The sequence below is a fragment of the Actinorugispora endophytica genome (genome assembly GCF_004363075.1).
Classification (GTDB): Bacteria; Actinomycetota; Actinomycetes; order Streptosporangiales; family Streptosporangiaceae; genus Actinorugispora; species Actinorugispora endophytica.
In genome coordinates, this window is sequence record NZ_SNYN01000006.1 from 57,251 (window position 1) to 113,293 (window position 56,043).

54 protein-coding genes (1 of these 54 running past the window's edge) are annotated in these 56,043 nt (G+C 72.9%); 26 read left to right on the plus strand and 28 right to left on the minus strand.

Going from position 1 to position 56,043, the window contains the following annotated elements; genetic code table 11:
* Positions 1–159 precede the first annotated feature (159 nt).
* The 7 genes from EV190_RS10525 to EV190_RS10550 all read left to right on the plus strand — a co-directional run bounded on the left by EV190_RS10525 (position 160) and on the right by EV190_RS10550 (position 6,399).
* Entirely contained in the window at positions 160–2,760 is a 2,601-nt protein-coding gene (locus tag EV190_RS10525) for a sensor histidine kinase (protein WP_243742491.1), read from the plus strand.
* On the plus strand, positions 2,697–3,125 hold the full coding sequence (locus EV190_RS24050; RefSeq protein ID WP_243742492.1) for a hypothetical protein: 429 nt from the start codon (positions 2,697–2,699) through the stop codon (positions 3,123–3,125). The genes EV190_RS10525 and EV190_RS24050 overlap by 64 nt, the downstream gene beginning before the upstream one ends.
* Before the next feature lie 216 nt (positions 3,126–3,341).
* Positions 3,342–3,743, plus strand: a complete 402-nt coding sequence (locus EV190_RS10530) for a roadblock/LC7 domain-containing protein (RefSeq protein WP_133741324.1) — start codon at positions 3,342–3,344, stop codon at positions 3,741–3,743.
* Between the two features lie 20 nt (positions 3,744–3,763).
* Positions 3,764–4,261: a DUF742 domain-containing protein gene (locus EV190_RS10535; protein WP_243742493.1), complete on the plus strand. Its 498-nt coding sequence runs from the start codon at positions 3,764–3,766 to the stop codon at positions 4,259–4,261.
* 34 nt (positions 4,262–4,295) lie between these two features.
* Positions 4,296–4,886: a GTP-binding protein gene (locus EV190_RS10540; RefSeq protein WP_133741505.1), complete on the plus strand. Its 591-nt coding sequence runs from the start codon at positions 4,296–4,298 to the stop codon at positions 4,884–4,886.
* Positions 4,887–5,033: 147 nt separating this feature from the next.
* Positions 5,034–5,825 carry a class I SAM-dependent methyltransferase gene (locus tag EV190_RS10545; protein ID WP_133741325.1) on the plus strand — a complete coding sequence of 264 codons (792 nt, stop codon included), beginning with the start codon at positions 5,034–5,036 and terminating at the stop codon, positions 5,823–5,825.
* Positions 5,826–5,964: 139 nt separating this feature from the next.
* Positions 5,965–6,399 (plus strand): CBS domain-containing protein, encoded by a 435-nt coding sequence (locus EV190_RS10550; RefSeq protein WP_133741326.1) that lies wholly within the window; start codon positions 5,965–5,967, stop codon positions 6,397–6,399.
* A gap of 168 nt (positions 6,400–6,567) precedes the next feature.
* Here the strand turns inward: EV190_RS10550 and EV190_RS10555 are convergent, their stop codons facing one another.
* Genes EV190_RS10555 through EV190_RS10565 form a run of 3 tightly spaced genes read right to left on the minus strand, consistent with a single transcriptional unit; the run spans position 6,568 to position 11,561 of the window.
* The gene (locus EV190_RS10555) at positions 6,568–7,722 is read right to left on the minus strand and encodes an acyl-CoA dehydrogenase family protein (RefSeq protein ID WP_394345518.1); all 1,155 of its coding nucleotides are present in this window, start codon (positions 7,720–7,722) and stop codon (positions 6,568–6,570) included.
* A complete protein-coding gene (locus EV190_RS10560) occupies positions 7,722–9,923 on the minus strand; it encodes an acetyl/propionyl/methylcrotonyl-CoA carboxylase subunit alpha (RefSeq protein WP_133741327.1) in 2,202 nt (733 codons plus the stop codon). The genes EV190_RS10555 and EV190_RS10560 overlap by 1 nt, the downstream gene beginning before the upstream one ends.
* 36 nt (positions 9,924–9,959) lie before the next feature.
* Entirely contained in the window at positions 9,960–11,561 is a 1,602-nt protein-coding gene (locus EV190_RS10565; protein ID WP_133741507.1) for a carboxyl transferase domain-containing protein, read from the minus strand.
* Positions 11,562–11,670: 109 nt separating this feature from the next.
* On the opposite strand from EV190_RS10565, the gene EV190_RS10570 reads away from it, so the two are divergent.
* Positions 11,671–12,240, plus strand: coding sequence for an SACE_7040 family transcriptional regulator (locus EV190_RS10570; RefSeq protein WP_133741508.1), 570 nt, complete (start codon positions 11,671–11,673; stop codon positions 12,238–12,240).
* A gap of 251 nt (positions 12,241–12,491) precedes the next feature.
* Positions 12,492–13,847, plus strand: coding sequence for an NAD(P)/FAD-dependent oxidoreductase (locus EV190_RS10575; RefSeq protein WP_133741328.1), 1,356 nt, complete (start codon positions 12,492–12,494; stop codon positions 13,845–13,847).
* Between the two features lie 388 nt (positions 13,848–14,235).
* Here EV190_RS10575 and EV190_RS10580 read toward each other — a convergent pair whose 3' ends face one another.
* The 3 genes from EV190_RS10580 to EV190_RS10590 form a co-directional block, all read right to left on the minus strand.
* Complete coding sequence (locus EV190_RS10580) at positions 14,236–14,451, minus strand: heavy-metal-associated domain-containing protein (RefSeq protein ID WP_133741329.1); 216 nt, start codon at positions 14,449–14,451, stop codon at positions 14,236–14,238.
* A 26-nt stretch (positions 14,452–14,477) separates the two neighbouring features.
* Positions 14,478–14,765 carry a metal-sensitive transcriptional regulator gene (locus EV190_RS10585; protein ID WP_133741509.1) on the minus strand — a complete coding sequence of 96 codons (288 nt, stop codon included), beginning with the start codon at positions 14,763–14,765 and terminating at the stop codon, positions 14,478–14,480.
* Between the two features lie 186 nt (positions 14,766–14,951).
* Entirely contained in the window at positions 14,952–15,557 is a 606-nt protein-coding gene (locus EV190_RS10590; RefSeq protein ID WP_133741330.1) for a hypothetical protein, read from the minus strand.
* 194 nt (positions 15,558–15,751) lie between these two features.
* Here EV190_RS10590 and EV190_RS10595 point away from each other — a divergent pair, with 194 nt between their 5' ends.
* From EV190_RS10595 to EV190_RS10605, 3 genes are all read left to right on the plus strand, one after another.
* On the plus strand, positions 15,752–16,006 hold the full coding sequence (locus EV190_RS10595) for a DUF2630 family protein (RefSeq protein ID WP_133741331.1): 255 nt from the start codon (positions 15,752–15,754) through the stop codon (positions 16,004–16,006).
* Positions 16,007–16,092: 86 nt separating this feature from the next.
* Complete coding sequence (locus tag EV190_RS10600) at positions 16,093–16,710, plus strand: DUF4126 domain-containing protein (RefSeq protein WP_133741332.1); 618 nt, start codon at positions 16,093–16,095, stop codon at positions 16,708–16,710.
* On the plus strand, positions 16,710–17,390 hold the full coding sequence (locus EV190_RS10605) for an HAD family hydrolase (RefSeq protein WP_243742494.1): 681 nt from the start codon (positions 16,710–16,712) through the stop codon (positions 17,388–17,390). Before EV190_RS10600 ends, EV190_RS10605 begins: the two co-directional genes overlap by 1 nt.
* Positions 17,391–17,457: 67 nt before the next feature.
* On the opposite strand, the gene EV190_RS10610 is transcribed toward EV190_RS10605, so the two are convergent.
* From EV190_RS10610 to EV190_RS10620, 3 genes are all read right to left on the minus strand, one after another.
* The gene (locus EV190_RS10610; RefSeq protein ID WP_133741333.1) at positions 17,458–18,072 is read right to left on the minus strand and encodes a superoxide dismutase; all 615 of its coding nucleotides are present in this window, start codon (positions 18,070–18,072) and stop codon (positions 17,458–17,460) included.
* Positions 18,073–18,258: 186 nt separating this feature from the next.
* Complete coding sequence (locus EV190_RS10615) at positions 18,259–18,714, minus strand: MaoC family dehydratase (RefSeq protein ID WP_133741334.1); 456 nt, start codon at positions 18,712–18,714, stop codon at positions 18,259–18,261.
* A 177-nt stretch (positions 18,715–18,891) separates the two neighbouring features.
* The gene (locus tag EV190_RS10620; RefSeq protein ID WP_133741335.1) at positions 18,892–19,263 is read right to left on the minus strand and encodes a hypothetical protein; all 372 of its coding nucleotides are present in this window, start codon (positions 19,261–19,263) and stop codon (positions 18,892–18,894) included.
* Positions 19,264–19,840: 577 nt separating this feature from the next.
* On the opposite strand from EV190_RS10620, the gene EV190_RS10625 reads away from it, so the two are divergent.
* Positions 19,841–20,791, plus strand: a complete 951-nt coding sequence (locus tag EV190_RS10625) for an isopenicillin N synthase family dioxygenase (RefSeq protein WP_133741336.1) — start codon at positions 19,841–19,843, stop codon at positions 20,789–20,791.
* Between the two features lie 283 nt (positions 20,792–21,074).
* Here EV190_RS10625 and EV190_RS10630 read toward each other — a convergent pair whose 3' ends face one another.
* The 3 genes from EV190_RS10630 to EV190_RS10640 all read right to left on the minus strand — a co-directional run bounded on the left by EV190_RS10630 (position 21,075) and on the right by EV190_RS10640 (position 24,912).
* Positions 21,075–22,205, minus strand: coding sequence for an enolase C-terminal domain-like protein (locus EV190_RS10630; RefSeq protein ID WP_133741337.1), 1,131 nt, complete (start codon positions 22,203–22,205; stop codon positions 21,075–21,077).
* Positions 22,206–22,363: 158 nt separating this feature from the next.
* Positions 22,364–23,485, minus strand: a complete 1,122-nt coding sequence (gene ald / locus EV190_RS10635; protein WP_133741338.1) for an alanine dehydrogenase — start codon at positions 23,483–23,485, stop codon at positions 22,364–22,366.
* A gap of 128 nt (positions 23,486–23,613) precedes the next feature.
* A complete protein-coding gene (locus tag EV190_RS10640; protein ID WP_166655436.1) occupies positions 23,614–24,912 on the minus strand; it encodes an amidohydrolase family protein in 1,299 nt (432 codons plus the stop codon).
* A gap of 341 nt (positions 24,913–25,253) precedes the next feature.
* Here EV190_RS10640 and EV190_RS23380 point away from each other — a divergent pair, with 341 nt between their 5' ends.
* Positions 25,254–25,406 (plus strand): hypothetical protein, encoded by a 153-nt coding sequence (locus EV190_RS23380; protein ID WP_166655435.1) that lies wholly within the window; start codon positions 25,254–25,256, stop codon positions 25,404–25,406.
* A 25-nt stretch (positions 25,407–25,431) separates the two neighbouring features.
* Positions 25,432–27,474, plus strand: coding sequence for a cytochrome c oxidase assembly protein (locus tag EV190_RS10645; protein ID WP_133741340.1), 2,043 nt, complete (start codon positions 25,432–25,434; stop codon positions 27,472–27,474).
* Between the two features lie 30 nt (positions 27,475–27,504).
* Here the strand turns inward: EV190_RS10645 and EV190_RS10650 are convergent, their stop codons facing one another.
* From EV190_RS10650 to EV190_RS10665, 4 genes are all read right to left on the minus strand, one after another.
* Positions 27,505–27,915, minus strand: coding sequence for a hypothetical protein (locus EV190_RS10650; protein ID WP_133741341.1), 411 nt, complete (start codon positions 27,913–27,915; stop codon positions 27,505–27,507).
* Positions 27,916–27,946: 31 nt separating this feature from the next.
* The gene (locus EV190_RS10655; protein ID WP_243742495.1) at positions 27,947–28,627 is read right to left on the minus strand and encodes an AAA family ATPase; all 681 of its coding nucleotides are present in this window, start codon (positions 28,625–28,627) and stop codon (positions 27,947–27,949) included.
* Positions 28,628–28,748: 121 nt separating this feature from the next.
* On the minus strand, positions 28,749–29,408 hold the full coding sequence (locus EV190_RS10660; RefSeq protein ID WP_133741342.1) for an O-methyltransferase: 660 nt from the start codon (positions 29,406–29,408) through the stop codon (positions 28,749–28,751).
* 56 nt (positions 29,409–29,464) lie between these two features.
* Positions 29,465–30,178, minus strand: a complete 714-nt coding sequence (locus tag EV190_RS10665; RefSeq protein WP_133741343.1) for a metal-dependent hydrolase — start codon at positions 30,176–30,178, stop codon at positions 29,465–29,467.
* 248 nt (positions 30,179–30,426) lie between these two features.
* Here EV190_RS10665 and EV190_RS10670 point away from each other — a divergent pair, with 248 nt between their 5' ends.
* The 7 genes from EV190_RS10670 (at position 30,427) to EV190_RS10700 (ending at position 38,104) form a co-directional block, all read left to right on the plus strand.
* On the plus strand, positions 30,427–32,262 hold the full coding sequence (locus tag EV190_RS10670; protein WP_133741344.1) for an ABC transporter substrate-binding protein: 1,836 nt from the start codon (positions 30,427–30,429) through the stop codon (positions 32,260–32,262).
* A gap of 4 nt (positions 32,263–32,266) precedes the next feature.
* On the plus strand, positions 32,267–33,280 hold the full coding sequence (locus EV190_RS10675; RefSeq protein WP_243742496.1) for an ABC transporter permease: 1,014 nt from the start codon (positions 32,267–32,269) through the stop codon (positions 33,278–33,280).
* Positions 33,277–34,188 carry an ABC transporter permease gene (locus EV190_RS10680; RefSeq protein ID WP_133741345.1) on the plus strand — a complete coding sequence of 304 codons (912 nt, stop codon included), beginning with the start codon at positions 33,277–33,279 and terminating at the stop codon, positions 34,186–34,188. The genes EV190_RS10675 and EV190_RS10680 overlap by 4 nt, the downstream gene beginning before the upstream one ends.
* Entirely contained in the window at positions 34,185–35,162 is a 978-nt protein-coding gene (locus tag EV190_RS10685) for an ABC transporter ATP-binding protein (protein ID WP_133741346.1), read from the plus strand. Before EV190_RS10680 ends, EV190_RS10685 begins: the two co-directional genes overlap by 4 nt.
* Complete coding sequence (locus tag EV190_RS10690) at positions 35,159–36,208, plus strand: ABC transporter ATP-binding protein (RefSeq protein WP_133741347.1); 1,050 nt, start codon at positions 35,159–35,161, stop codon at positions 36,206–36,208. The genes EV190_RS10685 and EV190_RS10690 overlap by 4 nt, the downstream gene beginning before the upstream one ends.
* Positions 36,209–36,317: 109 nt before the next feature.
* Positions 36,318–36,917, plus strand: coding sequence for a TetR/AcrR family transcriptional regulator (locus tag EV190_RS10695; RefSeq protein WP_133741348.1), 600 nt, complete (start codon positions 36,318–36,320; stop codon positions 36,915–36,917).
* A complete protein-coding gene (locus EV190_RS10700) occupies positions 36,914–38,104 on the plus strand; it encodes an FAD-dependent oxidoreductase (protein WP_133741349.1) in 1,191 nt (396 codons plus the stop codon). The genes EV190_RS10695 and EV190_RS10700 overlap by 4 nt, the downstream gene beginning before the upstream one ends.
* A 5-nt stretch (positions 38,105–38,109) precedes the next feature.
* Here EV190_RS10700 and EV190_RS10705 read toward each other — a convergent pair whose 3' ends face one another.
* The 6 genes from EV190_RS10705 to map form a co-directional block, all read right to left on the minus strand.
* The gene (locus EV190_RS10705; RefSeq protein WP_133741350.1) at positions 38,110–38,481 is read right to left on the minus strand and encodes a hypothetical protein; all 372 of its coding nucleotides are present in this window, start codon (positions 38,479–38,481) and stop codon (positions 38,110–38,112) included.
* A 161-nt stretch (positions 38,482–38,642) separates the two neighbouring features.
* On the minus strand, positions 38,643–39,581 hold the full coding sequence (locus EV190_RS23710) for a S66 peptidase family protein (protein ID WP_243742497.1): 939 nt from the start codon (positions 39,579–39,581) through the stop codon (positions 38,643–38,645).
* A complete protein-coding gene (locus EV190_RS23715; RefSeq protein WP_243742498.1) occupies positions 39,578–41,614 on the minus strand; it encodes a prolyl oligopeptidase family serine peptidase in 2,037 nt (678 codons plus the stop codon). Before EV190_RS23715 ends, EV190_RS23710 begins: the two co-directional genes overlap by 4 nt.
* Positions 41,615–41,737: 123 nt before the next feature.
* Positions 41,738–43,117: a M20/M25/M40 family metallo-hydrolase gene (locus tag EV190_RS10720; protein WP_133741352.1), complete on the minus strand. Its 1,380-nt coding sequence runs from the start codon at positions 43,115–43,117 to the stop codon at positions 41,738–41,740.
* Complete coding sequence (locus tag EV190_RS10725; protein ID WP_133741353.1) at positions 43,110–43,943, minus strand: M55 family metallopeptidase; 834 nt, start codon at positions 43,941–43,943, stop codon at positions 43,110–43,112. The genes EV190_RS10720 and EV190_RS10725 overlap by 8 nt, the downstream gene beginning before the upstream one ends.
* 169 nt (positions 43,944–44,112) lie before the next feature.
* Positions 44,113–44,964, minus strand: a complete 852-nt coding sequence (map, locus tag EV190_RS10730; RefSeq protein ID WP_133741354.1) for a type I methionyl aminopeptidase — start codon at positions 44,962–44,964, stop codon at positions 44,113–44,115.
* A 39-nt stretch (positions 44,965–45,003) separates the two neighbouring features.
* Here map and EV190_RS10735 point away from each other — a divergent pair, with 39 nt between their 5' ends.
* On the plus strand, positions 45,004–45,228 hold the full coding sequence (locus EV190_RS10735; protein ID WP_133741355.1) for a hypothetical protein: 225 nt from the start codon (positions 45,004–45,006) through the stop codon (positions 45,226–45,228).
* Positions 45,229–45,297: 69 nt separating this feature from the next.
* Complete coding sequence (npdG, locus tag EV190_RS10740; RefSeq protein WP_133741356.1) at positions 45,298–45,981, plus strand: NADPH-dependent F420 reductase; 684 nt, start codon at positions 45,298–45,300, stop codon at positions 45,979–45,981.
* Positions 45,982–46,024: 43 nt separating this feature from the next.
* Here npdG and EV190_RS10745 read toward each other — a convergent pair whose 3' ends face one another.
* From EV190_RS10745 to glnA, 3 genes are all read right to left on the minus strand, one after another.
* A complete protein-coding gene (locus EV190_RS10745) occupies positions 46,025–47,062 on the minus strand; it encodes an LLM class F420-dependent oxidoreductase (protein WP_133741357.1) in 1,038 nt (345 codons plus the stop codon).
* A gap of 163 nt (positions 47,063–47,225) precedes the next feature.
* Positions 47,226–48,068: a 3-methyl-2-oxobutanoate hydroxymethyltransferase gene (gene panB, locus EV190_RS10750; protein WP_133741358.1), complete on the minus strand. Its 843-nt coding sequence runs from the start codon at positions 48,066–48,068 to the stop codon at positions 47,226–47,228.
* Between the two features lie 608 nt (positions 48,069–48,676).
* Positions 48,677–50,038, minus strand: a complete 1,362-nt coding sequence (gene glnA, locus EV190_RS10755; protein WP_208113144.1) for a type I glutamate--ammonia ligase — start codon at positions 50,036–50,038, stop codon at positions 48,677–48,679.
* A 195-nt stretch (positions 50,039–50,233) separates the two neighbouring features.
* Between glnA and EV190_RS10760 the strand changes: the two genes are divergently transcribed.
* Positions 50,234–51,994, plus strand: coding sequence for an NAD+ synthase (locus EV190_RS10760; RefSeq protein WP_279536613.1), 1,761 nt, complete (start codon positions 50,234–50,236; stop codon positions 51,992–51,994).
* 75 nt (positions 51,995–52,069) lie between these two features.
* Here the strand turns inward: EV190_RS10760 and EV190_RS10765 are convergent, their stop codons facing one another.
* Positions 52,070–52,405, minus strand: a complete 336-nt coding sequence (locus EV190_RS10765; protein WP_133741359.1) for a hypothetical protein — start codon at positions 52,403–52,405, stop codon at positions 52,070–52,072.
* Positions 52,406–52,600: 195 nt separating this feature from the next.
* The gene (locus EV190_RS10770; RefSeq protein WP_133741360.1) at positions 52,601–54,418 is read right to left on the minus strand and encodes a carbohydrate-binding module family 20 domain-containing protein; all 1,818 of its coding nucleotides are present in this window, start codon (positions 54,416–54,418) and stop codon (positions 52,601–52,603) included.
* A 432-nt stretch (positions 54,419–54,850) separates the two neighbouring features.
* On the opposite strand from EV190_RS10770, the gene EV190_RS10775 reads away from it, so the two are divergent.
* A complete protein-coding gene (locus EV190_RS10775; protein WP_133741361.1) occupies positions 54,851–55,042 on the plus strand; it encodes a hypothetical protein in 192 nt (63 codons plus the stop codon).
* Between the two features lie 148 nt (positions 55,043–55,190).
* Here the strand turns inward: EV190_RS10775 and EV190_RS10780 are convergent, their stop codons facing one another.
* On the minus strand, positions 55,191–56,043 hold the final stretch of the coding sequence (locus EV190_RS10780) for a bifunctional [glutamine synthetase] adenylyltransferase/[glutamine synthetase]-adenylyl-L-tyrosine phosphorylase (protein ID WP_133741516.1). Its footprint extends 2,162 nt past the window's final position; the window shows 853 of its 3,015 coding nt (coding positions 2,163–3,015); its start codon lies off the right edge, out of view; its stop codon occupies positions 55,191–55,193.

Here is a 56,043-nt window from a genome sequence, read left to right on the forward strand (position 1 = left end):
ATGGGGTCCTTGATCCAGTGCCCGAGGCGGTGACACGAAAGGTTGCGAGGGTCCGTGTCGACACGAGCGACGAAAAATGGTGCTGAAGCCACCGACGAAGTGCCGGACCAGGCCGGATCGGCCGACCGGAGCGCTTCGTCGAAGCGCTCCGCCCGATGGATGACTCCCCGGAACTGGCGCGTCCGTTCCCGGCTGGTTGCGCTCGTCGTCATTCCCACCGCGGCCGTCCTGCTCCTGGGCGGCCTGCGAATCTCAGAGAACGTCGCGACCACGCTCACGCACGAGCGCATCGAGACGATGGCGGCCCTGAGCGAGGACGTCGTGCTGCTGGCCAACGGGTTGGGCAAGGAACGCCTGCTCACCGCGGCCTACATCGCCGACAACCCCAACCCGGAGCAGCGGTCCAACTCCCGCCAGGTAGAACTGGAGGAGCAGCAGAACATCGTCGACCAGGCGCTCAACGACGTGCGCACCGGCGCCAACGAGTTGGGCAACCCGGGCAACGAGACCGCCAGCGGTCGGCTCGACACGATGCTGACCGACCTGGAGGCGCTGACCAGCCTGCGCGAGGAGGTCAGGAGCACCCGCATCACGATGCTCCCGGCGGTCACCAAGTACCGCCAGATCATCTCCTCGCTCATCAGCTTCAACGAGACGATGGCCAACGACACGGACAGCACCGCGCTGCGCGAGAGCGTGCGCGCGCTGACCGCGCTGAGCAAGGCCCGTGACCACCAGTCGTACGAGTCCGCGCTGATGTTGCACTCGCTGATGCGGAACTCGATGTCGGGCGGCAGCCAGGAGGCCATCGAGACCACCCAGGCGCGCTACAGCAACGAGATCCTGAACTTCCGGGCCAGCGCGACCACCGAGCAGCGGGCGCTGTTCGACGACAACTACACCGGTCTCGAGGTCAGCCGGCTGGGCACGATGCGCCTGCGCGTCATGATGCGCGCGGCCGAGAACCAGCCGCTGAGCGGCATCTCCTCGGGCGACGGGGCCGACGACTACCAGAACGTGGCCGACGCCGCGCTGGAGCGCATGCAGCAGGTGGAGGGCTCGATGGCCGCCTCGGTGCGCGAGGAGGCGACCGCCCTCAAGAACAGGTCGCTCACCCAGGCGATCGGCGACTCCATCATGGTGTTCGCGGTCATCATCGCGGTCTTCATCGTCACCATGCTGGTGGCCCGCTCCATGGTCACCCCGCTGCGCGCGCTGCGCGACGGAGCCATGCGCATCGCGGCCAAGGAGCTGCCGGAGTCCATCAACCGGATGCGGGAGACCAACGCGGGCCCGGGGGAGGTGCGGATCGCCCCGATCGACGTCGACTCGAGCGACGAGATCGGTGAGGTGGCCAGATCCTTCGACGAGGTCCACCGGGTCGCGCTGCGCCTGGCCTCGGACGAGGCGGCGCTGCGGAACAACGTCAACGCGATGTTCGTCAACCTGTCCCGCCGCAGCCAGACGCTGGTCGAGCGGCAGCTCCGCCTCATCGACGGCCTGGAGCAGAGCGAGCAGGACGACGAGCGCCTGGGCGACCTCTTCCAGCTCGACCACCTGGCCACCCGCATGCGCCGCAACAACGAGAACCTGCTGGTTCTGTCCGGCCAGGACAACACCCGCAAGTGGGCCCAGCCGGTCCCGCTGGTCGACGTGTTGCGCGGCGCGATCTCCGAGGTCGAGCAGTACGAGCGCGTCAACGTCCGGGCCCCCTCGCACATCTCGGTCCTGGGCCGCCCGGTCAACGACGTCATCCACCTCGTCGCCGAGCTGGTCGAGAACGCCACCGCGTTCTCCTCGCACGACACCCAGGTCTCGGTCAACGCCCGCGCCCTGGACGGCGGCGAGGTCATGGTCGAGATCACCGACTCCGGCATCGGCATGGCGCCCGAGGAGATCGACACCACGAACCAGCGGCTCGCCGAGCCGCCGGTCATCGACGTCGCGATCTCGCGCCGCATGGGCCTGTTCGTGGTCAGCCGCCTGGCCAACCGGCACGGCATCCAGGTCCGGCTGCGCGCCGCGCACAACGGTGGCATCACCGCGCTCGTGGTGCTGCCCGGGGACCTGCTGATCACCCCGGTCGACTCCACCCCGCCCGCGCTCGGCCCGTCGCGCGGCGCGGTCCCGGACACCTACGCCGAGGCCACCGCGGCCTTCGCCTCCTCCCCGGCCCCGGCCGACCCCGCCGACAACGTGTGGCAGCGGCCCGAGAGCAACGACCGCCCCGTATGGGAGCGCGAGTCCCCCTCGTCCCTGCCCAAGCGTTCCGACCCGGCCGCGCGTCCCGAGCAGGAGCCGAGCCAGGCGCAGGAGGAGCACCCGCCGAGCGGCCAGGACCTGTGGGGCGACACGGGATGGGCCAAGCCCGCCCCGCCCGTCGAGCAGGCCCCGCCCGCGCCGGTGGCTCCCCCGAGCGCACCACCCCGCCGGCGCAGCCCGCCCCGCCCGTCTACGGCTACGCCGAGGGGCAGGACCCGGTCGAGGACACCCGGCCGGTCGAGGAGACGCGCGCCTGGCAGGAGCCCGCGGCCCAGCCCTACTCGGGTAACCGCAACGGGGACGGGAGCAGCGTCCCGTCCGAGCCGGAGATCCGCGAGGGCTACGGGTCCACGGCCTACCTCTCCAAGAGGTACGGAACGGGTAGCAGCCACGGCACGGTCGTCCCGCCGTCGCCGGAGAACGGCAGCGAGCCGTTGCCGATCTTCGACTCCATCGAGTCGAACTGGTTCCGCCGCCGCACGGTCAACCCGGCGGTGACGGCGGAGGAGACCGGTCCGATCAGTGCCGTCAACGACACTGACGACGGTTTCACCCCGTTCGGCAGGGAGAGCGCGCCCGCCCCCGAACCGCGTCCTGAGGACGAGTGGCGCTCGGAGGCGGACACCGGGTGGAAGACCGCCGCGGCGAGGGCGAACGAACCGGTCGCCGGAGGCCTCACCACCTCGGGTCTGCCCAAGCGGGTCCCCAAGGCGAACCTGGTTCCGGGCACCGCCCCGGCGCCGGAGAACTTCAAGCAGATCACCTCTCGGTCTCCCGACAAGGTCCGCAACCGGTTCTCCAGTTTCCAGAAGGGGGTCCGCCAGGGCCGGGACGCCTTGGGCAATCCGTCCGAGGAGAGATAGTGTCCGATTTGGAGCTGAATGTTCCAGGAGTGTGCGGGGGTCCGGAGTCCTCCTCCGGGGCCCCCGAACGAGAAGTGGATCACGGATGAAGTATGAATTAGCATCATCTGCACTTCTCGGACATGAAACCGCAATACAGTCGTCAACGATGGACTCTTGGCTTTCGGCCGCCGCTCGGCGCGGCCGATGTGAAGGCTGGGACCGACAGGAGAGCAGATGAATCAACCGGTGAAAGAACTCAACTGGCTGATCACTGACTTCGCTAACCGCGTGCCCGACGTGGCACACGCGATCGTGGTGTCGTCGGACGGGCTGCCGTTGGCCGCCTCGGCGGGCTTCCCCACAGACCGCGCTGACCAGCTGGCGGCCATCGCCTCTGGTCTCTCCAGCCTCACACAAGGCGCGGCCAGGGTTTTCGAAGGCGGAGCGGTTGCGCAGACCGTGGTTGAGATGGAGCGAGGGCTGCTCCTTATCATGGCCATCAGCGATGGATCGTGCCTCGCGGTGCTGGCAGCCGCCGAATGCGATCTCGGTCTGGTCGGTTACGAGATGACACTGCTCGTCGAGCGTGCCGGCCGGGCCTTGACGCCGGCTGCGCGCACCACGGGCATCCACTGATCCACCACCGACAGGAGGAAGTGGTGGCACCACCTCACGGTAGAGATGCCGGGAACCCCTCGTGGTTCGGCAACCAGCCCGTCGGCGCCTCCAGGGCGCTGGCGGACGGTTCGGCCGACGGGGACGTTCCACGACAAGGCCAGCAGGCGGCCGACCAGCAGTGGTCGGCCAGCAACAACGCGCCGAGTTCGCTGGTGCGGCCCTACGCTGTAACCCGGGGCCGGACCAAACCGAAGACTCAGCTGCCGCTGGAGGCGCTGATCTCCACGACGGCCACGGCGCGCAACGAGTTCGGAACCCTGACTCCTGAATGTCAGGCGATCAGCGATCTGTGCCGAGAGTGGCGGTCCGTGGCGGAGATCTCCGCCCTGTGCCGGATTCCGCTCGGCGTCGCGCGGGTGCTCGTGGCGGACATGTCGGAGCAGGGCCTCGTCCAGATCAGGTCGTCGCTCAACACCGACAACCGGCCCAACGCCAACCTGCTTGAAAGGGTGCTCAGTGGACTTCGCAAGCTCTAGCCCGGCCGACGAGGGCGGTGCTGTGGCGAACGCGATGACGTCGGTGAAGATCGTCGTCGCAGGGGGCTTCGGTGTCGGTAAGACGACGTTCGTGGGTTCGGTCTCCGAGATCGTGCCGTTGACCACCGAAGCGGTCATGACCAGCGCGAGCGTCGGGGTCGACGACCTCGCCAAGACGCCGGACAAGCAGACGACCACGGTCGCCATGGACTTCGGCCGCGTCTCCCTGGACTCGGACCTCATCCTCTACCTGTTCGGCACCCCCGGCCAGCACCGCTTCTGGTTCATGTGGGACGACCTGGTCAAAGGCGCCATCGGCGCCGTGGTCCTGGTCGACACCCGCCGCCTCGCCGACTGCTTCCCCGCGATCGACTACTTCGAGGAGGCGAAGCTGCCGTTCATCGTGGCGATCAACGGCTTCGACGCCTACTACCCCCACTCGGCGAACGAAGTACGCGACGCCCTCACCCTCAGTGAGGAGATCCCGATCGTGCAGGTGGACGCCCGGGACCGGACCTCCACCAAAGCCACACTGATCCGCCTGGTCGAGCACGCCATCACCATCGGCGACGCCTCCGCGGCCGGGCAGACCACCTCCACCGGAAGCCAGACCTCCTGGCGTTAGCGCGTGTTTCCCGGATCGATCCGGGAAACACGCCCCGGACCCGCAGGACAGCCCGAGGGGCACGGCGTACGCCGTGCCCCTGGTCTTGTCGCGGCGCCCCGGCGCGGGACGCTGGACGCGCCGCCGGTGAGCGGAGATCATGCGGGAATGACTTCCCATGACGAACGCAGGGCCTTCTGGGAGGGCCGCCTGGGGACGGACTGGACGGAGACCGGCGTCGGCTACCGCGCGCTGGGCAGGCCGTTCAACGAGTGGATGTACCGGGTCCGCAGAGAGGTGTTCCTGCGCGAGGCCGGAGCCCTCGACCTGGACCGGGCGCGGGCCAGAGTGCTCGACATCGGCTCGGGGACCGGTTTCTACGTGCGCGCCTGGCGGGACCTGGGGGTCGGGTCGATCACCGGCTGCGACCTGACGGAGGCGGCCGTGGAGCGGCTGCGGCCGCGCTTCCCCGACGTCCGGTTCGAGCGGCTGGACATCGCCGACCCCGGCGACGCGCTGCCCGAGGCCGCGTTCGACGCGGCCTCCTGCATGGACGTGCTCTTCCACATCACCGACGACGACCGCTACACCGCCGCCCTGGAGTCCGTCGCCCGGGCGGTCCGGCCCGGCGGCTACTTCGTGTTGTCGGAGAACTTCCTGCACCGGCCCGCGGAGCGCGGCGCCAACCAGGTCAACCGCACGATCAGCTGGATCACCGGGCGGCTGGCCCGCGCCGGTTTCGACGTGCTGCGCCGGGCTCCGATGCTGGTGCTGATGAACGCCCAGGTCGACGCCGGCCCCGTGTGGCGCAAGGTGTGGGGAGGGGCGTTGCGCGCGGCGACCCTCACCGAGCCGACCGGCTGGCTCGCCGGGGCCGCCCTGCACCCGCTCGAACGGCGCCTGGTGCGTGCCCGGCGGGAGAGCCCCAGCACCGAGATCATGGTCTGCCGCCGCCGCTGAGCCGAAGCGGACCGGGGGAACCTTGGCGCGCGCTTGCCCGACGCCGGGGGTGTCGCCGCCCGTGGTGGGTAGGGGGCACGGCACCGCTCCCGCCCGGTACGGGAAGAGGGCGCGGGGGCGCTGACACGAGGGGGAGTTCATGACCACCGCGAGGGACATCATGCACAGGGGTGTCAAGTGCGTCGAGGCGAACGTCTCGATGGTCGACGCGGCGCGCATGATGCGCGACATGGGGGTGGGCGCGCTGCCCATCTGCGGCGAGGACGGCAAGCTGAAGGGGATCATCACCGACCGCGACATCGTGGTCAAGTGTCTGGCCGAGGGCAAGGACCCGAGCAGCTGCAACGCGATGGACCTGGCCCAGGGCAAGCCGTTCTACGTGGAGGCGGGGGCCGACATCGACAGGGTGCTGCAGGAGATGACGCAGCACAAGATCAAGCGGATCCCGGTGATCGAGAACCGCGAGCTCGTCGGCATCATCAGCGAGGCCGACCTCGCCCAGCACCTGCCCGAGGACAAGATCGGCAGCCTGGTCGAGGCGATCAAGTCGGGCCCCGCTGACCACGTCTCCTGACCTCTGGCCGAAGGGGCGGGCAGAGGGCGGCCCCCGCGCCACACGGCGCGGGGGCCGCTCCCGGCGGTCCTGCCGGGCTTCCCGGAAGTCGCGCGGACTCCGCCGGCGGTTCCGCCCCGGGCGCACCGGTGCCCGCCCGGGCCCGGTGGGGCCGCCCGCTTCTCCGGGTCAGGCGGGGAGGCCCAGCTCGCGGGCGATGAGCATGCGCTGGACCTCGCTGGTGCCCTCGCCGATCTCCAGGATCTTGGCGTCGCGGTAGAAGCGGCCGACGGGGTACTCGTTCATGAAGCCGTAGCCGCCGAAGACCTGGGTGGCGTCGCGGGCGTTGTCCATGGCCGCGTTGGACGCCACCAGCTTGGCGATGGCGGCCTGCTTCTTGAACGGCTCACCGGCGAGCATGCGCGACGCGGCGTCGTAGTAGGCCAGCCGCGCGGTGTGCGCGCGGGCCTCCATGTCCGCGATCTTGAACTGGATCGCCTGGTAGTGGCCGATGTTCCGGCCGAACGCCGACCGCTCGCCCGCGTAGCGCACGCTCTCGTCCACGCAGCCCTGGGCCAGGCCCACCGACAGCGCGGCGATGGCGACGCGCCCCTCGTCCAGGATGCGCAGGAACTGGGCGTAGCCGCGGCCGCGCTCGCCCACCAGGTTCGCCTCGGGGACCCGGCAGTCGGTGAAGACCAGCTCGTTGGTGTCCGAGGCGTTCCAGCCGACCTTGGAGTACTTCTGCCCGAGCGCGAACCCGGGGGTGCCCGACGGGACGAGGATCGCGGAGATCTCCGGCCGCCCGTCGGGCCTGGTCCCGGTCACCGCGGTCACCGTGACCAGGGCGGTGATGTCGGTGCCGGAGTTGGTGATGAAGGATTTGACGCCGTTGACGACCCACCCGCCGTCCACGAGTTCGGCGGTGGTGCGGGTGCCGCCCGCGTCCGAGCCCGCGCCCGGCTCGGTCAGGCCGAACGCGCCCAGCGCCTCGCCCGAGCAGAGCCGGGGCAGCCAGGTCTTCTTCTGCTCGGCGCTGCCGAAGCGGTGGATCGGCATCGCGCCCAGCGACACCCCCGCCTCCAGGGTGATCGCGACCGAGGAGTCCACCCGGGCCAGCTCCTCCAGCGCCAGGCACAGCGCGAAGTAGTCGCCGCCCATGCCGCCGTGCTCCTCGGGGAAGGGGAGCCCGAACAGGCCCATCCGGCCCATCGCGGCGATGACTTCGTAGGGGAACGCGCCCCGCTCGTAGTAGTCGCCGATGACGGGCGCCACCTCGGTGCGGGCGAAATCCTCGACGGTGCGGCGGAGGTCCTCGTGTTCGGGGGTGAGACGGTGCGACATCAGCTCTGCTCCTCGGCGGTGGTGGAAGCGGGCCCGGCCTCTGCCGGGGTGATGACGGCCAGGACGGCGTCCATGGCCACGGACTGCCCGGGGCGTGCCCGCAGGGCGGTCACGGTCCCGTCGACCGGCGCGGTGACGGAGTGCTCCATCTTCATGGCCTCGACCACGGCGACCGCGTCGCCCGCGCGCACGGCGGCCCCCTGCTCGACGGACACGGCCAGGACCGTGCCGGGCATGGGGCTGCGCACGGTGCCGTCGGTGCCGGCGGCGGACGCGCGCAGAGGAGCCAGAAGGGCCTCCTCCCGGAGAGCCCAGGCCGCGCCGTCCAGCCCCAGCCACAGCTCGCCGTCGGTCGCGGCGCGGGCGTAGCGCACGGTGCGCCCGCCGTGGCCGACGACGAGGGTCCGGCCGTCGGCCGACCGCTCGGCGGTGGCCTCCACCGCCTCGCCCCCGCCGACCCGGACCTGGAACCGGCGCGCGGCGCGGTCGTGCGCGCGGACCCGCACCGCGACGGTGCCGGGGTCCCGCCCCGGCGCGTGCAGCCGCCACGTGGTCCAGGCGCGGTCGCCGATCCGCCAGCCGTCGGGGACGTCGAAGGGGTCCACGACCGGGCCGTCGGGCTCCAGGCCGAGCTGGCGGTCCAGGGCCGCGGCGGTCAGCACCGCGTCGGGGACCGCCTCGGCGCCGTCCACGAGTCCGGGGCGCAGCCGCTCGGTCAGGTCGGTGCTCAGGTCCCCGGCCGCCACCTCGGGGCTGGCCAGCAGGGCGCGGAGGAACGCCGTGTTCACGCCGCAGCCCAGCAGCGTGTAGCGGGACAGCGCGGCGTCGGCGCGGCGCAGCGCCCCGGCGCGGTCGGTGTCCCACACGATGACCTTGGCCAGCATCGGGTCGTAGTCGGAGGTGACCCGGGCGCCCTCGGTGAGGCCGGAGTCCACCCGGACCTCCGGCCCGCCGGGCTCGTCCAGGAGCAGCACCCGCCCGCCGGTGGGCAGGAAGCCGCGGGCGGGGTCCTCGGCGTACACCCGGCACTCGACGGCGTGCCCGGCCAGGCCGATGTCGGCCTGGGAGAAGGGCAGCGGCTCGCCCCGGGCGACGCGCAGCTGCGCCTCAACCAGGTCGATCCCGCGCACGCCGCCGATCATGGTGACGGCCTCGGTGACGGGGTGCTCCACCTGGAGCCGGGTGTTCATCTCCAGGAAGAAGTAGCCGGGGCCGGCACCGTCCACAGGGGCGGAGCCGCCGGTGCGCGGGCCCGCGGCGCTGTGGTCTGATCGTGAGTGGGGGGCCGGGTCCTCCCCCTCCCCGGGGGTGTCTCCGGGGCTTGGCGGCGTGTCCGCGCCTCCCACGATGAACTCCACCGTGCCCGCGCCCACGTAGCCGCAGGCCTTGGCCGCGGCCACCGCGGCCTCGCCCATCGCGGCGCGCCCGGCGGGGGTCAGCAGCGGCGAGGGGGCCTCCTCCACGATCTTCTGGTGTCGCCGTTGCAGGCTGCACTCGCGCTCGCCCAGGTGCACGACGTTGCCGTGCGCGTCGGCCAGAACCTGCACCTCGATGTGCCGGGGCCGCTCCACGAACCGCTCCACCAGCAGGGTGGCGTCGCCGAACGCGGCGCGCGCCTCCCGGCGCGCCGAGGCCGCGGCGGCCGCCAGCCCGTCCTCTCCGCGCACCAGGCGCATGCCCTTGCCGCCGCCGCCCGCCGACGGTTTGACCAGCAGGGGGTAGCCGACCCGGGCGGCGGCGGCCACCAGCTCGGCGTCGGTCATGGGCCGCCCGGGGTCCTCGGCGAACCCGGGCAGCAGCGGCACGCCCGCGCCGGCCACGGTCCGCTTGGCCTGGATCTTGTCGCCCATCGCCTCGATGGCTCCGGGCGGCGGGCCCACGAAGACCAGGCCCGCGTCGGCGCAGGCGCGGGCGAACGCCGCGTTCTCGGCCAGGAAGCCGTAGCCGGGGTGGACCATGGCCGCGCCCGACGCCAGCGCCGCCCCGATGATCGCGTCGGCGTCCAGGTAGCCGGGGACCCGCAGCGCCGCGTCGGCGTCGCGCACGTGCCGCGCTCCGGCGTCGGCGTCGCTGTACACGGCCACCGAGCGCGTTCCCAGCCCGCGCAGGGTGCGGATGATCCGCACCGCGATCTCGCCGCGGTTGGCCACCAGCACGGCGGGCGCGGCCCGCCCCGCCCGGGGTGTCACGAGTTCTTCCATGGGTCGTTCCGTTCCCTTTCCCACACGCGCTCGGGTTCACATCCGGAAGACGCCGTAGCCCACGGGGTCCAGCGGGGCGTGCCGGGCCGCGGACAGGCCCAGGCCCAGGACGGTGCGGGTGTCGGCGGGGTCGATGACGCCGTCGTCCCACAGCCGCGCGGTGGAGTAGTACGGGCTGCCCTGCTCCTCGTACCGGTCCCGGATCGGGGCCTTGAACTCCTCCTCGGCCTCGGGCGGCCACTCCTGGCCCCGGGCGGCCATCTGGTCGCGGCGCACCGTGGCCAGCACGGACGCGGCCTGCTCGCCGCCCATCACCGAGATGCGCGCGTTGGGCCACATCCACAGGAAGCGGGGGGAGTAGGCCCGGCCGCACATGCTGTAGTTGCCCGCTCCGAAGGAGCCGCCGATGACGACGGTGAACTTGGGGACGCGCGCGCACGCCACGGCGGTGACCATCTTCGCGCCGTGCTTGGCGATGCCCCCCGCCTCGTAGTCGCGGCCCACCATGAACCCGGAGATGTTCTGCAGGAACACCAGCGGGACGGCGCGCCGGTCGCACAGCTCGACGAAGTGCGCGCCCTTCATCGCGGACTCGGAGAACAGGATGCCGTTGTTGGCGACGATGCCGACCGGGTGCCCGTGGATGTGCGCGAAGCCGGTGACCAGGGTGCTGCCGTACTCGGCCTTGAACTCGGTGAACTCGCCGGCGTCCACGATCCGCGCGATCACCTCGCGCACGTCGTAGGGGGTGCGGGTGTCGGCCGGGACCACGCCGTAGAGCTCGCCGGGGTCCGCCGCGGGCGGCCTGGCGGGCCGCTGCTCCCAGGCGGGGGCGGGGCGCGGGCCGAGCGTGCCGACGATCTGGCGGACGATGCCCAGGGCGTGCGCGTCGTCCTCGGCGAGGTGGTCGGCGACGCCCGAGACGCGCGCGTGCACGTCGCCGCCGCCCAGCTCCTCGGCGGTGACGACCTCGCCGGTGGCGGCCTTGACCAGCGGCGGGCCGCCCAGGAAGATCGTGCCCTGCCCGCGCACGATCACCGCCTCGTCGCTCATGGCGGGCACGTACGCGCCGCCCGCGGTACACGAGCCCATGACCGCGGCGATCTGCGCGATGCCCAGCCCGGACATCGTGGCCTGGTTGTAGAAGATCCGGCCGAAGTGCTCGCGGTCGGGGAAGACGTCGTCCTGCATCGGCAGGAACGCCCCGCCGGAGTCGGCGAGGTAGACGCACGGCAGGCGGTTGTGCAGCGCCACCTCCTGGGCGCGCAGGTGCTTCTTCACGGTCATCGGGTAGTAGCTGCCGCCCTTGACCGTGGCGTCGTTGGCGACCACCACGACCTCGCGGCCCGCGACCCGGCCCACCCCGGTGATGATCCCGGCGGCGGGCGCGTCCCCGCCGTACATCCCGTACGCGGCCAGCGGCGACAGTTCCAGGAACGGCGATCCCGGGTCGAGGAGGGCGTCCACGCGGTCCCGGGGGAGCAGCTTGCCGCGCTCGACGTGCCTGGTCCTGGCCGTGGCGGGGCCGCCGAGCGCCGCGGCCGCGACGCGTTCGCGCAGCTCGGCGGTGAGCGCGCGGTTGGCCGCGTCGTCGGCGGCGAAGGCCGCGCCCGCTGTGTCCGCCGCGGAGGCGAGCACGGGTGACCTGCTCATTTCCACCCCTGTGTGTTAATGAACGCTAACATCACCGATGTTAGTGAATGTTAACATCGGTGTCCAGGAAGGGCGGGAGACCGATCGGAGCGCGATGGCGGGGCAGGCTGCGGGGACACGGCGGGCGGTCATCCTCCGGGCGGCCGCCGGGCTCTTCGCCGCCCGCGGCTTCCACGGCGTGTCCATCGAGGACCTGGGGCGGGCGGTGGGCACCAGCGGGCCGGCGCTGTACCGGCACTTCGCGGGCAAGGAGGCGCTGCTCGCCGCGATCCTGGTGGAGATCAGCGAGCGGCTCGCGGAGGAGGGCGCGGCCCGCGCCGCGGAGGAGGCGGATCCCGCCGGTGCCCTGGACGCGCTGCTGCGCGGCCACATCGCCTTCGCGCTGGACGAGCCCGCCCTCATCACGGTGCACGACCGCGAACTGGAGAACGTCCCCGAGCCCGAGCGCCGCCGGATCCGCCGACTGCAGCGGGGCTACGTCGAGCAGTGGGTCGCCGTGCTCGCCCGCCTGCGCCCCGACACCCCCGAACCGGCCCTGCGCGCGGCCCTGCACGCCGTGTTCGGCCTGCTGAACTCCACCCCGCACAGTGCGGGCGAGCTCGGTCGCGAGGAGATGGCCGGCCTGCTCTTCACGATGGCCCGCGCGGCGCTGCTCGCCCGGTAGCGCCGCGTCGGCGCCGGCGCCCCTTTCCCGTCACCGCCGGCATGCCTGGACCCGCGGCCGGGCGGCGCGGCCGGGGGCCGCTGCCCGTGGAGCGGACCGCCACCGGGCTCCCGTTCGCCGGGACCGGGGCAGGCCGCCGGACCGGTCCCGGCGTTCCGCCGACCGGCCCGCCGGCGGCGACCACGTTTGGCCGACCGGGTCCGGGGCAGTCAGGAGGGCTGACAGCCGGACGACATGGGGGTGGTTCGACGATGGCACGGCCACGCGTCGTTGTGGTCGGCGGAGGCTTCGCGGGACTGACCGCGCTGCGCCGGCTGGAACGCAGGATTCCCAGGGGCAGGGCCGAGCTGGTGCTCATCACGCCGAACGACTACATGCTCTACCAGCCGCTGCTCCCGCAGGTGGCGTCCGGTCTGCTGACCCCGCAGTCGATCGCGGTCTCGCTGCACCGCCAGCTCCGGCAGACCCACATGGTCCCGGGCGCGGCCGTCGGGGTGGACACCGCCTCGCGCACGGTCGTGGTGCGCAAGATCTCCGGGGAGTACGGCTACGAGCGCTACGACCGGCTCGTCCTGGCGCCCGGCGGCAACACCCGGGTCTTCGACATCCCGGGCCTGATCGAGTACGGCCGGGGCAACAAGAACCTCGCCGAGGCGGTCTACCTGCGCGACCACGTCCTGGCCCAGCTGGAACTGGCCAACGCCACCGACGACCAGGCCGAGCGCGACGAGCGCTGCACCTTCATCGTGGTCGGCGGCGGCTACACCGGTGTGGAGACCGCGGCGTCACTGGAACTGCTGTGCGAGGAGGCGTGCCGCCTCTACCCGGGTCTGGGCGGGCACATCAACTGGCACCTGGTGGACATCGCCCCCCGGCTCATGCCGGAACTGGGGGAGCGGCTGGGCGACAGCGCCATGAACCTGCTGCGCAGGCGGGGCATCGAGGTGGCCCTGGGGGTCAGCGTCCGCGAGGTCACCCAGGACAAGGTGACCCTGACCGATGACCGGGTGCTGCCGTGCCGGACGCTGATCTGGACCGCGGGAACCTCGCCCAGCCCGCTGATCGGCTCCACGGGGCTGCCCACCGAGCGGGGGAAGCTGAAGGTGGGGGCGGACCTGTCGGTGCCCGGCCACCCGGAGGTCTTCGGTCTCGGGGACTCTGCCGCGGTACCCGACCTGAGCAAGGACGAGGAGGGCGCGCTGTGCCCGCCCACGGCGCAGCACGCCTCGCGGCAGGGGCCGGTGGCGGCGGACAACGTCATCGCCTCGCTGCTGGACCGCCCGTTGACGGAGTACCGCCACAAGGACCGGGGTCTCCTGGTGGACCTGAGCGGCAGGGACGCCGTCGCGCGCCCGCTGGGCCGCGAGGTCACCGGCCTGCCCGCGCTCGCCCTCACCAGGGCCTACCACATGTGGGCGCTTCCGTCGGGCCCGGGCAGGGCGCGGGTGGCCGCGAACTGGGGCATCCGGGCGCTGCTCGGCGGGGAGGTGTCGCGGCTCGGCTTCCTGAACCGCACGATCGACACACTGGTGGACACCGAGGAGCGGTCCCAGTACCTGGCGCCCGAGCAGGCCAGGGAGAAGGCGAGCCTGGTACTCGGCGACTAGGGAGGCTCCGTCGCGGGGGTGGTTGGGGTCTGCCGGGACGGGGGCCGCCCGGGGCCTGTTACGGCGGGCGGCGACGTCGGGTGAGGGTCGAGGCCGCGCCCACGGTGTCCGTTTCGCACGGTTTCCGTTGATGATCTTGAGCCTTCTGCCCGTTTCGGGGCCGGGAAGGGCGGAAAGCCCAAGACCGTCAACGGACCCCCCACGGGACGGACATGATGGGCGCGGCCCCGGCCCCCGCCCGCCGTCGCCGGCCGCCGTGACCTCGCGATCCGCGCGGCGTGAGGCCGAAAAGCCTCCGAAGCACCGGCACGCCGAACCACCCCCGCGCCGGAACCCCCATAGGCCGTCGGGACGGGGCCCGGGCGCGCCGGCCCGAGCCCCCGCCGGTTCAGGCGACGATCTCGTACCCGGCCTCGGAGACGGCGGCCTCGAGCTGGGCCCCCGTCAGCGGAGCCAGGCTCTCGACCTGGACGCGCCCGCTCTCCAGGTCCACGTCCACGGCGGTCACGCCGGGCAGCTCGCCGATCTCCTCCTTCACCGAGCTGACGCAGTGTCCGCAGGTCATGCCGCTGACAGTGATGGTGGTACTGGTGGTTTCGGCCATGAGGTCCCTCGCTTCTCGGTCGTCGGTCAGGAGCGGACCAGTCGGGCGATCGCCTCGGACGCCTCGCGCACCTTCTCGTCCGCGTCGGCCCCGCCGTTGGCGACGGCGTTCGCCACGCAGTGCTGGAGGTGCTCGTCCAGCAGGGACAGGGCGAAGGAGCGCAGCGCCTTGTTGACGGCGGAGGTCTGCGTGAGGATGTCGATGCAGTAGGAGTCGTCGTCGACCATCCGCTGCAGGCCGCGCACCTGCCCCTCGATCCGGCGGAGCCGGTTGAGGTGCTGCTGCTTGTTGTCGTGGTAGCCGTAGGCGGTCATCGAGGCGTCCTCCTGTCGACCGGTCGCTTCTTCGGCCAATGATACCCCCTATGGGTATATCCGGGGTGCGGTCCCGGAGGTGGTCGGCCGTTGAGGGAGGCCGCGGATACCTTGATATTCCCCGACTCCTCCCCGTGGCGCGACCTCCGTCGTACGGCGTCGGCGGAACGCGCCGCCGTCCCGCCGTCACCGCTTCAGGCCGAGCCTGCCCAGCTCCAGCGCCGCGAGGCCGTCGATGGCGTCGGCGTCGCCCGAGCGCCACGCGCCCACCGGGTCGCGGTGCACCCGGCTCAGCGCGCCGGCGGACGCGGACGAGAGCGCGCGCAGCGCCAGCAGCTCGGCCCCGGCGGCGGGGGCCAGCCCGCGGAGGCGGCGGACGCCCGACGCCTGCCTGATCCAGCGGATCCGCGACGGCAGCCACACCCCCAGGACGACCACGACGGGCAGGACCGCGGTCAGCAGGGACAGGCCCACCGCGAGCTCCGCCACCCCCTCCTGGAACCCGGTCCCGGCCGCGGCCAGGTCCTCCCCGGTGTCGCCCATGCCCGAGAACGGCCGGGCGAGCTGTTCCCCGACCAAGGGCACGTCCTCGGCGGCCGCCGCCGCGTCCCGCATGTGCGAGGTGAGCCCGTCGCCCGCTTCCTCCATCAGGGCGCCCGGGGCCGCCAGAGCGTTGAGGGCCTCGTGCAGGGCGCTCGCGGCCCGGATCCACAGCACGATCCAGACGAGCGCGAAGGCGTCGCCGAGGAACTGGAGGCAGAAGCGGAGGGGGTGGTCGGCGTAGATCTTCAACAGGGCTCCAAGGCGGGGACGGAACGGGGGAGCGCCGGACCGGCACCGAGCGCGGCGGCGCGAGAAGGATCTCCCCGCGGCGGGCCCCGGTCAACCCGTCCTTTCCGACATGTCGTCCCGAGCCCCCGACGTGCGGGGGCGGGGGCGGGCCGCAGTGCTTGCTTCCCCCGGTCACGCGGCCGAACATGGTTCACATGAGCGATGCCAAGAGCCACGAGTCAGACCTCATCCAGCGCATCGGAGAACTCGTCACGGAGGAGCGCGACCTCCGGGAGCAGTACGAACACCGGCTCACTCCCACCGAACGGTCCCGCATCCGGGAGCTGGAGAAGGCCCTGGACCAGTGCTGGGACCTGCTGCGCCAGCGCCGCGCCCGGGAGGAGTTCGGCCAGGACCCGGAGCAGGCGCGGGTCCGACCGACCACGCAGGTGGAGGATTACCGCCAGTAGGGGAGAACCCGATCGCCTCGGACGGCGTCCAAGCACGGTGTAATGGATGCCTCGCAGACAGAGGCGATCGTGAGGAGACCCCTGCGTTGGAGATACTGACCGCGATCGGGATGGCGTCGTCCGCCGGACTGAACGCCTACATCCCGTTGATCGTCGCGGGCCTGCTGGCCCGCTACACCGGCCTGCTCACGCTCGGGCCGGGCTGGGAGTGGCTGGAGAACCCGTGGACACTGGGCCTCCTCGGAGTGCTGCTCGTCATCGAGTTCTTCGCCGACAAGATCCCCGCGGTCGACAGCGTCAACGACGTGATCCAGACGGTCGTGCGCCCCGCGTCGGGCGGCATCGTGTTCGGGGCGAGCGGCACCGCGCTGGCCGCCGAGGCCACGGCCGCGGACGCAGGGGACGGCGGCTCGGTGTGGATGGTCGTGGCGGGCGCGGTCATCGCGCTCGTCTTCCACGGGGCCAAGGCGCTGCTCCGCCCGGTGGTCAACACCCTCACCGCGGGGGTCGGCGCGCCCGTGGCCAGCACCGCCGAGGACACCGCGAGCGTGCTGATGTCCCTGCTCGCCGTCGTGGTGCCGATCCTGGTGCTGGTGTTCGTCCCGCTCCTGCTCCTGGGCGTGGTCTGGGCGCGGCGCCGGGTCAGGCTGCGCCGCGAGCGGAAGACCGACCGGAGAACCGCCGGAAAGGACCTCATAGAGTAATGGCCGTGGCAAACCAACCGATGACTTCGTGGAACGGCGTCCGGCACATCGTCTGGGACTGGAACGGGACGCTCCTGGACGACAACCACGCCAACCTGGCCGCGGTCAACCGCGTGTGCGCCCAGTTCGGGCGGGAGCCGGTCGACCTCGAGTACTGGCGGCGGGTCTTCCGCCGCCCGCTGGTCTCGTGCTACGAGGAGCTGCTGGGACGCCCCTTCGCCGACGGCGAGTGGCAGCTCGTCAACGAGTCCTACGACAGCCACTACCTGGACATGCTGCCCTCCTGCGACCTCGCCGACGGCGTCGCGGAGACCCTGCACGACTGGCGGACCAGCGGCGGCACCCAGTCGCTGCTGTCCATGGCCTCGCACGACCACCTCGTACCGCTCATCACCGAGCGCGGCCTGACGGTGCACTTCACCCGGGTGGACGGGCGCCGCTACGACACCGATGCGGACTCCAAGGCCGAGCACCTGGTCAACCACCTGCGCGAGCTGGACATCGACCCGGCCGAGACCGTGCTCATCGGCGACATCGACGACGACGCCCGCGCGGCGGGTGAGGCGGGCGCCGCCGCGGTCCTGGTCGCCACCGGGCTGATGAGCCGCGAGCGCCTGGAGGCCACCGGCCGCCCCGTCGCCGGTTCGGTGGCCGAGGCGGTGCGGCTGCTGCGCGGCTGAGCCGGAGCGCGGAGACGGCGGAAGGGCGGCGCCCCCGAGGGGGCGCCGCCCTTCCGCGCTCTTTCCGCTAACCGAGGGCGACGCCGCGGGCGGACTCGAAGCGCTGGGAGACGTCGGCCCAGTTCACGACGTTCCAGAACGCCTTGACGTAGTCGGCCTTGACGTTCTTGTACTGGAGGTAGAAGGCGTGCTCCCACATGTCCAGCAGCAGCAGCGGGTAGGAGCCCGCGGCGAGGTTGCCCTGGTGGTCGTACAGCTGCTCGATGATGAGCCGCTGGCCGAGGATGTCCCAGGCCAGGATCGCCCAGCCGGACCCCTGGATGCCGGTCGCGGCGGCGTTGAAGTGCGCGCGGAAGGCGTCGAAGGAGCCGAAGGCGTCGTCGATGGCGGCGCCCAGCTCGCCCTCGGGCTTGTCGCCGCCGTCCGGGGACAGGTTCGGCCAGAAGACCGTGTGGTTCACGTGGCCGGCCAGGTTGAAGGCGAGGTTCTTCTGCAGCAGGTTGACCGAACCCAGGCTCTCCTTCTCACGGGCATCCGCCAGCTGGTCCAGGGCGTCGTTGGCGCCCTTCACGTAAGCGGCGTGGTGCTTGTCGTGGTGGAGTTCCATGATCTGGCCCGAGATCCACGGCTCGAGAGCGGCGTAGTCATAGGGCAGTTCAGGAAGCGAGTACGGCGCGGACATGTGGCGCACCTTCCGATCTCGAATAAAGATTTTTGGTTTACCCCTGCGAGTGATCGCTGAGCAAAAAGCTACCAGTCGGAGCGGGAATCGATCAGTACCGCCCTTGTAACAGGGGTTGACGGGAATAATCCGCCCTCCCGGGGCTACCCGTCGGCGCACGCGCCATGCGTCACCGCCGCGCGCTTCTCACGGCACGAGGAGGACCAGGGCCTCGGCGACGAGGGCCGCGCGTTCCTGGCCCTCGATCTCCACCGTGTGCCGCATCGTCAGCAGCAGGCCCTTGGGGGTCTCCTTGGCCTCGGCCACCTCGACGCCGTCGCGCACGCGCGCGCCGACCGGGACCGGCTGGAGGAAGCGCACCCGGTTGAGGCCGTAGTTGATCCCCATGGCGGGGGGTTCGCGCAGCGTGTAGACCTGTCCGCCCAGCAGGGGGAGCAGGGAGAGGGAGAGGAAGCCGTGCGCGATGGTGCCGCCGAAGGGGCCCGAGGCGGCGCGCTCGGCGTCCACGTGGATCCACTGGTGGTCACCGGTGGCGTCGGCGAACAGGTTCACCTGCTCCTGGGTGACGGTGTGCCAGGGGCTGTGGCCCAGGTGCCGCCCCCGTGCCGCGGCCAGGGCGAAGACGTCCGCGAACTCCTGCATGCTCGAAACCCTTCTCGCGGGTGGTGGCGCCCACCGCCACCGACCGACCGGTATGTGCTTCGCGCCACAGTACCGTGTTCGGTTTCGAGTCCCGGCGAGAAGGGCGCCGGTGCCGTTTCCCGGTGGTCGTGGCCTTTCCGGGGCCCCGGAGACGGTCGGAACCCCGGACCCCGCGCCCTAGCCCTGGACCAGCTGCTCCAGGCGCTGCGGGGGCACGCCCAGGTACCGGGCGATGTCGGTGGGGGACAGGCCCGCCTCGGTGAGGCCGTGGACGACCTCTCTGGCCTTGGCGGTGGCGCCGCGCATGGCCTCGTCGGCGGTGTGCAGGGCGCGCCGGGTCTCCACAGCGAGTTGGTCGAGGTCCTCGTTCACGTGCGGGTGCAGGTCGATGTGGACCGCCCGCTCCTCCTGGACGACTTGGGAGGTGATGAACTCCCTGGCCCGCGAATCGGCGTCGCCCAGTGTGGGCGACCAGGTGACCCCCATGCCGGCGACGCGGAGCTCCCAGCCGTTCTCCCACTTGCGAGCGTGCACTTCGTACAGTGCCACCGGTTCCCTCCCTGGGGGCGTGTTCTCTCGGATGCTTCGGGGCGGAGAGGGGACGTCCGGCGGCCGCGGGCCCGGAGTGAACCGGGAAGCACGCCCTGGACGACGCTCTGGGATCCCGATCATTCCTGACCCGGACGGGCGCGGCAAGACCATCGCCGAGACATTGCATATCCGCAATTTCTTGAGCGGGAACCCTTACAGCTCAAGGAATTCGGGGCCACCGGCTCGGGATTCGGACCGCTGGTCCCGTGCCGAAGAGGGCGACCGAATCCCGAGTCGCGGGCCGTGCCACTCCCTCGGAGCCCCGGACACGGGAGATCACCGTGCGACTTCCGTTTCGGCACCGTCGCGAAACAGTCTTGTTACTCGCGTTGACAGAGCTGAAACCAAGGGTTCCTAAGGTCACGGTAATCGGTCTGTGACCGTCCGGCCACCGGGCGCGGCGGCCCGGGCCGACCGAGACGAAGGGAAACCGGTTCGCGCGGTGCGCTCCGGAGGACGGCCGCGCCCGCGGCCGGTCCCACGTACCCGGGAAGGCCCAGCAGCCGTGCCCGGCCTTCCACAGTGAGGTAGGACCATGTCTCGTTCCACCAGGGCGACCGGGCGATCCCTTCACGTACCCGTCGTCGACATCTCCCGGTGGGAGATGGGCTCGGCCCGGCACCGCGCCTCGATCACGGCGCACGTGGACGCCGCGGCCGGCGGAACCGGGTTCGTCCAGATCCTCGGACACGGTATCCCCGACCCGATCGCGGGAGGTCTGAGCCAGGCGGTCGACACCTTCTTCGCCCAGGAGGCGGAGGCCAAGCGCGCGGTCGGCGCCCCCGCGGCCTGGATCGACCGCGGCTACCGCTCCGGCCCGGACGGGCGGCCCGGACCCGAGTCCTTCACCGTCGGCACCCAGGCCGTCGACCACCGCGACCTGGCGCTGCCGTCCGCGCGCTACCCCGAGAACGTCTGGCCCACGGGCCTGCCCCGGTTCCGGCACCAGGTGATGGCCTGGTTCGAGGCGGCGCGGAACCTGGCCCGCAGACTCACCCGCGTCTTCGCCGTGACCCTGGACCTGCCGGAGGGCTTCTTCCACACCTACACGGGGCACTCCCTCGACGTGCTCCGGATGGAGAGCGCCCCGGCGTCGGGGCCGCGCACCGACGCGGGCATCCTCACCATCCGGTGGGCCGCCCCGGTCCCGGGCGTGCAGATCCTCGACGGGGGCGGCCGCTGGTGCGACGTGGCCGCCGAACCCGGCGCGCTGCTGGTCAACGTCGGAGACCTGCTGGCCCGCTGGACCAACGACCGGTGGGTCTCGGCCGCCCACCGCGTGGTGCCGCCCACCGACGGCCTGGGCGCGCCGGTGCGGCACCGCTCCGCGGCCTTCTTCCACGACGGAGACTTCGACGCCCTCGTGACCACCCTGCCCACCTGCGTGGACGAGCGGAACCCCGGCAGGTACGCCCCGGTCACCGTCGCCGGGTACCTCGCCGAACGCCGCGGCCGCGACCTCACCGGCCCGCTGGGAAGCGCGTGAGGACCTCGTTGACGATCGTGACGCCAGTGTTCTATTTTGTCCGTTCTGTAGAACGCTGGCGTCGAGATTTCGTTGGCGGTCGTGGGGTCTCTGCCCGTTTCGGGGTCGGGAAGGGCAGAAGGCCCACGACCGTCAACGGACCCCTCACGCGACGGACATCATGGGCGCGGCCCCGACCCGCACCCGCCGTCGCCGCCCGCCGTGACCTCGCGATCCGCGTGGCGTGAGGCCGAACGACCCACCCGAAGCACCCGTGCCCGAATCACCCCGCGCCGGATCTTCCCTAGAAGCCGAGTGACGTCGAGCGGACGGACAGGGCGCGGACGGCGCGTTCGTCCACCTCGTGGCCGAGCCCGGGGCGGGTGAGGGGGACCGCCGCGATGCCGTCGTGGGGCCGCACCGCCGGGGAGGCCAGGTCGCGGGGCAGGCGGCCGCCCGCTCCCGGCATCTCGCACGGCAGGGACGCTCCCGGCAGCGAGGCCAGCGCCACGACCGCGGCCCGGCCCACCCCCGACTCCCGGTCGGAGCCGCACCACACCTGCCATCCGGCGTCCACGGCGCGGTCGTGCGCCCGGCGCGCCGTGGTGAGCCCGCCCATCCTGACGATCCGCAGGTTCAGCGCGGAGGCGGCCTCCAGCCGGATCGCCTCGTCCAGGCGCTCCAGGGAGTCGACGGAGTCGTCCAGCGCCAACGGGGTGCGGAGTTCGCGCCGCAGCCGGGCGTGCGCGGCCAGGTCGGACGCGGTGAACGGCTGCTCGATGGCGAGCAGGCCGTAGTCGTCCAGGGCGCGCAGCGCCGCCATGTCCTCGGGGGACTCGGTGTACCGGCCCCCTCCGTCCACTTGGAGCACCAGGTACGGGTAGGTCTCCTGGACGGCGCGCACCGCCTCCAGGTCCCAGCCGGGGCCGATCTCCAGCCGGATGCGCTTGAACCCGCTGCCCACCTGCCGGTTCACCTCGTGGATCAGCGAGTCCACCGAGACCTGGCGGGCCAGCGTGGTGCCGGTGGTGACGGCGGTGCGGGTGCCGCCCAGGGCGTGCGCGAGCGGGGCGCCGCGCTGACTGCTCCACAGGTCCCAACAGGCGGTGTCGAGCGCGGACTCGACGGCCGGGCAGGGCGCGAGAGAGCTCCAGGCCTGCGCCGTCTCGGTGGGCCGCTGCCAGCGGTGCCGCACCAGCGCGGGCGCGAAGTCCGACACGAGGGCGTCCCAGGCGGCCTCGTCGGCGCCGGGCACCTCGCCCCAGCCGCTCACGCCCGCGTCGTCGCGCACCCGCACCAGGATGTGCCGGGCGAAGCGGTCGCGCTCCCCGGCTGCGGCGTGCGCGCGGGAGCGGGAGTGCGCCACCGGCAGGCGGACCAGGGTCACCTCGACGGTCGCCACCCGGGTGAGGGTCGCTGGCTCTGTGCGTGCCACGGGTGTACCGCCTCCCAAGCCGGGGTCGTGAACGGGAGCGACGCCCCCTCTTCAGACGACGGTATCCCCTCGGCCTGGGAGGAGGCGTCCGAGCGGCCCCGCCGATATCGCGGCGAACACCACACCGGCGCCCCGCGCGCCCTCCGGCGGGCCGGGCGCTACCGGAGGCCGAGGACCTCGGCCGGGGTGCGGCTCTTGAGGCCGTGGGCCTCGGCGACCGCTTCGTTGGTGAGGTCGCCGCCGAAGGTGTTCAGGCCGAGCGCCAGCGCCGGGTCCTCGGCCAGCGCCCGGCGCCAGCCCTTGTCGGCCAGGGCCACCGCGTAGCGCAGGGTGTCCTTGGTCAGGGCGTGCGTGGAGGTGTTGGGAACCGCGCCCGGCATGTTCGCCACGCAGTAGAACACCGTGTCGTGCACGGTGAAGGTGGGGGCGTCGTGCGTCGTGGGGCGGCTGTCCGCGAAGCAGCCGCCCTGGTCCACGGCGATGTCCACCAGGACCGAGCCCGGCCGCATCCGCGCGACCAGCTCGTTGCCGATCAGCTTGGGGGCCCTGGCGCCGGGGACCAGGACCGCGCCGATGACGAGGTCGGACTCCAACGCCGTCCGCTCGATCTCGAAGGCGTTCGAGGCCACGGTCCGGACCCGGCCCTGGTAGACGGCGTCGGCCTGGCGGAGCTTGTTGATGTCGAGGTCCAGGAGGGTCACCTCGGCGCCCATGCCCACCGCGACCTGGGCGGCGTTCATGCCGGACACGCCCGCGCCGAGCACCATGACCCGGGCGGGACGCACGCCCGGGACGCCGCCCATCAGCACGCCGCGGCCGCCGTCGGGCCGTTGCAGGGTGACCGCGCCGACCTGCGCGGCCAGGCGCCCGGCCACCTCGGACATGGGGGCCAGCAGCGGCAGCGAGCGGTCCGGCAGCTGCACGGTCTCGTACGCGATGCCGGTGACCCCGCGCTCCAGCAGGGCGTCGGCGCACTCGCGCGAGGCGGCCAGGTGCAGGTAGGCGAAGAGGGTCTGGCCCTCCCGCATGCGGTGGTACTCCTCGGCGACGGGCTCCTTGACCTTGAGGACCAGCTCGGCCCCGCCCCACACCTCGTCCGCGGAGTCCACGACGCGGGCGCCCGCCGCGGCGTACTCCTCGTCGGGGATGGAGGAGCCGCGGCCGGCGTCGCGCTCGACGGCGACCTCGTGGCCGTGCCGCGTCAGTTCGTGGACACCTGCGGGGGTGATCGCCACCCGGTACTCGTGGACCTTGACTTCGCGGGGCACACCGACGCGCACGATTCCTCCCTGGAAGCGTTTCTTGGCTTCTCTTCTACTCTGAAGCGCTTTTTCCCTTCTTTCCATCAACACCGTGCATAGTGAAGCGCGGTTTTATTGCCACAATGTAAGGTTTTCGTTTCCCCGGTTCAGGGATCGGCGGGCAGCAGGGGGCCGCCCAGGAGGGCGCGGCCCGCGGCGTGGACGGAAGGAGGGCCGGAGTCCACCGGCTCACCGGAGACCCATGTGCGCGTCACCCGGCCCTGGAGCCGCCGACCGGCGTACGGCCCGCCCTCGGTGGCGGGGACCGTCTGGGGGGCCGCCGCGTCGAAGGCCACCAGGTCGGCGTCGCGGCCCGCCTCGATCCGGCCCTTGCCGGTCAGCCCGACCAGCTCGGCGGGCCGCAGGGAGGTCCACCGGCTCAACTCGTCCAGGCCGCGCCCGCGCCGCTGGGCCGCGGTCCACAGTGCGGGCAGCGTCCAGCGGATCGCCGCGATACCGGTGCCCGGCCGGTGCCCCGAGGCCACCGACCCGACGATGTCGCCCGAGCCGTCCAGGAGCGCGCTCCACAGCGCGCCCCGGTTCGCGTCGGAGCGGATCGGCGGGCGGCACCGGTAGGACAGGTCGGTGTCGGGCACGTGCTCGGCGGGCAGGCACAGGTAGTGGGGGCAGGTCTGCGCGCTCACCGGGACGCCCATGGCGCGCGCCGCCGCCACGATCGCCGCGCACTCGGCCGCCACGAACGGCGTGATGTGCGCCCGCGCCCCGCTCACCCGCGCCGCGGCGATGACGCGTTCGAGGCCGCGCCGCTCGGCCCGCGGCGGGCGCGCGGCGAGCATCGCGCCGTTGCCCGGGCCGCCCGGGACGCCCAGTTCGCCGGAGTCCTCGGAGTGCACCAGCAGCGGAACGTCCATCATCGTCAGCTCGGCCATGGTCTTGCGCAGCTGCGTGTCGTCGAGCGGGGCGAGGTCCGGGGAGCCTCCGTCCGACAGCGAGCAGGCGAACCCCACGACCCCGTTGGCCCGCAGGTCCGCGAGGTCGGCCGGAGTGCTGCGCGGGGTGACCCCGCCGAGGAACGCCACGTGCGTGGCGCAGTTCCCGGCGGAGGCGTGCAGGTGGGCCCGCAGGGCGCCGGGCGAGGTGATCGCCGGTCGGGCGGGCGCGGGCGCCACGACGACGGTGGTGACGCCCCCGGCGGCGGCGGCCCGGGTGGTGCGGGCGTAGCCCTGGGAGAGCAGCTGCCCGGGCGCCTGCACGGCCACGTCGACGTCCACCAGGCCGGGCAGCAGCGCCACGTCCCCGAGGTCGGTCTCCCGCGCGCAGGGGAGTTCGGCGGTGTAGTCGGCGACGGTGGCGATGCGCCCGCCCGAAACGGCGACCGCCGCCGCTCCGACACCCACGGGGGTGACCGCGCACCGGGATCGGATGACGAGATCGAATTGACGCACCTGGTCCCCTTTGTGGTTGTCGACCGCGAGAACGGCGCCTCGCCCCGGTGCCCGGTCACGGCGGGGAGCGCCGGAGGCGAGCAGCGGGCAGGGCGTCCGTCTCGGTCCGTTTACCGTATCGTGATAGCGCCGCCGGGCCGGGGTATTGTCATCAGGAGACGGCCCGGTGCTCCCCATTTTTCCCGGCCGCCCGGGAGTTCGCCGGACTTTCCCGGGGCAAAGGGGCGCGCCGCCGCGCGGGCGGGGCCTCCACCCCGCTCACCAGGGCGGGAAGGGGGGCGGAGTCGGAGCGGCCTTCCGAACACGCCCGGGTCCGACGCTCTGTAGTACTTCGTCTACTCTTGTCCGAGGTGGTGTCCGCGCTGGACGTTATGGCCTTGATCTTCGGTGACGCGGCCGGTGTGATCGCTCCGTGGTTGTGGGGAGGTCTCGGCGCGATGGTCGGCGCGGGTATCGCCGCGGTGGTGATCAGGAGCCGCCGCGGGCAGCAGTGACCCCAACGACGACGGAGCGACAGGCGTGGCTTCCCCGGGCACCAGTGAGACACAGACCGACAACCGCGGCACCGGCGAGGCCGTCGTGCTGGTCGCCGCGGCCTCCGCGGCGTCCTGCCTGATCGCGCTGGTCCTGGCCCTGCTCCTGGGCGGCGCCGGACTGGCTCAGGTCATCCCGGGCCTCCCGGACCCCGGAACGCTCACCCGCTGGGGGCTGCCGGTCTCCAAGACCGTCATGGACGTCTCCGCCGCCGTGACCGCCGGACTGCTCGTTCTCGCGGTGTTCCTGCTCCCCTCGGACCGGGGAGCGCTCGGCGAACAGGCGCAGTCCTACGTGCGCGCGGCCTCCTGGGCGGCGCTGGTGTGGGCGGTCGCGGCCGCCGCGACTCTGGTCTTCGAGCTCTCCAACATCCTCGGCCGGCCCGCCACCGAGATCATCGGCAACGAGATCACCAGCTACGCCGGTTCGGTGCCCCAGGGCATCGGGCTGATGGTGGTCATCCTCGTCGCCACCGGGGTCGCCCTGATCGGGCGCACCGCGTCCAACGCGGCGGGCGCAGCCGGACTCGTCGGACTGACCCTGGTGGGGCTGGTGCCGCCCGCGCTCACCGGGCACGCCTCCTCCTCGCCCAACCACGAACTGGCCGTCACCGGCCTGGCGCTGCACGTGCTGACCATCTCGCTGTGGGTCGGCCCCCTGGCCGCGCTGGTCTTCCACGCGCTGCGCGGCGGGGAGCAGCTGCCCGCGGCGGTGCGGCGCTTCAGCGCGCTGGCGCTGTGGGCCTGGATCGGCGTGGCCGTCAGCGGGATCGCCAGCGCCGTGAGCCGCCTCTACACCGTCGAGGAGCTGTTCACCACCTCCTACGGCCAGATCATGCTCGCCAAGACCGCGGTCTTCCTCGCCCTCGGCGGCGTGGGGTGGGCGCACCGGCGCGGTGCCGTGCCCAGGATCACCGAGACCGCCGGACGCGCCCTGTTCGTCCGGTTCGCGGTCGCCGAGGTCGTCCTGATGGCCGCGGCCATGGGCCTGGCGGCCGCGCTCAGCCGTACCGCCACCCCGCCCGGCCTGGCCACCGAGGTCGACGCCTTCCGCAACCTCACCGGCTTCGCCATGCCGCCGCCCATGAGCGCGCGGACCCTTCTCACGCTGTGGCGCCCCGACCTGTTCTTCGGGCTTCTCGTCGTCGTCCTCGGCGGACTGTACGTCGCCGGGGTCGTCCGGCTGCTGCGGCGTGGCGACACCTGGCCGTGGGGGCGCACCGCCGCCTGGCTGGCGGGCCTGCTCACCATCGCCGTCGTCCAGCTCACCGGCGTGGCCACCTACTCGATGGTGCTGTTCAGCGTGCACATGGTGCAGCACATGGTCCTGGCGATGCTGGTGCCGGTCCTGCTGGTGCTCGGCGCGCCCACGACCCTGGCGCTGCGCGCGCTCAGGCCCGCCGAGCGGCGCGGCGACCGCGGCCCGCGCGAGTGGCTCAACGCCTTCCTGAACAGCGGGTGCTCGCGCTTCGTGACGCACCCGGGCTTCGCCGCGCCCATGTTCGTGATCAGCACCTACGCCCTGTACTTCACGCCGCTGTTCGGCAGCCTCATGCAGGACCACCTGGGCCACCTGGTGATGGGCGTGCACTTCCTGCTCTCGGGGTTCCTGTTCTACTGGATCATGATCGGCGTGGACCCGGCCCCCCGGAAGGTCCCCTACCTGCTGCGGATCGTGCTGCTGCTGCTCGCGATGGGCTTCCACGCCTTCTTCGGCATCGCGATCATGATGCAGTCCGCCCCGCTGGGGATGGAGTACTACGGCCAGTTCGAGGTGCCGTGGCTGGACAGCCTCGCGGACGACCAGTACGCGGGCGGCGGCGTGGCGTGGGCGCTCGGCGAGATCCCGACCGTGCTGGTCCTGGTCGCGCTCGTCGTGCAGTGGGCCCGCGACGAGGAGCGCGCCGAGCGGCGCCGCGAGCGCCACAGCCGCCGCGGCGGCTCCGACGACGCGGACATGGACGACTACAACGCCTACCTGGCCTCGCTGGAGCGCGGGAGCGGCGGCAGGGACAGGCAGACGCGGTAGCCGGTCCGGCGGGATCCCGCCGGAACCGGGTCAGGTGGCGAGCAGGGCCAGGGCGGAGGCCAGGAGGCCGATCAGGAGGCAGGCCGCCAGGCCGCCGAGGTAGGTGGACACCAGCCGGGGGCGCGGCGCGTCCGCGACGTCCCGGGAGGCGCGCGCGGTCAGGGCCGAGACGGCCAGGTTGGAACCGAAGACCAGCAGAGCCACGCACAGCGCGGAGACGAACGCCGAGGCGAAGCCCGCGTTGGGCGTGTCCGCCAGCAGTTCGACGGCGGCCAGTGCCGGGAGCGCGACGAGCACGAGCGCGGCGGCCGCGCCGAGCGCGACACGCGGGCCCGGCCGGGGGTTCCGGCCGAGGAGGACGAGCAGCAGCCCCTGGAGTGCGACGTTGAGCACGACGCCGCCGACGCCGAAGACCGCGATGTTGATGAGCAGCGAATTCACCGGACGATTGTCCCACCGGGCCCGCGCGGACCTATCCCGGGTACGCCCAGGGGCGGGCGGGCCCGGTGGGGGAGCCCCCGTGGTCGGCGCCGAACTCGATCCGCCCCACCCGGGCCGCCTGGGAGCGGTCCAGCACCATCAGGGAGCGCGCCCCGGGCAGCACCCGTTCGGGGTCGCGCGAGCACGCGTCCAGCAGCGCCCGCCAGCGGCGCTCGTGCGTGCGGAAGCTGTGCGCGGTGATCATCCGGCCGCGCTCGGCCTGCCCCCGCCGCGCGTCCAGGGGGTCGACGTCGATCAGGAGCACGTGGAGTTCCACCCCGGTCAGCCGGGAGCACAGTCCCAGGAGCCTGCGGACGGGGCCGCGGGTGCCGGTCTCGTGGACGACGACCGGCCCGCCGCGGCGCAGCGCGGCCAGGACGCGCAGGTAGTGCAGCAGGTGGGTGACCCAGCGCCAGGCGGGGTAGGCGGTGGAGCCGAGCCACCGGGTGAGCCGGTTGCGGGACTGGAGGGAGTCCACGACGCGGACGCCGTCGGCGGTGCGCACCGTCTCGGTCTCGTTCCCCGACAGCCCGTAGAGGCGGTTGAGCATGGTGCTCTTGCCCGCGCCGGGGATGCCGCCGAGCAGCACTACGGATCGGCGGGGGTAGCGCAGGACGTGTTCGCCGGGGGGATGGGTGTCGGGGGCGAGGCGGGGCGGGAGCGTAGTAGTCACCTTCCGGGTATCGCCACCCCGGGTAAGGCCCCGGTAAGAGAAGGCGGCGCCGCGGGTGAGAGCCGGGTCACGGCGCGCCCGCGGCCGCCCCGGGGGCTCCCGGGACCCCGCCCGGGCGGGGCTACCTTTTGCGGGCCAGGGTGAGGCCGTCGCCGATCGGCAGGAGGACCGTCTCGGTCCGCTCGTCCGCGAGGGCGTGCGCGTTGAAGTCACGGATGCCCTGGACGGCGGGGGAGGTCTGGGCGGGGTCCAGGACCCGGTTGTGCGAGAAGACGTTGTCGACCAGCAGCGCGCCGCCGGAGCGGACACGCGGGACGACGGCCTCCCAGTAGCCGACGTAGCCCTCCTTGTCGGCGTCGATGAAGGCCAGGTCGAACAGGGGCTCCTCGGGGAGCGCGCGCAGCGTCTCGATCGCCGGGGCGATCCGCAGGTCGATGCGGTCCGCGACACCGGCCCGCTGCCAGTACCGGCGGGCCACCGACGTCCACTCCTCGCTGACGTCGCAGGCCAGCAGGGTTCCGTCGGAGGGAAGGCCGCGGGCCAGGCAGATCGAGGAGTAGCCGGTGAAGGTGCCCACCTCCACGACGTCGCGCGCCCCCATGAGGCGGGTCAGCGCCGTCATGAACAGGCCCTGCTCGGGGCCTATCTGCATGCCGGCGCTGGCCGGGAAGAGGCGTCGGGTCTCGGCCGCGAGGTCCACCAGGACCTCGTCCACAGGGGAGCTGTGGGCGACCAGGTACTCGTGCAGTTCCGGGCTGAGGTTCTCCGAGGAGCGAGTCACACGTCCAGCGTAGTGCCGGGGGCGGGAGGAGGACAGGCGGCTCGGCGCCCGCCGCCTCAGATGCCGAGGATCAGGTCCTTCCACGGGAACAGGTAGACCGACAGCAGCACGATCGAGATCGTGAGCGTGGGGGTGATGACCTTGCGCTCCACCGGCCCGTCGGTCTTGAAGCCGACGTTCTTGCCGACCCGGTACTTCCACACCGGCCAGAAGAGGGGGACGCCCATCTCGGTGGCCATGTCGCCGATGAAGTGCAGCAGGCAGCCGAACGCCACGGCCAGGCCGAGCCAGACGTAGTTCGTCCCGGCGGTGTACAGGGCCAGCGTGATGCCCGCGGTGGCCAGCGCGTTGATGACCTCGGCGGCCGTCCGGTTCTTCTGCATGCCGTAGCCCAGGCCGTTCAGGGCGATGCCGACCAGCAGGAACACGAAGACCTGCGCGGCCAGGTCGGACCACCACACCAGCGCCTGGGCCGCGCCGCCCATCAGCAGCGCGAACAGCAGCGAGTGGGTGCCGTTGCGGTGCCCGCCGAAGATCCAGTTGAACAGCGCGCCCAATGTCTGGGTGAAGACCCCGTAGGTCTGGGTGATGGTCGCGCTCTTGTGGTCGAGGTCCGGGATCAGGGCCGCGCCCGCGCAGACCAGGGCGCCCGCGATGATCTCGCCGGGTCCCAGCTCGAAGGTGACGCCCAAGACCTCGGCCCCGTTGAGGAACGGAACGACAGCCATCCAACCGACCACGCCGCTGAGCGCGTGAGAGTGCCCCATCATGGGCGGAACCGTAGCGGGTCAAAGGGTTTTCTGGCGAATTGCGCGGAGTGTCGGGGTTTCGGGCCGCGCAATAGAGCACCACCCGACGCGGAGAAACCGGGCCGGGCGACTCCATGGTAGACGGTGGGTGATCATCCGGAAGCGAATTGTCGAACAAGGTCATTGACGTCCGCCGCGCGTCACTGGAGGATCACGGAGTGAAGGGACGACGACTCCGCGCACCCACGCGAGCGAGAGGGACCCACACGATGGCCTTTCCGCAGGCTCCCCCCGCCCGGCGCTCCCCCCGCGGGGCGGCCCTTCCGGTGGCGACGGCACTGGTCCTGGCCGCCGCGGCGCTGTCCCCGCTCCCCCCGGCCGCCGCGGCCGGCACCGGCGGCACCGGCGACACCCTCACCATCGCCATGTCCCAGCCGATCGACTCCTTCAACCCCTTCACCGCCCAGCTGGCCAGCAGCACCGCCGTGCTACGGCTCGTCTACCCCACCCTCACCGTGCCCGCGGCCGAGGACAACACGCCCACCGGCGAGCTCGCCGAGTCCTGGCGGACCTCCGACGACGGACTCACCTGGACGTTCACCATCCGCGAGGGCCTGACCTGGAGCGACGGCGAGGCGCTGGACGCCGAGGACGCCGCCTGGACCTTCACCACGATGATGGAGGACCCGGGGGCGGCCACCGCCAACGGCAACTTCGTCGCCAACTTCGAGTCGGTGCGCGCGCCCGACCCCGGAACGCTCGTCATCGAGCTGTCGAAGCCCCAGGCCACCATGCTCGCCCTGGACGTGCCGATCGTGCCCGAGCACGTCTGGTCCGAGGTCGGGGACATCGCCGCCTTCGACAACGACCGGGACCTCCCCGTCGTGGGAGCGGGCCCCTTCACCCTGGCCGCCTACGAGCCGAACCAGTCCGTCACCCTGGACGCCGACGAGGACTTCTGGCGCGGCGCGCCCGGCTTCGACCACCTGGTCCTGCGCTACTTCACCGACCAGGACGCGATGGTCGAGGCGCTGCGCGGCGGCGAGGTGTCGTTCGTGCACAACCTCACCCCCGCGCAGGCCGAGTCCCTGGAGGGCGAGCCCGGCATCACCGTCAACGCCGCCGACGGCAAGCGCTTCACCGGCTTCACCGTCAACCCGGGCGCCCGGACCAGGGACGGCGAGGAGTTCGGCGACGGCCACCCGGCGCTGCGCGACCGGACCGTGCGCCAGGCCGTCATGCTGGCCATCGACAAGGAGGCGCTGGTCGAACGGGTCTACGGCGGCTACGCCACGGTCGCCGAGGGGTACATCCCGGCCCGCTACGAGGACTACCACTGGCGGCCCGCCGACGGCGAGCGCCTCGGCCACGACCCCGAGCGGGCCCGGGAGATGCTGGACGAGGCCGGGTACGAGGAGGGCGCGGACGGCGTGCGCGTCTCACCCGACGGGGACCCGCTGCGCTTCCGGATGGCCGTGCACAACGACCGCCCCGACTACGTGCAGACCGGCCGGTCCATGGAGGAGTGGCTGGCCGAGGTCGGCATCGCGGTCGAGGGCGACTACATCGACTCCGGCCAGATCGGCGACAGGCTCAACGCGGGCGAGTACGACCTGATCTTCACCGGCTGGACCGTGAACCCCGACCCCGACTACGTGCTGGGCATCCACACCTGCGACGCGCTCCCCGAGGAACCCGGCAGCATGCGCGGCGACGCCTACTTCTGCGACGAGGAGTACGACGAGTACTACGCGGCCCAGCTCGCCGAGTACGACCCGGCCGCGCGCGCCGACATCGTCGCGGACATGCAGCGCCTCCTCTACACCGAGGCCGTGGTGAACGTCCTGGTCTACGCCGACATGCTCGAGGCGTACCGTTCCGACCAGATCTCCGACATCCGGACCCAGCCCGCGCGGGGCGGCAACCTGTGGGCCCAGGACGGCTACTGGAGCTGGTGGTCGGCCCGGCCCCGGGAGGCCGAGACGGAGGGCGGCGGGCTCTCCCCGGCGGTGGCCGTCGGAGCGGTCGCCGCCGTCGTGCTGGTCGGCGGCCTGGTGCTGCTCCTGGTGCTGCGCCGCCGGGGGACCGAGGACGAGCGGGAGTGAGCCGGTGAGCGCGCCCTCCGCCGCCCCGGCCGCCCCGGACCGGGGCCGGGGCTCCCCGCGCCGGATCGCGGTCTACCTGGCCGGGCGGCTGCTGGGCGCGGCCGCGTCGATGGCGGCGGTGACGGTCACCGCGTTCTTCCTGTTCCGGGTCCTGCCCGGCGACCCGGTGCGGACCATGACGCAGGGGCGCGCGGTCACCGAGGCCCAGCTCGACGAGCTGCGTCGCCAGTACGGCCTGGACAAGCCGCTGGGGGAGCAGTTCCTCGACTACTGCTCGGGCCTGCTGCGCCTGGACCTGGGCGTCTCCTACCAGTACCGGGCCCCGGTCACCGAGCTGATCGCCGAGCGGCTGTGGCCCACCGTCCTGCTGGCGGGCACCGGCACCCTGCTGGCCGCCGTCCTCGGGCTGTGGCTGGGCACCCGCGCGGCCTGGCGGCGCGGGCGCGTGGTCGACCAGGTCAACACGGGGCTGGCGCTGACCCTGTGGTCGGTGCCGACCTTCTGGCTGGGCCTGCTCCTGATCGTGGTGTTCGCCGGGACGGGCGGGTTCCCCACCGGGGGGATGGCCACGCCGGGCGTGCGGGGACCGGCCGCGGCCCTGGACGTCGCGCACCACATGGTGCTGCCCGTGGCCACGATGGTAGCGGTCGTCTACGCCCAGTACCTGATGATCATGCGCTCCTCGCTGCTGACCGAGATGGGATCGGACTACCTGGTGACGGCCCGGGCCAAGGGGCTGCGCGACGCCCTGGTGCTGCGCCGCCACGCCGTGCCCAACGCGCTGCTGCCCACCGTCACGCTGGTCTTCCTCAACCTCGGCCAGGTGGTGGCCGGGGCGATCCTGGTGGAGACGGTGTTCTCCTGGCCCGGCCTGGGACAGCTGTTCTACCAGGGGCTGCGCCTGCCCGACCTGCCGCTGGTGCAGGGCCTGTTCGTCTTCTTCTCCGCCGGGGTGATCCTCATGAACCTGCTCGCGGACCTCGTCTACCCGCTGCTGGACCCCCGGGTGCGCGTATGAGCGGGACCCCCGCGCGGCCCTCGCCCCGCGCGCTCGCCCGGCAGCGCCGCCGCCTGGCCCTGTCCGGGTTCTGGCGCCGCTACCGGCGCCACCGGGCCGGGCTGCTCGGCCTGGCGGGGCTGGTGCTGTTCGTCCTGCTGGCGCTGGCCGCGCCGCTGCTGGTCGCCCCCGGGGACCTGAGCGTGACCCGCGCCCCCCACGACGCCTACCAGCCGCCCGCCCCGGCACACCCGCTGGGCACCGACAACTTCGGCCGCTCGCTGCTGGACCTGGTCGTGTGGGGTTCACGCGTATCGCTGACGGTGGGCTTCCTGGCCACCCTGGTCTCGGTGGGGCTCGGCACGCTCGTGGGGATCACCGCCGGGCACTACCGGGGGGTGGCCGGGGCCGTCCTGATGCGCGTCACCGACTGGTTCCTGGTGCTGCCCACCCTGGTGCTGGCGGTCGCGCTGGCCACGGTGCTGAGCCGCAGCACGCTCACCATCGTCATCGCCATCGGCATCACCGCGTGGCCGACCACCGCCCGCCTGGTGCGCGCCCAGACCCTCGCGGTGGAGGCGCGCCCCTACATCGAGCGGTCCCGGGCCCTGGGCGGCGGGCACACCCACATCATGCTCCGGCACGTGCTGCCCAACGTGCTGCCGCTGGTGCTGGCCCAGACCACGCTGCTGGTGGCGAGCTCGATCATCGCCGAGTCCACCCTGGCGTTCCTCGGCCTGGGCGACCCCGGCACCGTCTCCTGGGGCGGCACCCTGCAGGACGCCCGCCGGGCCGGGGCGGTCAGCTCCGGGGTGTGGTGGTACCTGCTGCCGCCGGGGGCGGCGATCGCGCTGGTGGCGCTCTCCTTCACGTTGTGCGGCCGCGCCGTCGAGGGCGCGCTCGACCCGAGGTCGAGGGAGGGCCGGTGAACCACCTGGAGACCCGCGGCCTGACCGTCGCCTACCGCGCGGGCGGCCGCGAGGTCCCCGCCGTGCGCGGGGTCGACCTGGCGATCCCGCCCGGCGGGACCCTGGGGCTGGCGGGGGAGTCCGGCTGCGGCAAGTCCACGGTGGCCCTGGCGGTGCTGCGGCTGCTCCCGGCCACCGCGCGGGTGGGCGGCAGCGTCCTGCTGGCCGGAGAGGACGTGCTCACCATGGCCTGGGGGCGGCTGCGCGCCGTGCGCTGGGCGGGCGCCTCCATCGTGTTCCAGGGGGCGATGCACTCGCTGAACGCGGTGCGCCGGGTCGGCGACCAGATCGCCGAGCCGGTCCTGCTGCACGAGAGCGCGGAGACCCCCGCCAGCGCCGCGCGCCGGGCCGCGGACCTGCTGGAGCGGGTGGGGCTGCCGCCCCGGACCGCGGCGGCGTACCCGCACGAGCTGTCCGGCGGGCAGCGCCAGCGCGTCATGATCGCGATGGCGCTGGCGTGCGGGCCGCGGCTGGTCATCGCCGACGAGCCCACGACCGCGCTCGACGTGATGGTCCAGGCGCAGATCCTGCGGCTCCTCAAGGACCTGGTGGCCCGGAACGGCATCGCCATGATGATGATCAGCCACGACCTGTCGGTGCTGGCCGACGCCTGCGACCGGCTCGCCGTGATGTACGCGGGCCGGATCGTGGAGGAGGGCCCGGCCCGGCAGGTGTTCGCCGACGCCCGCCACCCCTACGCCGCCGCGCTCGGCGCGGCCTTCCCGGTCGTCGGGGACCCGGCGTCGCGGTACGCGCCCAGGGGGCTCGCGGGCGACCCGCCGGACCCGGCCGGGTCGGGGACGGGCTGCTCCTTCAGGCCGCGCTGCGCTGTCGCCGAGGACCGCTGCGCGTACGTCGACCCCGCCCTGTGGCGGGCCGGCCCCGACCGGTCCGCGGCGTGCGTGCGGGTGCTCCCGTCCGAGGAGGTGCTGTGACGACGCGGACCGGATCCGCGGTGGACGGCCCGGCGGCCACCGCCCCGGCGGTGCTGGCCGCCCGGGGGGTGAGCGTGCGCTTCGCGGCCCGGGGCGGCGGAGGGGTGGTGCGCGCCGTGGACGACGTGGACCTGCGGGTGGGCCCCGGTGAGATCGTGGCGCTGGTGGGCGAGTCCGGCTGCGGCAAGTCCACCCTCGCGCGCACCCTGCTCGGCCTGGAGCGCCCGAGCGGGGGATCGGTGCTGTTCAAGGGGGAGCCGCTGGGGTACCGGGCGCGCGAGCTCAAGGCGTACCGGCGCCGCGTCCAGCTGGTGCCGCAGGACCCCGGAGGCTCGCTCGACCCCCGCCACAGCGTGTACGAGGCGGTGGCCGAGGGGCTGCGCGTCCACCACGGGACGCTGCCCGACGAGGCCGTCAGGGTGGAGCGGGCCCTGTCCCGGGCGGGACTGCGCCCGCCGGAGCGGTTCTTCCTGCGCTACCCGCACGAGCTGTCCGGCGGGCAGCGCCAGCGCGTCGTCATCGCCGGGGCCCTGGTGCTGGAACCGGAGGCGGTCGTCGCGGACGAGCCGGTGGCCTCGCTGGACGCCTCGGTGCGCGGCGAGATCCTGGCGCTGCTGTTGCGCCTGCGCGCCGAACTGGGCCTGTCCGCGCTGGTCGTCACGCACGACCTCGGGCTGGCCTGGAACATCGCCGACCGGGTCGCGGTGATGTACCTGGGCCGCGTCGTCGAGGCGGGACCGGTCGAGGAGGTCCTGACCGCGCCCCGGCACCCCTACACCCGGGCTCTGCTGTCGGTCCTGCCCGACGCCTCCGCCGCGACCCCGACGATCCTCACCGGGGAGCCCCCCGACCCCGCGCGCGTCCCGCCGGGCTGCCGCTTCCACCCGCGCTGCCCGGTCCTGGCCTCGGGCGCGGCCGCCGAGGCCGGCGTGGCCCACCGCTGCGGCGCGGAGGACCCGGGCCCTCTTCCGGAGGCCCCGGGCCACGGAGCGGCGTGCCACTACGCCGCGGTGACGGCCGAACGGCCGGAGGCGGGGAACCGCTGAGGGCGGCCGGGGGCGGGCTCCGGCGGTTCGCTGTCTCGTTGACACGGGCCTGCGCGTGACGCATATTGGTCATGTGTCCAAGGCGAATGACCAATAACCGGGAGCGGAGATGTCCGCGCAGAGCGCGAGTGAGAAGGGACGGCAGACCAGGCGGCGACTGGTCGAGGCGGCCGTCGAGTTGATCCCCGAGGTCGGGTGGGGGGCGGTGACCACGCGGCTGGTCGCGGAGCGGGCCGGGGTGCGGCCGGGACTGGTGCACTACCACTTCGACTCGGTGTCCGACCTGCTGGGCACCGCCGCCGTCGAGTTCGCCGAGGCCGCGCTGGCCGCGCCGATGCGGTCGTTGCGAGCGGCGCCCGACCCCGCCGCCGGGGTGGCCCGGCTGATGGAGGCACTGGAGGTCTACAGCGGACACGACCCCGGATCGCTGCTGATCACCGAGGCGTACCTCGCGGCCACCCGCGACGCGGCCCTGCGCACCGCCCTCGCCGACATGCTGGACCGCTTCCGTGCCGACGCCGCCCGGTGGCTGGACGGGCACGGAGTCCCCGACGCCGAGGCGTGCGCCGTGCTGCTGTGCGCCCTCGTCGACGGGATCGTCCTGCACCGCGGGCTGGCCGGGACGCCCGGTGTCCAGGACCTCATGGGGCCGCTGTCCAGGCTCGTGGCCGCGCCCGCGGCCGGTGACGACGGAAGGAACCCCGAATGAAGGCCGTGATCTGCGGGGCCGGTATCGCAGGGCTCGCACTGGCGTGGTGGCTGGAGCGGGCCGGGTGGGAGGTGCTCGTCGTGGAGCGCGCCCCCGAACGGCGCGGCGCGGGCTACATGATCGACTTCTTCGGTCCCGGCTACGACGCCGTCGAGAGGATGGGCCTGCTGCCCCGGGTGCGCGAACGGGCCCGGGACGTGGCCGGGCTGCGCTACCGCGACGGCGGGGGGCGGGTGACCGGCAGGCTGCCCTACGCGGCGTTCCAGCGGCTCCAGGACGGCCGGGTGCTGACGATGATGCGCGGCGACCTGGAGGACGTCCTGTTCGAGGCGCTGGGTCCCCGAGTCGAGATCCGCCACGCCACCAGCGTCGAAGCCGTGGCCGAGGCCGCCGGCCACGTGGCGGTCACCCTCACCTCCGGCGCGGTGGAGCGCGCCGACCTGCTCGTGGGAGCCGACGGCGTCCACTCCCGGGTCCGCGCGCTCGTGTTCGGCCGGGAGGAGCGCTTCCTGCGCTACCTGGGCTACCACACCGCCGCCTACCTGTTCACCGACCCGGAGGTGGCCGGGTGCCTGGGCGAGCGGACGGAGATGGAGATGCTGGAGGTCCCCGGCGCGCAGGCCGGGGTCTACCGCCTCGGAGGCGACGTGTGCGCGACCGTGTTCGCGCACCGCTCCCCCGCCGGGTCCGTCCCGGAGGACGCGCGGGAGCGGCTGCTGGAGGTCTACGGGGGCCTGGGGTGGCTGCTCCCCGACGTCCTCGCGCACTGCCCGCCGTCGCCGCGGCTGTACTACGACGAGGTGGCCCAGATCGAGATGGAGTCCTGGACGCGGCCCCGCGTGGCCCTGCTCGGGGACGCCTGCCAGGCGGTCTCGCTGCTCGCCGGGCAGGGCGCGTCGATGGCGGTCGCGGCCGCCTGCGTGCTCGCCGAGGAGCTGGCGCGCGACGGAGACCCCGTGGCCGCCCCGCTCCGCTACGAGGCCAGGGTCGCGCCGGCCGTCAGGCGCAAACAGCGGGCGGGGCGGCGCGCCGCGGACTGGTTCGTGCCCGCCACCCGGGGGCGGCTGCGGCTGCGGAGCGCGCTCCTGCGGATGGCCGCCGTGCCCAGCCTGACCTGGGTGCTCAAACCGGTCCTGACCACCCCGGCGGACCGCCTCAGCGGCCTGGACCCCCGCCTTTCCCGGTGACCGCGTCAGTTCACCGGCAGACCGAGTTCGCGCAGTTCGCGACGCTCGCGGACGTCCCTCATCAGCTCGGTCACGGTGCGCCCGTAGGCCGCGCCGTCGGGGGGCAGGGCCTTCTCGGCCTGGAAGGCCCGGAGCGCCTCGATCCGCGCCGGGGGCAGCGCCGCGGCGTCGAGGCGGCCCAGCTCGACCAGCATGCCGCGGACCTCGTCGGGGTCCGCCTCGGGCAGGACCAGCTCGGCCGCGAAGACCGCGCCCAGGACCCCGCCGGCGAAGGACAGCAGGTCGCGCAGCCGGCGCCTGGTGATCGGGGCGGTCCACGGGATCGTCCGCCGGACGTCCACGAAGGTGTTGTGGCTCCCCGTATGGATCGTTGCCATCATGTGCCGCCCTCCCCCTTGACGGTGCTGCTCTCCTTCTAGTATCGCGTGTCGCGGTGGGAAAAGCCTCGGTCCGAGGTCGGAATTCGGTGGGAGCGAAAGTCGGGGGCGCGCCGCCCCCGACCGGTACGAAAGACGGGTCGCCGCGTCGCGCGGAGGGGTCAGACCAGAGCGGGCAGGTCCAGGGTGAGGACGGCCGCGTCGGCGTCGAGGACGGCCGGGACGCCCAGGGGGACGGTGAGCTGCGTCGGGCGGTGCCCGAAGCCGAACTCCCACACCACCGGCACCCCCAGCGGCGCGAGCCGCTCCAGCATCAGGGCGCGGATGACGTCGGGACCCGGGGTGCAGTCCTGCCAGGAGCCCAGCACGATCCCCGCGACCCCGTCCAGCCAGCCGGTGCGCAGCAGCTGCCCCAGCATGCGGTCGATCCGGGCGACGTCCTCGGCGACGTCCTCCAGCAGCAGGATGCCGCCCGCCCCCGACAGGCGGCTGTGCGGGGTGGCCAGGCCGTCGCTGAGCAGGCTCAGGTTGCCGCCGAAGGTGACACCCCGCGCCAGGCCCGGGAGCAGGGTGCGGGCCGTCGGAGAGGACAGCCTCGTCCGGGTCTCGGGCTCGAACAGGGTGGCCCGCAGCTCCCGGGCGGTGAACGCCTGGTCCACGAACTCGGTGGAGGCGACCACCGGGCCGTGCAGCGTCGCCACGCCCAGCTCGATGGCGAACGCCTCGTGCAGCGCCGTGACGTCGCTGTACCCCACGAACGCCTTGGGCGGGACCCGGCGCATCGCCGCGTAGTCCAGCAGGTCCACCACCTGGTGCGCGCCGTTGCCGCCGCGCGCGCACAGGACCGCGGCCGTTCCGGGGTCCAGCCACGCCTCCTGCAGGTCCGCGGCCCGGTCCGCGGCGGAACCGGCCAGGTAGGGCAGCCGGGGGTGGCGGTCCAGGACGTGCCTGCCGAGCACCGGCTCCAGCCCCCAGCCGCGCACGATCGCGCAGGCCCGCTCCAACCGGTCGGGCGGCACCGGACTGCACGGGGAGACCACCGACACCCGCGTCCCCGGTCGCAGCCGGTGCGGGCGCCGCAGCGCCCGCACCGGGGTCACGGACGCAGCTCCACGACGGGGGCGTCGGTGTCGAACCCGAACACCTGCGCGTACAGCGACAGCTCCGCCCGCAGCGCCGCCGCGATCGTGGCCTCCTGGCGGAACCCGTGCTGCTCGCCCTCGAAGGCGAGGTAGGCGTGCGGGACGCCGCGCCCGCTGATGCGGGCCAGCAGCCGCTCGCACTGCACCGGCGGGCAGATCTCGTCCTCCAGGCCCTGCATCAGCAGGAACGGGACGCCGATCGCGTCGGCGTGGTTGACCGGGGACCGCTCCTCGTACCGCCCGCGCGCCTCGGGCCACGGCCCCACCAGGCTCTCCAGGTACCGGGACTCGAAGTCGTGCGTCTCGCCGGTGCGCCACCCGGCCAGGTCCAGGATCGGGTACTGGACGGTTCCGCACGCGAACACGTCGGTGAAGGCCAGCGCCGCCGCACTGGTCCAGCCGCCCGCGCTGCCGCCCCGGATCGCCAGGCGGCCCGGAGCGGCCAGGCCCTCGGAGGCCAACGCCTCGGCGACCGAGACGCAGTCCGCCACGTCCACCACCCCCCATTCGCCGCGCAGCCGCTCGCGGTAGGCGCGGCCGTGCCCGGTGGAGCCGCCGTAGTTGACCTCCGCCACCCCGATGCCGCGGCTGGTGAAGTAGGCGATCTCCAGGTCGCGCAGCATCGGCGCGCGGCTGGTCGGGCCGCCGTGCGCGAAGAGCACGAACGGCGGCGCCTCGCCCTCGGGTCCGCGCGCCCGGGGGTGGCGCGGGGCGTACACGTTGGCGTGCACCCCGCGTCCGTCCGCGCCGGGGAAGACCCGCGCCTCGGGGACGGGGAGGTAGTCGGCGTACGGGTCGTCCTCGGCGTCCGCCCCGCCCAGCGCACGCCAGGACCCGTCGGGGCCGACGAGCACGACCTCGGCGGACCGTGTCGGAGACCCCGCCACGCCGACGACCGACCCGTCGGCCGCGGCGATCCGGGGGAGCCACTCGGTGTGCGGGGTGTCGATGTCGGTGAGCTTCCCGCTGCCGGTGTCGAGCAGCCCCAGCGAGGTCGTGGCGCGCCCGTGCACCACGGCGGCGCGTCCGTCGCCCATCGGGGCCAGCCAGGACGAGCCGAGCAGCCACAGCGGACCGCCGAACTCCTCGGCGGTCCCGGCGACGGGGGAGGGCCCGCCGGGCAGGACCACGCCGTCGGGGTCGAGGTCGAGCCGGTGCGGATGCCACCACCCCTCGGGGTCGCTGACGTAGTGGAGCCGGTCGGGCCCGGCCCATTCGGCCTGCACGACCGCCTCGCCCGCGCCGCCGGCGACGGTGCGCGCCGGACCGGGGACGCCGTCGACGAGGTCGGCGACCCGCAGCACCGTGGAGTCCCACGGCATGTCGGGGTGGTCCCAGCCGATCCAGGACAGCCTCCGCCCGTCGGGGGAGACCCGGGGACAGGCCAGGAAGCGGGTGTCGCGCACCAGGACCCGGACCGCGTCCGGGGCCTCGGCGGCGGAGCCGTCCAGCGGCACGGAGACGACGGAGCGCTCCACGTCGGTGGGGGCCGGGCCGGTGTGCGCCTCGCGCACGCACCACACGTGGGCGCCGTCGGGCGAGGCCACCGGCTCCACGTAGCGCGTCGAGGACGGGACCCGCGGCGCGGGGGTGAGCGGTTCGGGCAGCGGCACGGGACCCGGCCCCCTGTCGGCGGGCTCCCCGGCGCGGCCCGGCGCGTAGCGGTAGAGGCGCTGGTCGCCGTACTCGCTGAAGACCAGCAGCGGACTGCCGTCGGGGCCGTCGAGCAGCAGGTACGGCCGCCCGCCGTACTCGTGCACCCGGCTGCGCGCGTTCCACGGCGCGGGCAGCACCGTCTCGACCGGGGCGGAGCCGTCGTCCAGCCGGGTGCGGCACAGCGCCACCCGGCCGCCCTCGCGCGGTCTCGGCTCGGTCCACCAGGCCTCCCCGCCCCGCACGACGGGCCAGTTCGGGGCGCCGTCGTGCCGGGCCACGGCGACCGCGTCGATGGGGGAGGGCCAGGAACCGTACGGAAGAGATGACGGGGTCACCGGAGTCCTGCGCTTTCTGTCGCCACTGCTTCGAACCGATCCATAGGACATGCCCCGCGGCCCCGCGTCGGAAGCCCGCGTCTCCTCGCAGACGTCGCCGCGGCCCCGTTCGCCCCCGCGCCTTCAGGCGCCGGAGGCCGGCGGGCCGCACAGGAAGCGGTCCAGGACCCGGGCGCCGAAGCGCAGGGCCTCGACCGGGACCCGCTCGTCCACACCGTGGAACAGGGCGCCGTAGTCCAGCGAGGGCGGCAGCAGGAGCGGGGAGAAGCCGTAGTTGGCGATGCCCAGGGCGGAGAACTGCTTGGCGTCGCTGCCGCCCGACATGCACACCGGGACCACGTGCGCGCCGGGGTCGTGCGCCAGGATCGCGGCGCGCATGGCGGCGAACGAGGCGGAGCCGGTCGGGGAGGACAGCGCGGGGGAGCGGTGCGTGAACTCCCACTCCACCCGGGGGCCGGCCAGGGCGTCCAGGGCGGCGGCGAACTCGTCCTCGGCACCGGGCAGCACCCGCCCGTCCACACCCGCGGTGGCCGTCGCGGGGACCACGTTCAGCTTGTACCCGGCCGACAGCATGGTCGGGTTCGCGCTGTTGCGCACCGTGGAGCGGACCAGGTCCGCGGCCCGGCCCAGGCGCTCCAGCAGCGGGTCGAGGTCGCGTCCGGGGGCGAAGCCGGGCGCGTCCAGGTCGCAGGGGACGCCCACGGCCTCGGCGAGCCCGGTGATCGCGGCCCGGGTGACGGGGGTCAGCCGCACCGGCCAGGCGTGCGCGTCGACGCGGGCCACCGCCGCCGCGAGCGCGCCCACCGCGTTGTCCCGGTTGACCTTGGAGCCGTGTCCAGCGGTGCCGCGCGCGGTCAACCGCAGCCAGGCGGTGCCGCGCTCCCCGGCGCCCACCGGGTAGATCCGCAGCGGGCGGCCGTCGGTGCCCGAGGCGTGGAAGGTGTAGCCCCCCGACTCGCCGATGCCCTCGGTGCAGCCCTCGAACAGGCCGGCGTGCTCGCGGACCAGCCACTCCGCGCCGTGGACGGCGCTGTCCTCCTCGTCGGCGGTGAACGCCAGCACCAGGTCGCGGCGGGGGGCGCGCCCGGTCCGCGCCCAGGAGCGGGCCAGGGCCAGCAGCACGGCGACGGTGTTCTTCATGTCCACCGCGCCGCGCCCCCACACCATGCCGTCGCGGACCTCGCCCGAGAACGGGTGGACCCGCCAGTGCGCGGGATCGGCCGGCACCACGTCGAGGTGCCCGTGCGCCAGCAGCGCGCCGGAACCGGGGTCAGTGCCCCCGATCCGCACGACCACGTTGGCGCGGCCCGGAGCCGACTCCAGCAGCGCCGGCGCGTACCCGGCCTCGGCCAGCCGCGCGGCGGCGTACTCGGCGGCGGGGCGCTCACGGCAGTCGCCGCCGCCCCGGTTGGTGGTGTCGAGGCGGATCAGCTCGGAGGTGAACCGCACCACCTCCTCGTCCACGACCGCCTGGTCGAGGGCCGCCGGCGCGGGCTCAGCCATAGTCCTTCTCCGTCGCCGCCGAGATCATCGTGGCCACCGTCTTGAAGCAGCGGATCATCGTGTAGGCGTCGGGCGAGGTGTAGCGGACCCGCCGCGCGCCCACCCGCTCCACCCCCGGGACCATCGCGGCCGCCCCGGCGAGCTGGGCCGCGTCCACCTCCACCTCCACCGTGGCCGACAGGGGGGACCCGGGGTCGCGGCGTCCGGCCAGGGCCGCGGCGGCCTCGGCCCCCGCGGCGATGTCGGCGAAGGTGCGGGCGGGCGGTCGGCACACGGCGGCGTACCGCGACACGTAGTCCTTGACGGCCACCGTGCGCGCGTCGGGCGCGTACGACGCGGCGTCGGCGCAGGCCCGGTCGTCGCCGGTGACCAGCACGACGGGGGAGCCGTACTCGGCCGCGACCCGGGCGTTGAGCCGCCCCTCGCTCGCCGGGGCGCCGTCCAGCCACACCCCGGTGATGGAGTTGGGCAGGTAGGTGTGGGCGAGCACGCCCTCCTCGCCCGCGCCGCAGTGGTAGCCCACGAACGCCACGCCGTCCACGTCGCCGCGCTGCACGCCCTCGACCATGCTCAGGTCCTTGTGGCGGCCGGTGAGCATGGCGGCGCGCTCGTCCAGGCGCTCCAGCAGCAGGTTGCGCATCGTCGAGTGCGCCTCGTTGACCAGCACCTCGGTCGCGCCCCCGGCGATGAACCCGGCGACCGCCCCGTTGACGTCCGAGGTGAACATGGCGCGGCAGCGCTGCCACTGCTCGGTTCCGGGCTCCACGTCGGCGGGCCAGGTGACCCCGGTGGCGCCCTCCATGTCGGCTGAGATGAGAATCCGCACGGTCCCCCTCGGTGGAAGCGTCGGCACCGTCCCGGACCGCGTCTACCCCCGAGGGGCGGGTCCGTCACGGGTCCCGCCGTGCTTTCCCCGTTGATCTCGGCCTTTCCGGGCTCTCACCCGCCTCCGAGACCCGAGAAGGCCGGGATCAACGGGAAAGTGATCCGGGACGCTAGGGAAGGGTCAGGATCTCCGCGCCGTCCTCGGTGATCACCAGGGTGTGCTCGAACTGGGCGGTGCGCTTCCCGTCCAGGGTCACCGCGGTCCAGCCGTCCGGCCAGATGTCGTAGTCGATGGTGCCCAGGGTGATCATCGGCTCGATGGTGAAGGTCATGCCGGGGACCATCACGGTGTCCGCGCGCGGGTCGTCGTAGTGCGGCACGGCCAGGCCGGAGTGGAACTCGGGGCCCACGCCGTGGCCGGTGAAGTCGCGCACCACGCCGTAGCCGAAGCGCCGGGCGTAGGCTTCGATGACGCGGCCGATCACGTTGATCCGGCGTCCCGGGCGGCACGCCCTGATGCCGCGCATGGTGGCCTCGCGGGTCCGCTCCACCAGCAGCCGGGACTCCTCGTCCACGTCCCCGGCCAGGAACGTGGCGTTGGTGTCGCCGTGCACGCCGTGGATGTAGGCGGTGATGTCGATGTTGACGATGTCGCCGTCGGCGACGACGGTGTCGTCGGGGATCCCGTGGCAGATGACCTCGTTCAGCGAGGAGCACAGCGACTTGGGGAAGTCCTTGTAGCCGAGCGTGCTGGGGTAGGCGCCGTGGTCGCACAGGAACTCGTGGCCGACGCGGTCCAGCTCGTCGGTCGTCACACCGGGGACGACGTTCCTGCCGACCTCCTGCAGGGCCTGCGCGGCGATCCGGCCGGCCACCCGCATGGCCTCGATGGTCTCCGGGGTCTGCACGTCTCCCAGCACGCCCTCCACGGGGCGCTTCCGGCCGACGTACTCGGGGCGCGGGATGGACGGGGGGACCGGGCGTTTGGGCGAGATCCGGCCGGGAACCAGCGGGGTAGTCATGGAACACGAGTGTAGTCAGCGACGGGTCTGGAGGCGTCCGTGAGCGGACGGGAGAAGCGGTCGGAGCGGTTCCCGCAGGAGGACGAGGACCGGAAGTGGTGGTACTCCATCAAGACCGACACGGTGGAGTACGGACCGGGCAGCCCGAACAAGGACCGGCTGGGGCCCTACCCGGACCGGGCGTCGGCGGAGGCCGCCCTGTCCACGGCCAAGGCGCGCAACGACGCGTGGGACAAGGACGACGAGAAGTGGGAGGAGTGGTGAACCGAACAGGGCGCGCCCAACCGGAGGGCGCGCCGTCCCGGCCTCCGGCCGGGCTGCGATGATCGGGCCATGGCACAGAACTCTCCACATGACCTGCCCGACGTCCAAGGGCTGTCCATCGCGGTGCTCGGCGGCACCGGTGACCAGGGGCGCGGCCTGGCGCGGCGGTTCGCGCTGGCCGGGCACGAGGTGATCCTCGGTTCGCGCAGCGAGGAGCGGGCCCGGGCCGCGGCCGCCGAGTTCGGCGCGGATCTGCCCGTTCGCGGCCTGGACAACGAGGCCGCGGCCGCCGCCGGCGACGTGGTCGTCGTCGCGGTCCCCTGGGACGGCCACCGCGAACTGCTCGAATCCCTCAGGGGCGTGCTGGCGGGCAAGATCGTCGTCGACTGCGTCAACCCGCTCGGCTTCGACAAGCAGGGCGCGTTCGCGCTGCCCGTCGAGGAGGGCAGCGCCGCCCAGCAGGCCGCCGCCGTCCTGCCCGAGAGCCGCGTCGTCGGGGCCTTCCACCACATCTCCGCCGTCGTCCTGCTCGACCCCGAGGTCGCCGAGGTGGACCTGGACGTGCTGGTCCTGGGCGACGACCGCGCGTCCACCGACACCGTCCGGGCCCTCGCCGCCCGCATCCCCGGCGTCCGGGGGATCTACGGGGGGCGCCTGCGCAACGCCCACCAGGTCGAGGCGCTCACGGCCAACCTGATCTCCGTCAACCGCCGCTACAAGGCGCACGCGGGGATCCGGATCACCGACATCTGAGGCCGCCGCCGGGGGAGCGGCCGCGGCCGCTCCCCCGGTCCGGTCAGAGCCAGCCCCGGACCTTCTCGACCAGCGCGACCGGGTCGTCGGAGGCCGGGACCAGGTTGAGGTGGGTCACCCCGGCCGCGCGGAACGCCTCGACGCGCTCGCGCACGTAGGACTCCGGGCCGACCAGGTTGGTCAGTTCCACCATCTCCTCGGGCACCGCCGCCGCGGCCTCGTCCTTCCGCCCCGCGAGGTAGAGGTCCTGGATCTTCTCGGCCTCCTCCTCGTAGCCGTAGCGTCGGGCCAGGGAGTTGTAGAAGTTCCTGCCCCTGGCCCCCATGCCCCCGACGTAGAGCGCGATCATCGGGCGGGCGAGGTCCAGCACCCGCTTGGTCTCCTCGCCCTCGCCGATCGCGATCAGGCCTCCCGCCGCGATCCGCAGCCCGCCCAGGTCCGCCGCGCGCTTCGCCTTCCCCGCCGCGATGGACGGGCCCCACACGCTCTCGGCCTTCTCGGGGATGAACAGGTGCGGCAGCCAGCCGTCGGCGAGTTCGGCGGTCAGCTCGACGTTCTTCTCGCCCAGGGAGGCCACGTACAGCGGGATCCTGGCGCGCACCGGGTGGTTGATGATCTTGAGCGGCTTGCCCAGGCCGGTGCCCTGGCCGGCGGGCAGCGGCAGGGTGAAGACCTTGCCCTCGTGGGTGAGCGGGGCCTCGCGGGCCCACACCTTGCGGCAGATCTCGATGATCTCGCGGGTGCGCGCGAGCGGCTTGGCGTAGGGGACCCCGTGCCAGCCCTCGATGACCTGGGGGCCGCTGGCGCCCAGCCCGATGACGGCGCGGCCGCCCGAGAGGTAGTCCAGGCCCGCGGCGGTCTGCGCGATCAGGGTGGGCGTCCGGGTGTACAGCGGCAGGATCGCCGACCCGATGTTGACGCGTTCGGTGCGCGCCGCGATGTAGCCCATGAGTGTGGGGCCGTCGAACCCGTAGGCCTCGGCCACCCACACGGTGTCCAGCCCGGCCTTTTCCAGCTCGACCACCTGGTCGACGGATTCCTTGATGTCGCCCGAGTAGTTCAGCGGCATGGAGATCTGCATGTGGGGAGCCTCCACTGTGTTCAGTGCGCCAGAGTCCAGATGATGCTACTACCGAGTAGCATTCGGTTCCGTTTCACGGGCAGCATAGGGGAGCCGCCCGGAGCGCGGGCGCTCCGGGCGGCTCGAAGGTGTTCCGTGTCGTCCCGACCGGCTCCGCCGCGGGTCAGGAGTAGGAGTGCTGCTCGTCCGGGAACGCTCCCGTGACGACCTCGTCGGCGAAGCTCCGGGCGGCCTCGGACAGGCTGCCGGTGAGGTCGGCGTAGGTCTTGACGAACTTGGCCACGCGCGGGGTCAGGCCGGCCATGTCCTGCCACACCAGCACCTGCGCGTCGGTGCTCGGACCCGCGCCGATCCCGATGGTGGGGATGGTCAGGTGCTCGGTGATCTCGGCGGCCAGCCGCGCCGGGACGCACTCCAGCACCACCGAGAACGCGCCCGCGCGCTCCAGCTCCTTGGCCTCGGACAGCAGGGTCGCGCCCGCCTCGTGGCCGCGGCCCTGGACCCGGTAGCCGCCGAAGGCGTTCACCGACTGCGGGGTCAGCCCGATGTGGCCCATCACCGGGATCCCGGCGGACACCAGCGCCTCCACCTGGGGGGTGACCCGGCGGCCGCCCTCCAGCTTGACGGCCTGCGCGCCGCCTTCCTTCACCAGCCGGGCGGCCGAGGCCAGCGCCTGCTCGGGGGTGGCCTGGTAGGAGCCGAAGGTCAGGTCGGCCACCACCAGCGCCCGCTTGGTCGAGCGCGACACGGCGGCGGTCAGCGGCACCATGTCGTCGATGGTGACGGGAAGGGTGGACTCGTAGCCGAAGACGACCATCGCGGCGGAGTCGCCGACGAGCAGCACGGGAATGCCCGCCTCGTCGAAGATCCGGGACGTCAGCGCGTCGTAGGCGGTCAGCATGGGCCAGCGCTCGCCGCGCTCCTTGGCCAGGGCCAGGTCGCGGACGGTGACGCGGCGGTTCGTGACACCGCCGTACAGCGCGGTGCCGGAGGTCGTGGGGTTCATGGGCGTTTCCTCCATTGTCTCGAAGCGCCGTTTCGGCGTCCCCGGACGTGTCGGTCACGGTGGCGGCGCGGGCGCGCCGTAGGCACATCATCGCACGCATGCTTTGCGGCCGTTCCACCGATTACCAACTGATTCGTCCCCCGCCGGATTCCGCCCGGCTGACGTCAGCGGATACCCGGAGAGGGTGACGAGGATCGCGGTGGGGAGGAGGGGCCGGACGCCCGCGAACTGTCTGATTCGGGGTGGTTTTCGACATCGAGCGAGCCGCGCCCCTGTGACTTCTTCGACGCCTGTCCGCGAACCCCCGCAAGAAGTCACACGACCACCCCCGCGCCGGAGGCTCCCTGGGGGGTTTCCGCCGCGGGGGTGGTTCGCGCACGGGTGCTTCGGGTGGGGGTTTCGGTGGCGGTCCTGGGCTTTCCGCCCGTTTCGGGGCCTGGAAGGGCGGAAAGCCCGTGATCATTCCGGGCGGGGGCGGAACCGGCCCTCGAACCGCCGCGTCACGGACATCCGGCGGGGACGCGGGGGCCTCCGGCCCCGCCCGCCGTCACAGGCCCCGAGCGGCCCCTGGTCCGACAGAGCCCGAACCACCCCGCGCCGGAGCTTCCCTAGAGCGTCGGGAGGTAGCGCTGGAGCTCGTAAGGGGTCACCTGGCGGCGGTAGGACTCCCATTCGGCCTTCTTGTTGCGCAGGAAGAAGTCGAACACGTGCTCGCCGAGCGTCTCGGCGACCAGTTCACTGCCCTCCATCGCCCGGATCGCCTCGTCCAGGCTCTGCGGAAGCGGGGTGATGCCCAGCGCGCGGCGCTCGGAGTCGGTCAGCGCCCACACGTCGTCGTCGGCGCCGGGCGGCAGCTCGTAACCCTCCTCGATGCCCTTCAGGCCCGCCGCGAGGATCAGCGCGTAGGCGAGGTACGGGTTGCTGGCCGAGTCCAGCGAACGGAACTCGATCCGGCTGGAGTTGCCCTTGCTCGGCTTGTACATCGGCACCCGCACCAGCGCGGAGCGGTTGTTGTGGCCCCAGCACACGTACGCGGGCGCCTCGCCGCCGGCCCCGGCCGAGGCCGCCGCGTTGTCCCACAGGCGCTTGTAGGAGTTGACGTACTGGTTGCACACCGCCGTGATCTCCGGGGCGTGGCGCAGCAGGCCCGCTATGAACCCGCGCCCCACCTTGGACAGCTGGTACTCCGCGCCCGGCTCGTAGAAGGCGTTGCGGTCGCCCTCGAACAGCGAGAGGTGCGTGTGCATGCCGGAGCCGGGGAACTCGGTGAACGGCTTGGGCATGAAGGTGGCGTAGATGCCCTGCTCCAGCGCCACCTCCTTCATCACCAGACGGAACGTCATGATGTTGTCGGCGGTGGTGAGCGCGTCGGCGTAGCGCAGGTCGATCTCCTGCTGGCCGGGCCCGCCCTCGTGGTGGCTGAACTCCACCGAGATGCCCATGTCCTCCAGCATCATGATGGCGTTGCGGCGGAAGTCGTGCGCGCTGTTGTGCGGCGTGTGGTCGAAGTACCCGCCGTCGTCGTTGGGCTCGGGGAACTCGCCGTACTCGGGCTTCTTCTTCAGCAGGTAGAACTCGATCTCGGGGTGCGTGTAGAACGTGAAGCCCAGATCGGAGGCCCGGCCCAACTGGCGCTTGAGCACGTGCCGGGGGTCCGCGTAGCTGGGGGAGCCGTCCGGCATCAGGATGTCGCAGTACATGCGCGCGGTCCCGTGCGGCTCGTTGCGCCACGGCAGCACCTGGAACGTGGTGGGGTCGGGCTGGGCGAGCATGTCGGCCTCGTGCACCCGCGCGAAGCCCTCGATCGCCGAGCCGTCGAAGCCGATGCCCTCGGCGAAGGCGGCCTCCAGCTCGGCCGGGGCCACCGCGACCGACTTGAGGTACCCGAGCACGTCGGTGAACCACAGTCGCACGAAGCGGATATCGCGCTCCTCCAGAGTTCGGAGCACGAATTCCTGCTGTCGGTTCACGGTCCACCTTCCTCATATGGTTCACGGCGTCTGACGTGTTCCTACCAGACCCCTGGCAGCCAGTGTGCCCGGTAAGCGTTACCGCGACGTTAACCAGGGGGCTCTTAGGGCCCCTACCCCGCGCCCCGGGCCGTGAACGCCGAGGCCGGGAGGGTTGCCTCGGAGCGCGGGCGGCCCTGCCGTTAGGCTCGTGCCGTGGCACAACTGCGAATGGCTATGGCCCAGGTCAACCCTACTGTCGGTGACCTGGAAGGAAACTGCGGCATCGTCGTGGACCACGTCCGCCGGGCGGCCGGGGCCGGCGCCCACCTGGTGGCGTTCCCCGAGATGACGCTCACCGGATACCCGGTGGAGGACCTCGCGCTGCGCGGGACGTTCGTCGACGCCTCCATCGAGGCCGCGGACGCCCTGGCCGCCCGGCTGGCGGCCGAGGGGCTCGGCGAGCTCCCCGTGGCCGTCGGCTACCTGAACCGCCGCGAGGGGGCCGAGGCGGGCGGCGCCCGCCTCGGCCAGCCGGTCGGCGCGCCGCAGAACGCGGTAGCCCTGCTGCACCGGGGCCGCGCGGTGTTCACCTCGGCGAAGCACCACCTCCCCAACTACGGGGTGTTCGACGAGTTCCGCTACTTCGTGCCCGGCGACGTCCTGCCGGTGGTCCGGCTGCACGGGATCGACGTGGCGTTCGCCATCTGCGAGGACCTGTGGCAGGACGGCGGCCCGGTGGCCGCGGTGCGCGACTCCGGCGCGGACCTGCTGGTGGTGCTGAACGGGTCGCCGTACGAGCGCGACAAGGACGACGAGCGCCTGGAGCTGTGCGCGGCCCGCGCGCGCGAGGCGGGCGCGGCGCTGGCCTACGTCAACATGGTCGGCGGCCAGGACGAGCTCGTCTTCGACGGCGACTCCCTGATCGTGGACGCCCGGGGCGACCTGGTCTCGCGGGGGCCCCGCTTCGAGGAGGCGCTGATCCTCACCGACCTGGAGCTGCCCGCGAAGGGGGAGCCGGGCATGTGGGGGGCGGCGGCCGAGGCCGACGGCATCACCATCGAGCGGCACCTGGTCTCGGAGCGTCCGCTGGCGCCCTACGAGCCGCTGCCGCACCCGGTGGCCCCGCGCATGGACGACGTCGCCGAGGTGTACGCGGCCCTTGTGCTGGCCACCCGCGACTACGTGCGCAAGAACCGGTTCGGCTCGGTGATCCTGGGGCTGTCCGGCGGTATCGACTCGGCGTTGGTCGCCACGATCGCCGCCGACGCGATCGGCCCGGAGCTGGTCCACTGCGTGCTCATGCCGAGCCGCCACTCCAGCGACCACTCGGTCTCCGACGCCGAGGAGCTGGTGCGCCGCCAGGGAGTCAACGGCCGCACCGTCGCGGTGGGCCCGATGGTGGACGCCTTCGAGAACGCGGTGAAGATCGACGGCCTCGCGGCGGAGAACCTCCAGGCGCGGGTGCGCGGGCAGCTGCTGATGACGCTGTCCAACCAGGAGGGCCACCTGGTGCTGACCACCGGGAACAAGAGCGAGCTGGCGGCGGGGTACTCGACCCTCTACGGCGACTCCGCGGGCGGTTTCGCGCCGATCAAGGACGCCTGGAAGACCCTGGTGTGGGAGCTGGCGCGGTGGCGCAACGCCGATGCCGTCCGGAGGGGGGAGACCCCGCCGATCCCGGAGAACTCCATCACCAAGCCGCCCAGCGCCGAGCTGCGCCCCGGGCAGCTGGACACCGACTCCCTGCCGGACTACCCGGTCCTGGACGCCCTGCTGGACGACTACGTGGGAACGGACCTGGGCCGCGCCGAACTGGTGGCGGCCGGGCACGACGCCGCGCTGGTGGACCGGATGATCCGCCTGGTGGACCGCGCCGAGTACAAGCGCCGCCAGTACCCGCCGGGCCCCAAGATCAGCAAGCGCAACTTCGGCCGGGACCGCCGCCTGCCGATCACCAACCGGTGGACGGTTTGACCGGCTGACCCGGCCCGGGAGCGGGCGGGGCCGGGCGCCCCCGCGAGGGCGCCCGGCCCCGAAGGCCGGAGAGGTCTACCAGAAGACCGCGACCCCGACGTTGAGCACGGTCAGGACACCGGCGGCGAGGGCGAGGCGGGAGTCGGGCCTGCGCACGTTGAGCACGCCCGCCACGACCACGGCCAGGGCGACGACCAGCTTGACGGCGATCTTGACGTGGTCGAAGTCGGCGTCGCCCATCTCGCCGACGCCCACGAGCAGCAGGCCGACGACCAGCTGGGTGAGGGAGCTGTGCAGCAGCACCTTGGGGGCCTTGGCGTGGCCGCCCATCTGCTGCATGAGCCAGCCGGCGATGATGCCGGCCATGGCGAGCAGGTGGAGGAACACGAGCGCGGAGTAGACGATGTCCATGCCCCGCACAGTACTACGTCTTGTAGTTCTTGATTGCCGTCTTCATGACACGGTGTCGTCACTTTTCCGGCGGGGACGGACGGGAAGCGGAGGCGCCGGCCCGGTGGAGGGGGCCGCCGGGCCGGCGTGAAGGGGGTCCGTCCCGGGGGGCGGAACATGGAGGGGCGGGCGCGCTCCGCCCCCCGGCGAAGGGGGTCAGGTCCAGGCGTCGGCGAAGGTCTGGGTGCAGCCGCCGCCGCTGTCGTCGGCCACGGCGGACCGGTTGCCGCCGCTCTCCCACTCGATCCCGCCGTCGGGGTTCCGCTTGACGTACTTGTAGTCGAACCGGGTTCCCTCGGGGATGGTGACCCGGCCCTTCCAGACGGGGTAGTCGTCCGCGCTCAGGTGGACCGCGTCGTCGGGGTCCCAGGAGCCCAGCTCGGGGATGGAGCCCACCACGTAGACCTCCTGGCCGTACCAGGTGGTGACGTCGGCGTGGAAGCGGGAGTCGATGGCGGCGCACGCGCCGTCCCCGTCGCCGGGCGGGGTCCCGGGCTCGCAGCCGTCGGGGTCCTCGCACTCGCCCAGGGCCTCGACGTGCAGCGCGACCGCGCCGTTGGCGGGGATGGAGGCGGTGAACGAGCCCCCCGAAACCTCGTAGCCGGGCGCGTCGCACACGCCGTCGACGAACGTGCCGTTGGCGACGTCGCAGTAGGTGCCGTCGGGCAGGTCCGTGGAGAAGGTCGAGGTCCAGGTGCCGCCGGTGGCGTTGAAGGCCGCGTAGCCCGCGTCGCCCCGGGCGAACGCCAGGCGCCCGGCGCCGTCGGTCCGGGCGTCGCCGATGCCGTGCCCGTCCGTGGCGTTGTGGAAGGACGCCATGCCCGCGACGGCGCGGTGCTCGCACACCCACCGGGGGTCCGAGCAGTCGGTGGCGCTGGTGGTGCCGTCGGAGCTCATGGGCGGTCCGGCCTTGCCGTCGCCGGACCAGGTGTAGCTGGACATCACCTTGGGGGTGCCGTACGGGTGGGCCAGCATGAACGACTGGGCGAGGTCGTAGCGCGCCCGGTCGGTGTGGGTGAGGATCGCGTGGCTGCGCTGGGTGTCGTGGTTGGCCACGAACACCAGGGCCTTGTCGCTGGAGGTCAGCCCGTCGCCCAGCCCGGTCAGGCGGGAGATGTCGCCGTTCTTGAAGGCGTTGCTGATGTCCCGGTGGTACTGGAACTCGGTGACGTCGCCCATGGGGGTGTAGGAGCCGGTTCCGATCGTGCCGTCGGCGATGACCTCCTGGAAGACGTACGGCTTGCCGCCGCCCCAGTCGGCGTGGACGTCGCGCAGGCGGGAGTTGATCGCCTGGACGTCGGCCTCGGGGACGTGCTTGGCGGCGTCGTAGCGGAAGCCCGCCACGCCGATGTCGACCAGGTCGTTCAGGTACGCCGCGACCCGGTCCCGGACGTGGGTGGACGAGGTGTCCAGGTCGGACAGGCCGACCAGTTCGCAGTTCTGCACCTCCCACTTGTCGCCCCAGTCGGCGATGTCGCGGCGGCAGGAGCCGAAGTCCTGGGTCTGGTAGACGCCGGGGTAGTCGTACTTGGAGTAGCCGGAGCCCGCGCTGCCGGGGCCCGTGCCCACCGAACCGGTGCCGCTCATGTGGTTGATGACGGCGTCGACGTAGATCTTGACGCCGGCCTCGCGGCAGCGGTCGACCATGTCGACGAAGTCGGCGCGGGTGCCGCGCCGGGTCTGGTCGAGCGTGTAGGAGACCGGCTGGTAGTCCTGCCACCAGGGGTAGCCCTCGCTCTGGAGCACCACGTGCTCCTGGGGCGGGGAGACCTGGACGGCGCCGAACCCGTTGGGGCCGAGTGTGCTCTCGCACTCGTCCGCCACGGACTCCCAGCGCCACTGGAACAGGTGGACGACGACGTCCTCGTCCCCGGGCGGCGAGGCCAGGGCGGGGGAGGCGGCCAGGGGGACGAGGAACAGGGCGAATCCGAACACGGCCGCCAGTACGGCGGCCAGTGGTCTGCGAACGGCCATCGAGCGCTCCGATGCGAAGTGGGGGACTCGGTGCCTGAAAACAGCCTTGCAAGCCCTGAAAGGTCCGCAAGAATTTTCAAGGTGAGACGAAGGTAACAACCGATGGTTGATTTGGAAACATCGCGCCGCACGTTTCCCGAAGACTGCCCGAAAGTCGACTTTTATTGGTTTTTGTCTATTTCGTCGGCCGATTTCTGAGCGGTCTCCGCTCGTCCGATGGAGGGGTGGAGTGTGAAATGCCTGCAAAGCACGCAAATCTTTGCACAGGGGAGGGTGAGTGGCGGGCGGGTGTCTTAGGCGCGGCGGGGCCGCCCCGGGGACGGCTCCGCGCGGATAAGGCGTTCGCCCGATGCCCGGTCCGGTGTCTTAGCGCGAGAGTGAGGATCACGCGGGACGGACCCGCGGCCCACCCTCACCAGAGAAGAGCAGACAATGCACCCCGGACTCCTCACCACCCTGGTACGAGCCCAGACCAGCGAACTCGAGCGCGACGTGCTGCGGCGCCTGGAGGCGCGCCAGCACCGCATCGACGCGGCCGACCGCCGCCGCGCCGCCAGACGGGCCCGCAGGGAGGAGCACAGCCCCGGCGGCCCCACCCGCTCCGACAGGGCCCTCGCGGCTTAGGGCGATGTCTTCGTGGTGTCTTCCCCGCTGATCTTGACCTTTCCGGGGTCTCGGAAGCGGTCGAGACCCCGGAAAGGTCAAGATCGACGGGGAAGACGGACACCACGGACACCGACGAGGGAGAATACCGACCCACGGACGCGGGAGACTAGCTGTCGTAGAACACCCGCTCCATCACCGTTCGGGCGCGGCGGGTGGCGCGGCGGTACTCCTGGAGCAGGCGTTCGCCGGGGCTCTCCTCGCTGTCCTCGGACCGGTAGCCCAGCGCGCCCGCGATCGCGGTGCGCTCGCGCAGGTCCGTCGGGATGGAGTCGCCGCCCTTGCCGCGCACCAGCGTGATCGCCCCGCGCACCCGCGAGGCCAGCCGCCAGGCCACCTCCAGCGTCGCGCCGTCGTCGGGGTCCAGGAGGCCGTGCCGCACCGCGACGTTCAGCGCGTGCAGCGTCCCCGTCGTGCGCAGCTCGGGGAGCTCGCGGCCGTGCCGTAGCTGGATCAACTGGGCCACCCACTCCACGTCCGAGAGCCCGCCCCGGCCCAGCTTCGTGTGCAGTGCGGGGTCCGCCCCGCGGGGCAGCCGCTCGGACTCCATGCGGGCCTTGAGCCGCCGGATCTCCAGGAGCGTCTTCTCGGTGATCCCGCCCTCGGGGTACCGGATCGGGTCGATCAGCGCGACGAACCGCTCGCCCAGCCCGGCGTCCCCCGCCACCGGGATGGCGCGCAGCAGCGCCTGGCTCTCCCAGCTCGCCGACCAGCGCGCGTAGTAGGCCGCGTAGGAGTCGAGGGTCCGCACCATCGGCCCGTTCCTGCCCTCCGGGCGCAGCGCGGTGTCCAGACGCACCGGCGGCTCGGCGGCGGGCAGCTCCAGCAGCCGGGCCAGTTCGCGCACGATCGCCGCCGCGGTCGCGGTGGCCCGCGCCGGATCGACTCCGGGGAGCGGCTCGTGCACGTACATCACGTCGGCGTCGCTGGTGTAGGTCAACTCGTTCCCGCCGAACCGGCCC

Excerpts from the sequence above, each read along its gene's own strand:
- EV190_RS10545 (WP_133741325.1), top strand. The coding sequence starts at position 5,034 with ATGACTTCCCATGACGAACGCAGGGCCTTCTGGGAGGGCCGCCTGGGG.
- EV190_RS10680 (WP_133741345.1), top strand. The coding sequence starts at position 33,277 with ATGAGCGGGACCCCCGCGCGGCCCTCGCCCCGCGCGCTCGCCCGGCAG.
- EV190_RS10595 (WP_133741331.1), top strand. The coding sequence starts at position 15,752 with ATGAGCGATGCCAAGAGCCACGAGTCAGACCTCATCCAGCGCATCGGA.
- EV190_RS10665 (WP_133741343.1), bottom strand. The coding sequence starts at position 30,178 with ATGATGGGGCACTCTCACGCGCTCAGCGGCGTGGTCGGTTGGATGGCT.
- EV190_RS10530 (WP_133741324.1), top strand. The coding sequence starts at position 3,342 with ATGAATCAACCGGTGAAAGAACTCAACTGGCTGATCACTGACTTCGCT.
- EV190_RS10585 (WP_133741509.1), bottom strand. The coding sequence starts at position 14,765 with ATGACCGCCTACGGCTACCACGACAACAAGCAGCAGCACCTCAACCGG.
- EV190_RS10540 (WP_133741505.1), top strand. The coding sequence starts at position 4,296 with ATGACGTCGGTGAAGATCGTCGTCGCAGGGGGCTTCGGTGTCGGTAAG.
- EV190_RS10770 (WP_133741360.1), bottom strand. The coding sequence starts at position 54,418 with ATGGCCGTTCGCAGACCACTGGCCGCCGTACTGGCGGCCGTGTTCGGA.
- EV190_RS10765 (WP_133741359.1), bottom strand. The coding sequence starts at position 52,405 with ATGGACATCGTCTACTCCGCGCTCGTGTTCCTCCACCTGCTCGCCATG.
- EV190_RS10610 (WP_133741333.1), bottom strand. The coding sequence starts at position 18,072 with ATGTCCGCGCCGTACTCGCTTCCTGAACTGCCCTATGACTACGCCGCT.
- map (WP_133741354.1), bottom strand. The coding sequence starts at position 44,964 with ATGACTACCCCGCTGGTTCCCGGCCGGATCTCGCCCAAACGCCCGGTC.
- EV190_RS10575 (WP_133741328.1), top strand. The coding sequence starts at position 12,492 with ATGGCACGGCCACGCGTCGTTGTGGTCGGCGGAGGCTTCGCGGGACTG.
- EV190_RS10555 (WP_394345518.1), bottom strand. The coding sequence starts at position 7,722 with ATGTCGCACCGTCTCACCCCCGAACACGAGGACCTCCGCCGCACCGTC.
- EV190_RS10550 (WP_133741326.1), top strand. The coding sequence starts at position 5,965 with ATGACCACCGCGAGGGACATCATGCACAGGGGTGTCAAGTGCGTCGAG.
- EV190_RS10705 (WP_133741350.1), bottom strand. The coding sequence starts at position 38,481 with ATGGCAACGATCCATACGGGGAGCCACAACACCTTCGTGGACGTCCGG.
- EV190_RS10745 (WP_133741357.1), bottom strand. The coding sequence starts at position 47,062 with ATGCAGATCTCCATGCCGCTGAACTACTCGGGCGACATCAAGGAATCC.
- EV190_RS10560 (WP_133741327.1), bottom strand. The coding sequence starts at position 9,923 with ATGGAAGAACTCGTGACACCCCGGGCGGGGCGGGCCGCGCCCGCCGTG.
- EV190_RS10700 (WP_133741349.1), top strand. The coding sequence starts at position 36,914 with ATGAAGGCCGTGATCTGCGGGGCCGGTATCGCAGGGCTCGCACTGGCG.
- EV190_RS10615 (WP_133741334.1), bottom strand. The coding sequence starts at position 18,714 with ATGCAGGAGTTCGCGGACGTCTTCGCCCTGGCCGCGGCACGGGGGCGG.
- EV190_RS10720 (WP_133741352.1), bottom strand. The coding sequence starts at position 43,117 with ATGGCTGAGCCCGCGCCGGCGGCCCTCGACCAGGCGGTCGTGGACGAG.
- EV190_RS10580 (WP_133741329.1), bottom strand. The coding sequence starts at position 14,451 with ATGGCCGAAACCACCAGTACCACCATCACTGTCAGCGGCATGACCTGC.
- EV190_RS10605 (WP_243742494.1), top strand. The coding sequence starts at position 16,710 with ATGGCCGTGGCAAACCAACCGATGACTTCGTGGAACGGCGTCCGGCAC.
- EV190_RS10525 (WP_243742491.1), top strand. The coding sequence starts at position 160 with ATGACTCCCCGGAACTGGCGCGTCCGTTCCCGGCTGGTTGCGCTCGTC.
- panB (WP_133741358.1), bottom strand. The coding sequence starts at position 48,068 with ATGAACCCCACGACCTCCGGCACCGCGCTGTACGGCGGTGTCACGAAC.
- EV190_RS10670 (WP_133741344.1), top strand. The coding sequence starts at position 30,427 with ATGGCCTTTCCGCAGGCTCCCCCCGCCCGGCGCTCCCCCCGCGGGGCG.
- EV190_RS10570 (WP_133741508.1), top strand. The coding sequence starts at position 11,671 with ATGGCGGGGCAGGCTGCGGGGACACGGCGGGCGGTCATCCTCCGGGCG.
- EV190_RS10695 (WP_133741348.1), top strand. The coding sequence starts at position 36,318 with ATGTCCGCGCAGAGCGCGAGTGAGAAGGGACGGCAGACCAGGCGGCGA.
- npdG (WP_133741356.1), top strand. The coding sequence starts at position 45,298 with ATGGCACAGAACTCTCCACATGACCTGCCCGACGTCCAAGGGCTGTCC.
- EV190_RS10775 (WP_133741361.1), top strand. The coding sequence starts at position 54,851 with ATGCACCCCGGACTCCTCACCACCCTGGTACGAGCCCAGACCAGCGAA.
- EV190_RS10625 (WP_133741336.1), top strand. The coding sequence starts at position 19,841 with ATGTCTCGTTCCACCAGGGCGACCGGGCGATCCCTTCACGTACCCGTC.